The following is a 56,525-nucleotide window of genomic DNA, read 5'->3' as shown; positions in this document are numbered from 1 at the left end:
CGAGGGTCGCAACCGCGAGGTGCGCCGCCTGTGGGATTCGCAGGGCTTCCTGGTCAGTCGCCTCAAGCGCATCCGCTACGGCAACGTGCAGTTGCCGCGCGCCCTGCGCCGCGGCGACTGCGAATCGCTGGGCGAGGACGCTGTAAAGGAGCTGCGCAAGCTCACCGGGCTGGGCGCGCCCCAGCCGGTCCTGACGCTCAGCCCGGTGCTGCACCAGCGCCGCGCCCCGCGCCACGTCACCGAATACCGCCCGGAGCGCGGTGCCGCCACCGCCTGGAGCAGTGCCGCCGCCGACGAAGCACGCGAACTGCGTGCGTTCGACCGCATCCGCGACGAGCCGGCCCGCGGCAAGGGGCGCCGCCCCGGTCGCGAGGTGAACGGCAACGTCGCCCGCCCGGAGCGCCCGGGCCAGCCCCGCAAGAGCCGCAACAAGCGCGGCGTGGCGCCCGGCCAGGAACTGCCCTCGGTGCGCACCTGGTTCGCCGGTGAAACCCGTGACGGCCAGCCGACCGGCGGTGGCCAGGGCAAGCCCGGTGGCGCCAAGCGCCGTCGCGGCGGCGGTGGCGCGGGTGCTGCCGGCGCGGCGGCTCCCTACAGCGGCTTCGGCGGCGAAAAGCGCGGCCCCGGCGGCAACCGTGGCAACAACGCGGGCAACCGTAGCAATGCAGGCAATCGCGGCAACGCCGGCAACCGCGGTCCCCGCCCGGGCGGAAACAGCGGCGGCGGTCGTGGCGGCAAGCGCCCCGGCGGCAACCGCGGCGGCAATCACTGACGGATCCGAGTCGTCCGCGGTTGCAGACGAAAAAGCCGCCCGAATGGGCGGCTTTTTCGTGACGGCGGCGAAACCGTGCCGCGCGAACGCTACTGCTGCAGTGCCCTAGCCGTGGCCGGATCGAGCTTGCCGGTCACGTCCAGACCCCGAATGCGCTGGAAACTGCTCAGCGCGGACGAAGTGCCCGGGCCCGGACGGCCGTCGATGCGACTCTTGTAGAGACCGAGCGACGCCAGCTTGCGCTGCGCATCCCGGAGCGAGAGGCCCGCCACATCGCCTGCGCCCGACGGGGACTCGCCATCCACGGAGAGGGCACCGCCAGTGCCCAGGCCACCGGATACGTGCTGCGGCGCGTATTCGCGCACCGCCTTGACCATCTGGTTGTACGAGTCGAGGAAAGCCGCCGCGATCACCTTGCCCTGCGGCGTCTTGGCATACGCGCCGGCAGCACCGACGGCACCCGCACCACCGAACAGCCCCCCGAACCCGAAATCCATGTTCTTCGCGCTGCCCTGCGCGATCGCCACCTGCACGCCCGACCGGGTGTCGGTGAGCATCAGCGTGGTGGACGCCTCGCTGGTCTTCATCGAGCCGACCACCGCCCCGACCAGCGCACCGTAGGGCACCAGCCCGGCCAGACCCGCCGCCCCGCCGCCCGTGTCCTGCGAGAACTGGATGTTCGGCGTCACCACGTAGTCGGCGGCCACCATCTGGTGCGGTCGCAGATTGCTGCTCGAGCGCAATTCACCGGAAGCGGCCAGGTCGCGCTCGCGCATCATGGAGGTCATGCCGCGACCGCGATCGACCACCACGAAGCAGTTGCTCTGCTGGATCATCATGCGGATCAGCGGCGTGGTCGACGGCAGGTGGTATTGCTGGGTCAGCATGGCGTACCATGGCTCGCCCTCGTCTTCCTCCACGGCCAGCGTCCCCAGCGGCTTCGGGCAATGCTCGAGGGTCGGATTGGCGTTCTTGCTGTTGGCGCCGCCGGCCGACCCGGCGACCGGATTCTTGCCGCCGCCGGTCTGCAGGGTCGAGCAGCCGGCCAGGCTCGTGAAGGCAACGATCGCGAAGGCAAGAGCGCCCTGCTTGAGAGAGTCAATTCTCATGATTACTCCATGATGGAAACGAATAGAGGAACGGAGGGAGCGTCGAACCACCGAACTCCGCCGCGCGGGCCAAGACCATCCGTCCCCGTCGCGCGGGGAGCCATGTGCGGAAGGTTCTGGATAGCCGCAACGCGGACCGGTCCGGCCCTGGCGGCGGCGACCTAGCGTGCCGGTCCGCTGTCGGGCGGCATCGGCGGAACGTCGACGACGTGGTACGTGATGGGCGCGCGCGACGGCGCCCGCATGAACTCGTCCTTGAGCATTGGTGTGCATCCCCTGGCTTTGCGCCGGCGGCCAAGGCGCACTTCCCGTGCCCCGGTTTCGCCAGACGCCGCGCAAGGCTACGGGCCGGAGATGCGACGGATCAAGCGCAAAAGATGGAGGAAATCACCTTTTTCCGCGCCTCGCGCATCGTCGCGCGATGACCCGACAGGCGTGCCGAGAAATCCCCTACACGCCCGTCATCCTTCACGACAGCAGTTGGAACGCGTCGGCATCCATCCAGGCGGGAAAGCGCTCGCGATGGGCGAGCAGTGGCGCCGGATCGATGCGCACGGTCGCCACCTGCTCCTGCGCACCCAGCTCGATCAGCGGCTCGCCCACCGGATCCAGCACGGCGCTGTCGCCCGCATACGGAAGATCGTTGCCGTCCACGCCCACGCGGTTCACGCCGATGACGTAGCTGAGGTTCTCGATCGCGCGGGCGCGCAGCAGCGTGCGCCATGGCTGCCGGCGCGGCGCCGGCCAGTTGGCCACGAACAGCGCCAGGTCGTAGTCCATGCCGCCGGACGCTTCCTCGTTGCGGCCATTGCGCAGCCACACCGGGAAGCGCAGGTCGTAGCAGACCTGCGGCAGGATCCTCCAGCCCTTCAGCTCGACGATCAGCCGCTCGCTGCCACCGCCGTAACGGGTGTGCTCGCCGGCCATGCGGAACAGGTGGCGCTTGTCGTACTGCTGAAGGTCCCCGTCCGGTGTTACCCACAGCAGTCGGTTGTAGACCGTGTCGCCTTCGCGGATCGCCAGGCTGCCGGTGATCGTCGCACCGACCTCGGTGGCCAGCGCGCGCAGCCACGCCACACCGGGACCGTCCATCGTCTCGGCGCTGACGCGGGTGTCGTTGCTGAAGCCGGACAGGAAGGTCTCCGGCAACACGAACAGGTCCGTCGTGCCGGCATGTGCACGCACGAGGCCACCGTAGTATTCGCGGTTCGCCTCGGCGTCGTGCCAGCGCGTGGCGCCCTGCACGAGGGTGACGACCAGCGGCTGCAGCGCGCTCACAGACGCACCAGGCGTTCGACCGCCTGCTCCATGGTGGCATCGCTCTTGGCGAAGCACAGCCGTGCCAGCCGGGTGCCCGGCGGCGTGGCGCAGAACGGCGTCAGCGGAATCGCCGCCACACCGCCCTCGCGTACCAGCCATTGGCAGAACGCGAGATCATCCTCGTCGCGGATCGCCGAGTAGTCGACCAGTTGGAAGTAGCCGCCCGGCACGTCGAGCAGCTTGAAGCGCGAGGGGGCCAGCAGCGCGCGGAACCGGTCGCGCTTGGCCTGGTAGAACGCCGGCAGCTCCAGGTAGTGCTCCGGATGGCTATCCAGGAACTCGGCGAAGGCCACCTGCGCCGGATGGAAAGTGCAAAAGGTGACGTACTGGTGCACCTTGCGGAACTCGTGGCTCAGCGCGGCCGGCGCCACCGCGTAGCCGACCTTCCAGCCGGTGCAGTGATAGGTCTTGCCGAAGCTGGACACCACCACGCTGCGCGCGGCCAGTTCGGGATGGCGCAGCACGCTCTGGTGCGCGGCGCCGTCGAACACGATGTGTTCGTAGACCTCGTCGGACAGCACGATGATGCCGGTGTCGCGCAGCAGGTCGGCCAGCGTGTCCAGGTCGTCGGCCGACAGCACGGCACCGGACGGATTGTGCGGCGAGTTCACCAGGATCATCCGCGTGCGCGGCGTGATCGCATCGCGCACGCGCTGCCAGTCGATCGAGAAGCTGGGCGGGGTCAGCGGGATGTGCACCGCCCGCGCGCCCTGCAGGTCGATCGCCGGCTCGTAGCAGTCGTAGGCCGGATCGAACACGATCACCTCGTCGCCCTGACGCACCAGCGCGGCGATCGCCGAGAAGATCGCCTCGGTGGCGCCGGAGGTCACCGTGACCTCGGTGTCCGGGTTCACCGCATGGCCGTACAGGCGCTGGGTCTTGCGGGCGATCGCCTCGCGCAGCGGCGCCAGGCCGATGCCCGGCGCATACTGGTTGCGGCCCTCGGCCATCGCCCGGGTCACCGCCTCACGCAGCGCCTGCGGCGGTTCGTAGTCGGGAAAGCCCTGCCCCAGGTTCACTGCCTTGTGCTCCGCCGCGAGCTGGCTCATCACGCTGAAGATGGTGGTGCCGACCGCGGGAAGCTTGCTGGTTATCTGCATGTGTCTGGTGTCTGTGCGTTTGGATGGCTAAACGCCGATGCTAGCACGCGTCACGCGGCCGGCGCCTTCGGCTTGTGGCCCGTGCAGATGTCGCTCTCGCGCCGCGCCGCGGCCGGCAGCCGCTCGGCAAGGAACTCCACCAATGCGCGCACGCCCGGCAGTTGTCCGCGCCGGCTCGGGTAGACGAAGTGCATCATGCCTTCCGGCGTGCTCCATTCCGGCAACAGCACCTCCAGTTCGCCGCGCGAGACCGCCGGGGCACAGACGAACTCGGGCAGCATGGCCACGCCCGCGCCGCGCTGGGCGGCCGACAAGAGCATGGCGAAGTCGCCGCAGACCAGTCGCGGCTGGATGTCCACCACCACCCGCTCCCCGGCTGCGTCGATCAGCTCCCAGCTCTGTGTGCCGTCGTGTTCCTGCATCGACAACGCCGGCAATGCGGACAGTTCCTGCGGCGTGGACGGACGACCGTGTTCGTCCAGCAATCGGGGACTTGCCACGGGCAGCACCCGGGAGTGGCCGAAGCTGCGTGCCACCAGGGTCGCATCGGTGTCCAGCCTGGTACGCACGCGGATGGCCACGTCGACCCCCTCGCTGATCACGTCCACCCGCCGGTTCGACGCCATCACACGCACCTGCACTTTCGGATACTGCAGCAGAAAGTCCGGCAGGACGTCCGCAAGCATGGTCTGGGTCAACGACACCGGGCAGCTCAGCCGCACCATGCCGCGCGGCTCGGCGCGCAGCTCATCCACGGCGTCCTGGGCCGCCTGCGCCTCTTCCAGCACGGCGCGGCAATGACCGTAGAACCGTTCGCCGACCTCGGTCACCACGAAGCGCCGCGTGGTCCGCTGCAGCAGGCGGACGCCCAGGCGCTCCTCCAGCTGCGCTATGCGTTTGCTCAGGCGCGACTTGGGAATGCCCAGCGCCCGTCCTGCAGCAGAGAAGCCCTTGTGCTCGACCACGGCAGCGAAGAAGTAGAGATCGTTGAGGTCCTGCAGAGTACCGGTCAATGGATACATCATTGTTTCCCTTTTAGGACTATACGTCCCGAAATACCCGTCTTATCCATTAATTGTTTCCAATCTATCGTTTCATCCAGCGCCGGAACGCCCGGCATTGGCATGAAAACGAGGATTCCCATGAACGTCCTGCATCTCGATACCAGCGCCCTCGGCGGACATTCCGTCTCGCGCCAGCTCACTGCTTCGATCGTCGCCCAGCTCCGCCGCGACGGTGTGGCCAGTACCGTTACCTATCGCGACCTTGCCGCCGAACCGCTGCCGCACTGGCAACCGCACGCCGACGCCAGCAGCGAGGCCGCCCAGAAGGACGAAGCCGTGCTGCAGCAGTTCCTGGCCGCCGACATCGTGGTGCTCGGCGCGCCGATGTACAACTTTTCCATTACCAGCACGCTGAAGGCGTGGCTGGACCGCATCATGGTGGCCGGCCGCACCTTCCGTTACGGCCCCAACGGCCCCGAGGGACTGGCCGGTGGCAAGCGCGTGGTGATCGCCTCGTCGCGTGGCGGGATTTACAGCCAGGGTCCGGCCGCGGCCATGGACTTCCAGGAAAACTACCTGCGCACCGCGCTGGGCTTCATCGGCATTACCGATCTGGAGTTTGTCCGCGCCGAGGGCGTAGCGATGGGCGACGAGGCCCGTCAGAAGGCGCTCGAGCAGGCCAACACGAGCATCGGCCAGCTGGTCCTCCGCAAGGCGGCCTGATCCCCCGCTGCGCATCCCCGTCGGCGCCGCGGACAAGGCGTCGCCGACGGCTGGCGGCCGGTATCCAGACGTGCCCGTCCCGGCGAATCGCCCGTACGTCGATGCCACCGGCACGAGCCCGATCCTCCAATCCCACCGCGCATTCCCCATGTCCCCGCACCGGTCGGCCGCCCGCTGACCGCTGCTGCCGGATCCGCCGCCGCTCCCGCGTGGACGCCCCGGACGCCTGGGCACCCCGTCCACGCGCCGTAGTGGCATGGCATCGCGATCCGCGCCCACCGTCCGCATCCCGCCCCCTTTCGCGATAACGGTACCGACGCTTCACGCCCGGGCTTCTTCCTTGCGGCCCGAGCCGTCGCGCCGTGCAGGCGCCAAACCGGGGGCAACCGCATGGGAACCGCTTGTCCCGAGCCCCCTGACGCCCGCAACCCTGCCGCGCCGTCCATCAACGCCTTGCTCGCTTCCGGATCGACCCGCCGGGACCTTTCCGGCCGGCCGAAGAACCGGGAATCCCACCCTGGCGCCGGACGCGAGAGGCCGAGCGAAACGGCTCCCGCTGGTGGAACGGCGCAAACACGAGGCTCCCGGCATAGGCCATCAGTCATGTTGTGAATTTCGATGCGATCTATTGACGGCTCGAAATGTGGTGTTATAGTTCACTACAACACCGGTCCACGAGATCACTAAAGGAGACTCGTCATGAAAGCACCGAACCTGCTCGCGCTGTCCGCCGCCGTCCTGATCACCGCCGCCAGCCTCGCCGCCGTCAACCACAGCATCACCGTGGTCCCGGTCGCCGAGATCAACGGCGTCAAGGTGATCGACCTGGCCCCCGTCAACGTCACCCCGTCGGCCGAGGAAATGCGTGCCGCCGCGCTGACCGCCGTCACCGAGGTAACCGGCCAGCCGGCTCCGGGCGGACTGGGCGTCCGCGCCGAAGCCGACCTGCCGCTGATCGGGGCGCCGATGGCCATGCCCTACTATTCGTTCGGCAAGAAGCTCGGCCGCATCAGCACCAAGGAATAACTTCATGACCATCACCTGGAACGACAGCGTCCCGATCTACCGCCAGCTGCGCGAACGCGTGGTGGCGATGATCCTGGACGGCGCCTTGAACGAGGGCGACCCGCTGCCGTCGGTACGCCAGGTGGCAGCGGATTTCCAGATCAATCCGCTGACCGTCTCCAAGGCCTATCAGGAGCTGGTCGACGATCAACTGGTTGAAAAAAGGAGGGGGTTGGGCATGTTCGTCAACGATGGAGCGCGTGAGGCACTGCTCAAGTCCGAGCGCGAGCGCTTCCTGCGCGAGGAGTGGCCGACCCTCTTTGCCCGGTTGCAGCGGCTCGGGCTCGACCTGAAAACCCTGTTGCGAGAGGCCGGCGACGGCACGGAGAAACCCGCATGAACGCCGTGATCACCGCGCGCGGCCTGCGCAAGCACTACAAGAACACGATCGCCCTGGACGACGCGAGCTTCACCATCGAGTCCGGTCGCATCGTGGGCCTGATCGGCCCGAACGGCGCCGGCAAGACCACCGCGCTGAAGGCCATCCTCGGGCTGACCCCGTTCGAAGGCGAACTGCACGTGCTCGGGCTGGACCCGCGCACCCAGCGCAACAAGCTGATGGAACAGGTCTGCTTCATCGCCGACGTGGCCGTGCTGCCGCGCTGGATGAAGGTGCACGACGCGATCGACTTCGTCGAGGCGATCCACCCGCGCTTCGACCGCGCCAAGTGCGAGGCCCTGCTCAAGCGCACCAAGCTCACCCCCAACCAGCGGGTGAAGCAGATGTCCAAGGGCATGATCGTGCAGCTGCACCTGGCCCTGGTGATGGCGATCGACGCCCGCCTGCTGGTGCTGGACGAGCCGACGCTCGGCCTGGACATCCTCTACCGCAAGGAGTTCTACCAGCGCCTGCTGGAGGACTACTTCGACGAGGACAAGACGATCATCGTCACCACCCACCAGGTGGAGGAGATCGAGCACATCCTCACCGACCTGATGTTCATCCGCGACGGCAAGATCGTGCTGGACACCGACATGGACGCCATGGGCGACCGCTTCGTCGAAGTGATGGTGAGCGCCGATCGCGCCGAAGCCGCACGCGCCCTGCGTCCGATCGACGAGCGCACCGTGTTCGGCAAGAGCATTTTCCTGTTCGACGGCGCCGACCGGGCCGTGCTGGAGGGCCTGGGCGAGACCCGCCGGCCGTCCGTCAGCGACCTGTTCGTCGCCACCATGAAGGGGACTTACCAATGAAAACCTTCCTCTGGCTCGTCAAGCGCGAGTTCTGGGAGCACCGCGGCGGCTTCCTGTGGGCGCCGGTGATCACCGGCGGCGTGTTCCTGCTGCTGAACCTGATGGGGATCATTGCCGCCGAGGTAATCGGCGCCCGCCACGGCATCAATTTCGGCGCCAGCGGTGAGCTGCGCAACGTGATGTCGCAGATGGACGCAGGCGACATGAGCAAGGTCGGCATCGCACTGGACGTCGCCATGTACTCCTCGATGGCGATCATCACCGTGGTACTGGGCTTCGTGGTGTTCTTCTACTGCCTGGGCGCCCTGTACGACGACCGTCGTGACCGCAGCATCCTGTTCTGGAAGTCGCTGCCGATCTCCGACACCAGCACGGTGCTGTCCAAGCTGGTCAGCGCCACCGTGCTGGCCCCGGTCATCGCGGTACTGGCTGGCATCGCCGCGGGCTTCGCCCAGTTGGTGATCGTGGCGATCACGCTGTCCTTCCACGGCGTCAACGTGTGGCAGCTGCTCACCCTGGCCCACCCGTTCCGGGTCATGGGCAACCTGCTCGGCTACATCCCGGTGTACGTGCTGTGGGCCCTGCCCTCCGCCGGCTGGCTGCTGCTGTGCTCGGCCTGGGCGCGGACCAAGCCCTTCCTCTGGGCGGTGGTGCTGCCGGTGGCTTCGGGCCTGCTGATCAGCTGGTTCGGCATCATGGGCCTGTTCAACCTGCCGACCAGTTGGTTCTGGAAGGAAATCGTGGTCCGCGGCCTGTTCAGCGTGTTCCCTGGCGGCAGCTTCACTGCCTACAACGGCAGCCCGCATGCGCTGACCATCAACGGCGAGAGCGGCCTGGACATCATGAACCTCAGCCGCAGCTGGGCGGCGATCGAAACGCCCAACCTGTGGATTGGTGTGGTGGTCGGTGCGGGCCTGATCGCCGGTGCCATCTGGTTCCGCCGCTGGCGCGACGACAGCTGAAGCAAGTTCTCCCCGTTGCGGCGGCCGCAAGGCCGCCGCGTTTTCTTTCCCGGCAAAGGATCTCCGGAGTACCCCATGAAACTCGTGCGACTCGTTCCACTGGCCCTGGCCGCGACACTGCTGATCGGCTGCGATGGACAGGGTGACCACTTCACCCTGGTTTCCGCCGGCAACACCAGTATCGAGAACGGCGCCATCCGCGTTGCCCACGACCGGGTCACCCTGCGTGCGGACGACGCACCCCGCGCCACCATCCGCGCCAACGGCGACTTCGCCGTGGACGGCAAGCCGGTCGATCTGACACCCGCGCAGCGCGCGTTGCTGGTGCAGTACTACGCAGACGCCTCCGCCGTGCGCGAGCACGGGCTGGCGACCGGCAAGGCCGGTGCGGCGATCGCCGGCGAGGCGCTCAAGGGTGCGGTGTCCAGCATCGCTGGCGGCGACGACAAGTCCGTCGAGGACCGCGTGCAGGCACAGGCCGACAAGGTCAAGCAGTCGGCCATGAAGATCTGCGACGACATGGCCGGCATCCGTGCCGTGCAGGGCCAGCTGGCCGACCAGCTACCGGCCTTCAAGCCCTACGGCAACCTCATCACCGCGGCCAGCGTGGACGAGTGCCGCAAGGACGACAACGACTGACCCACCCGCCGACCGCACGATTGCGGTCGCCGCTCCATCACGAACAGGGAGGCTTTCCATGAAACGCAATGCAGTCACCACCGGCCTGCTGGCCCTGGCGCTCACCCTGCCCCTCGCGGCGTGCGGCCACACCGACCAGACCGACTCCGCCGCCTCCAGTGCCTCCAGCGGCCTGGCCGACGCGGCGAAAGAGGTCCAGCAGAAGACCTCGCCCTCGTTCATCGCCGAACAGGTACAGAAGGGCATCGACCAGGCCAAGCGCGAGCTGGCCACGCAGGACATCGACATCAGCAATGTCCACGTCAACGTCGGCAACGATCATGACGACAACCGCGCCCCCAGCGATCGACCCAAGGCAGTGATCACCCCGCAGGGCGACCTGGTGATCGCCGGCAAGACCGTGTCGGCCACGCCGGAACAGCACACCATGCTGCTGGACTACCGCCAGCAGATCATCGGAGTCGCCGAGGCCGGCATGGACATCGGCGCCAGCGGCGCCGCCATCGGTACGCAGGCCGCCAAGGAAGCCATCTGGGGCGCACTGACCGGAAAGAGCGACAAGGACATCGAAGCGCGGATCAAGCCACAGACCGAGCAGATCAAGGCGGCCGCGCTCAAGCTGTGCGGACGCATGCCCGAGATGCTCGCCTCGCAACAGAAACTGGCCGCGTCGATGCCGGAGTTCCGCCCCTACGCCACCATGACGCAGAAGGACGTGGACGACTGCGGCAAGGATATCCACGACGACGACAGCGACAACGACTGACCGCACTGCCGCGGGAAGCCCCCTTCAGGGGAGCACGGACATTTCACGGAGAGAACCATGCGCCATATCGCGCTGAGCGCCGCATTCGCCCTGGCCGCAGCACTGGCCGCCCCCGCCCATGCCGGCTGGTACGTCAGCATGCACGGCACCGCCGAGAGCCTGACCTGGAAGGGAGCCAACGGCCAGGCCCTTGACCTGTCCTCGAAGGACGGCAACGGCGTCGTGGTTGCCACGATCGCACCTGACGGCCGCGATGGGCTGCACGAGGGCGATTGCATCACCGCCGTCGACGGCCACTCCGTCGCACACGTAAAGGATCTGGTGACCTACGCCAACGCGCACATGCAGGACCCGGTAAAGCTCACGCTCGAACGCAGGGGGCATGCCATGGATGTCGCGCTCGCCGCCGGGAAACTCGGTGCGCTGGTGCATCCGCACCCCTGGTCCGGTTCGCCGGGACACCATTGATGGCGTCGTCGTTTCCGCACACACCGGCCGCCGGCAAGCTCCTGCGAGGCACCTCACGTTGCCAACCAGGGTGTGATCTGCCCCCTTTTCCAACTATCGGAGATTCACCATGGATGGCACCCCAAGGCGGTCACTGGAGCACTGGCGCGCTCCCGTTCAACTGAAGCTTGCTGCGCTGTGGACCTCAGTGATGTTTTGTTACATCTACGGCGACTATTTCGGCCTGTTCGTGCCGGGTACGCTGAAGGCCATGTTCAATGGCCAGATGGGCTCGCTGGGCCCGACCACCCAGGGCGTGCTGTTCGGCACGGCGGCGCTGGTTACCTTTCCTGCGCTGATGGTGTTTCTGTCGCTCGCACTCAGGCCAGCGATCAATCGGCCGCTCAACATCCTGCTCGGACTGGCCTACACCGTCATCGTGATCCTCTTCATGCCCGGTGGGTGGGTGTTCTACGAGGCCATGGCGGTGGTCGAGATCGTCCTGCATTTGCTGGTGGTCTGGTATGCGTGGCGCTGGCCCCGCATCGCCGCGCATGGTTGAGTCCAGACGCTGCGCGCATCGCCGATTGTCGGCTCACCGACCGTGGATGCCCCCTTTGGTCAAGGCCACTGGGTCGAGCAGTTTCTTCAATTCGTCCTTCGACAGCCCGGTGGTCTCCAGCGCCACGTCCATGATCGGGCGCTTCTGCTTGTAGGCCTGCTTGGCCGTCGCGGCGCCCTTCTCGTAGCCGATCACCGGGTTCAGCGCAGTGACCAGGATCGGGTTCATCGCCAGCGCCTCGTCTACCCGCGCTTTATTCACCTTGAAACCATCGATGGCCTTGTCCGCCAGCAGGCGCGACACATTGGCCAGCAACCCGATCGACTGCAGCAGGTTGTAGGCGATCAGCGGCAGCATCACGTTGAGCTGGAAATTGCCGGACTGCCCGGCGATGGTGATGGTGGCGTCGTTGCCAATCACCTGCGCCGCCACCATGGCGGTCGCCTCCGGGATCACCGGGTTCACCTTTCCCGGCATGATCGACGAGCCGGGCTGCAGCGCCGGCAGCTCGATTTCGCCCAGGCCCGCCAGCGGACCGGAGTTCATCCAACGCAGGTCGTTGGCGATCTTCATCAGCGCCACCGCCAGCGTCTTCAGCGCGCCGGAGAGTTCCACCGCACCATCCTGCGCGGCCATGCCCTCGAAGTAGTTCGCCGCGGTCTCGAACTTCTGCCCACTGAGCCTCTTCAGCTCGCGCGCGAAGGTGGCGCCGAACTTCGGATCGGCATTGATGCCGGTGCCTACCGCCGTACCGCCCTGCGGCAGACGGCGCAGGCGCTTCAGCGCATCCTCGATGCGTTCCATCGCCGCGCCGATCTGCGCAGCCCAGCCGGACAGCTCCTGGCCGAAGGTCACCGGCATCGCGTCCATCAGGTGGGTGCGGCCGGTCTTGGCCACGTTCTTCAGCTCGCGTGCGCGGCGCTCGATGGTCTTCTTCAGATGCTTCAGGGCCGGCAGCAGCTCTTCGGCGGCCAGCAAGGTGGCGCTGACGTGGATCGCGGTGGGGATCACGTCGTTCGAGCTCTGCCCGTAGTTCACGTGGTCGTTCGGGTGCACCCTGGTGCCGGCCTTGCCGGCCAGGTGGGCGATCACCTCGTTGGCATTCATGTTGGTGCTGGTGCCCGAGCCGGTCTGGAACACGTCGATCGGGAACTGGTCGTCGAACTGGCCGTCGGCGACCGCCTGGGCGGCCTTGCGGATGGCCGCGGCCTGGCGCTTCTTCAGGTGCCCCAGCGCGAGGTTGGCTTCGGCCGCTGCCGCCTTGATCAGGCCGAGTGCCCGGATGAAGCCACGCGGCAGGGTCAACCCGGACACCGGGAAATTCTCGATCGCCCGCTGCGTCTGCGCGCCGTACAGCGCCTCGGCAGGCACCCGCAGCTCGCCCATGCTGTCGTGTTCGATGCGGAATCCGCTCATGGCAACACTCCCTGAAAAGACCGCTGCACTATAAGCGCCTGCCCGTAAGCACGGCGAAAACATCCCGCCGCACTACCCCGTAGGAGCCCGCTCGCGGGCGATGCCCTTGCTCCTGATGCTCATCGAGGCCACCGGCAAGGCACAGCCAAGCCAAGCCAAGCCAAAGAGCATCGCCCGCGAGCGGGCTCCTACAAGGGCAACAGCGCGCGAGCCGTCAGGGCGGGTCGCCATGTAAAATGGCGGTTTTCCCGTTGCCGGAACGCCCTCGATGTCCACCCACGCCCTCACCGCCCTGTCCCCGCTGGACGGCCGCTACGCCAGCAAGGCCGAATCGCTGCGTCCGATCTTCAGCGAATACGGCCTGATGCACCGGCGCGTGCAGGTGGAGATCGCCTGGCTGCTGGCGCTGGCCGCCGAGCCGGGCATCGCCGAGCTGCCAGCGTTCGCCGACGCCCAGGTCGCCACGCTCCAGGCCATCGCCGACCGCTTCGCGGTGGAGGACGGCTCACGCATCAAGGCCATCGAGGCCACCACCAACCACGACGTCAAGGCGGTGGAGTACTTCATCAAGGAACGCATGGACGCCGATCCGGCGCTGGCCAAGGCGAAGGAGTTCGTGCACTTCGCCTGCACCAGCGAGGACATCAACAACCTGTCCTACGCGCTGATGCTGCGTGACGCCCGCAGCCAGGTGCTGCTGCCGGCGTTCGACAAGATCATTGCCACCCTGCGCGGCCTGGCGCATACCCACGCTGCGCTGCCGATGCTCTCGCGCACCCACGGCCAGACCGCCTCGCCCACCACGCTCGGCAAGGAACTGGCCAACGTGGTCGCCCGCCTGGAGCGCCAGCGCAAGCAGCTGGCCGAGGTGGAGATCAGCGGCAAGATCAACGGTGCGGTGGGCAACTACAACGCCCACGCCATCACCTACCCCGAGCTGGACTGGCGCGCGTTCTCCCAGCGCTTCGTCGAGAGCCTGGGCCTGGACTACAACGCCTACACCACCCAGATCGAGCCGCACGACGGCGTGGCCGAGTACTGCGACGCGGTGCGCCGCGCCAACACCGTGCTGGTCGACCTGTCCCGCGACATCTGGGGCTATATCTCGCTGGGCTACTTCAAGCAGGCGCTGAAGGCCGGCGAGGTCGGCTCCTCGACCATGCCGCACAAGGTCAACCCGATCGACTTCGAGAACGCCGAAGGCAACTTCGGCCTGGCCAACGCGCTGCTCGGCCACTTCGCCGAGAAGCTGCCAATCAGCCGCTGGCAGCGCGACCTGACCGACTCCACCGTGCTGCGCGCGCTTGGCACCGCGTTCGGCCACACCCTGGTCGCACTGGAGTCGCTGGCCAAGGGCCTGGGCAAGCTGCAGGTGAACCCGGACCGCCTCGCCGCGGACCTGGACGCCAGCTGGGAAGTGCTCGCCGAAGCGGTACAGACCGTGATGCGCCGCTACGGCCTGCCCGAGCCCTACGAGCAGCTCAAGGCGCTGACCCGCGGCCAGGGCATCACCCGGGATTCCATGCGCCAGTTCATCGATGGCCTGGCCCTGCCCGCCGCCGACAAGCAGCGCCTGCTCGACCTCACCCCGGGCGGCTATATCGGCCTGGCCGAGGGGCTGGCCAAAGACATCTGACGGTCGCTGGTCCCCGCTGCCTGCAGAGCGCCCCGGCCATCCGCCGGGGCGTTCTGTTCTGGCCGGTCGCTCAACGCGGGCGAAACGGTCCCCAAGCCGGTGAGCGTACATCGCCGTCGGACAGCATAAGGCGCTGGCGGACGCTGCCATCGGCCGAGACGGAATACAGCACGCTGTGCGACCCGTCGTTGGAGGCATACAGCAGCATGCTGGCGTTCGGCGCAAAGCTGGGGGATTCCTCGTACGGCCCCGGTGACACGAAACGCACCTGATCGCCCAGGCTGCGGTCGAGGATGGCGATCCGGTACACGTTGTCGTTCCCCTGCACCATCGCCAGCAGCTTGCCGTCGTAGCTCACGTCACAGTCGTAATTGCTCTGGCCCTGGAAGGTCACGCGGGTCGGCGCGCCACCCGTCGCCGGGACCGAATAGATCTGCGGCTGACCGGAACGGTCGGAGGTGAAGTAGAGGCTCTTTCCATCCGGCGCCCACACCGGTTCGGTGTCGATCGCCAGGTTGTCGGTCAGGCGGGTTTCGCGATGCGTGGCCAGGTTCATCACGAAGATCTCGGGGTTCCCCGGGTAGGAAAGCGACATCGCCAGCCGCGTGCCGTCCGGTGACCACGCCGGCGCACCGTTGATTCCCTCTGCGCGGCCGGACACCAGAGTGCGCGCGCCAGTGGTGAGGTCCTGCACGTAGATCGCCGAATTCCCGCTCTCGAACGACACATAAGCCAGCTTGCTGCCGTCCGGCGACCACGCGGGCGAAAGCAGCGGCTCCTTCGCATGGCCCACGACCACCTGCGGATCGAAGCCATCGGAATCGGCCACGATCAGCGAGTACCTGCGGTGGTCACCCAAGCCGACGGCGGTGACATAGGCAATGCGTGTCCAGAACGCGCCACGCACGCCGGTGATCTTCTCGTAGATCGCATCGGCGATCTGGTGCGCCACACCGCGCAGCCCGGCCGCGGGAACCGTCGACGTGGACAGGGAGAGCAGGCACTGCCCCTTGTTCACGTCCCACAGCTCGTAGGCCACCTGCACCATGCCGTTGCCGGCATCCGTCACCCGGCCGACGACGATGTAGTCCTGCTTGAGCAGCCGCCAGGTGGCGAAATGGATATCCGCGCCCTGCGACGGCGTCTCGACGATCTCACTCCTGTCCAGCGAGCGAAACGTGCCCGACCGGTTGAAGTCGTTACGGATCACATCGGCAACGTCGGTCGGCAAGGGCGAACTGCCATCCACGGCAAACGGCACCACGGCAATCGGCATCGCCGTCCTGGTGCCTCCGACGATATCCACGTGCAACGACTGCGCGCCGACCGGGCCGACAAGGCACCCCAGCAGGATCAGGAGCACGATGGCGGCAAGATGGACCGGTTGCCGCGTGGATCGAATCCCGTTTGCCCGCAGAGACGGGAGGCGAATACCGAAAACCCGCACCCTTCGATGCGCCTTGGGATGACGACCGGCCTCCACCGCCCGAACACCTTCGGCGACATCGCGCCAGCGGGGCACGACCTCGATCGACCGGGTCGCGGGAAACAGTCCATGCATGAAGCGACGCGAGAAGGGGGCGTCCTGCATCGAAATACACCTCCGTGTGCCAGCAATACGATGACAATATCCGAGTCCAACCGCAGCGTGCCATTCGCAACAATCGCAACAACATGCGCAAACAATGCAAGCATTGCGGCGTGGGTTATCCGCCGTTCCGCGGACATCTTTCAGCAGGTACCGACCATGCCAACACGCCATGCCTCATGCAGCTGCGGTCAGCTCACCGCCGAAGTGAACGGTGATCCGGTGCGCATCTCGATCTGCCATTGCCTGGCCTGCCAGCGGCGCACGGGCGGCCCCTTCGCCGAGCAGGCGCGATTTCGGCGCGAGGACGTCAGCATCTCCGGCACATCCACCCGGTATGCGCGAACCGGAGACGAAGGGACGACCTGCATCTTCCACTTCTGCCCGGTGTGCGGCGACACCGTGTACTACGAACCCCAGGCCATGCCTGCCTTTGTCATCATCCCGGTCGGCGCCTTCGCCGATCCGCACTTTCCGCCACCGACGGTCTCGGTCTACGAATCACGCATGCATAGCTGGGTGGTGCCGCCAGAGGCAGCAGAACACTTTGCCTGAGCAGTAACCCGCCACGGCACGGCGAAGTACCCGGGGTAAGCTATTCGCGGTAGCCTCGCGGCAGGCTACTTCAGGGAAGACCCATGAATATGAAAGCACTCGGCGGGCTGTCCGCCATCGTCGGCGTCGTCATCGCCTCATTTTCCGGCTCGGCCATTGCACGGCACACCGGCCTGGGTGCCGAGGGCTGGCTCCTGGCGGCCTTTGCGCTGGGTATCGTGCTGCTCGGTCAAGGCTCTGTGCTCCGGCTGCAGGAGCAGGTTCAGGAGCTGCAGGCGCGACTGGCCAGAAGCGAAAACCACTAGACCGGCATTCAGCAGGCATCGAGGCTGGGTCCAGCGCTCCCGACGACGCAGCTCTTCCGGTGCGCGCCCAGTTCAGGCCGGCAATACCGCCATCGGTCCAGCGCAGCGCTTCATCTGGGCATCCGCCTGCCAACCATGGGGAAGTTCATGGAAAACACATCAGGCGGCGGCAGCGCTGCCGCCGTACCAGCCGAGATCAGACGCTGGAACTGGGGCGCGTTCCTGCTCAGCTGGATCTGGGGCATCGGCAACAACACCTTCATCGCCTTCCTGATGTTCGTGCCGCTGGTGAACATGGCGATGCCCTTCGTGCTTGGCGCCAAGGGCAGCGCCTGGGCCTGGCAGAACAAGCGCTGGGAGAGTGTCGAGGCGTTCAAGGCAACCCAGCGCAAATGGGCTCTGGGGGGTGTGCTTGGATTGGGGCTGTTCGCGATCATGATGGCCGGCCTGTTCGCCGCCATCATCGCGATGCTGAAGAACTCGGAGGCCTACGAGATGGCCGTCAGGGCCGTCAACGCCAATCCCACGGCCGTGCAGATGCTTGGCCAGCCGATTGCCGGTGGCTTTCCCAACGGCAATATCCGCGTCTCCGGACCCGATGGCGAGGCCAGCCTCGTATTCGACGTCGAAGGGCCGCAGGGCAAGGGGACGTTGTACGTGAAGGCCACCGAGGCGCTTGGCCAGTGGAGGCTTGACCAGGCCGTGCTGGAAAACGCAAAGGATCACCAGCGAATCGATATCACCGGCGCCGACGGTCACCCGGCCAAGTAGCTGACGCTACGCGCCATAGCATGGTGCCCCGAACGATGGGGGGCTTGTCGGGCGAAAGGCGCCGTGCAGCGGCGCCCTTCACCCTTCCGTGTTACTTGACCAGGCCTTCCTCACGCATCGCCGCCTGCACGGCGGGCCGCTCGGCGATGCGCTTCTGGAACGCCAGCAACGCCGGAAATTCGCTCAGGTCCAGCTTGATCACGCGTGACCAGTGGGTTACCACGAACAGGTAGGCGTCAGCCACCGTGAAGTGGTCACCCATGAGGTACGGCTGACGTGAAAGGATGCTCTCGATGTAGCCGTAACGGCGCTTGAGGTATTCGACGCGCTCGGCCCTCGCCTCGTCCGCGGTGGCCGGGTTGAACAGCGGACTGAAGGTCTTGTGCAGCTCGGAGTTGATGTAGGTGAGGATCTCCTGCAGGCGGTAGCGCGCCAACGTGCCGTTCGGTGGGGCCAGCCCGCTCTCCGGCTTCAGGTCCGCCAGGTACTGCATGATCGCCGGCCCCTCGGTGAGCACCTCGCCGTCGTCCAGGCGGATGGCCGGCACGTAGCCCTTGGGGTTCACCTCGAGGAAGTTCTCGCCCGACGCGGTGAGCTTGGTCTTGCCGTCCACCTTGTCCAGCGTGAGCGTAATGCCCAGTTCGTGCGCCACGATGTTGGGCGACAGCGAGCAGGCACCGGGGAGGTAGTAGAGCTTCATGCACGATCTCCGGGTCGGGGGGAAACACGCATGCTAGCGCTGCAGGCGGGTGCCGGAAACGCTGGCGCTATCCACCGACCAGTTCATCGTACGGCGGCAGGTTGAGTACCGTTCTGGCCGCCTCGTCGTAGGCCCGCTCCAGGTCGTCGGCAGCACGTTGCCAGTCCTCGATCAGCTGGTAATCCTCCGGCATGGCGTCACCGTCGGCGAGCGCCGCGCGCAGGCTGCGGATCTCCACGGACACCGCCTGGATGGCACAGATAAGGGTCTGATAGCTGATGTTGGGCATGGGCTCGCCTGTCCCCGGAATCGTGACTTGTCGACCCTAACGCATCGGTACTTGCCTGGCGGTGAGCTTGCTTGCCTGGCCCGCTTCCGCGTCGCATGCTGCGCGAATGAAAACCGCCGCACCCACTACCGCGGAACTGGCAGTCCTCCAGGTTCTCTGGCGCCGCGGGCCCTCGACAGTGCGCGAGGTGCACGAAGCCGTCTACGGAGATACCGACACCGGCTACACCAGCGCACTGAAGATCATGCAGAACATGCTGGCCAAGGGTCTGGTCACCCGCAGCGAGGATGTCCGCCAGCACGTCTACTCGGCGGCAGTGTCCGAGCGCCCCACCCTCAACCGGCTGGTGCGCGGCTGGATGGACAGCGCGTTCGCCGGCTCCTCGCTGGCGCTGGCCATGCAGGCACTCGATGCACGCCCCGTGGCACCGGAAGAACTCGCCCAGCTCAAGGCGATGATCGAGAAGCTCGAGGGCGGATCGTGAGCTTCTTCACCGTCGCCTACCTCGCACGGCTGGAAGTGTGGGGACTGGCGGCTGTATGTCTGCAGGGCGCGTTGGTGATGCTTTCATGGTTCGGATGGGAGCGCGTCACCCGGCGCTCGTCGCCGGCCGCGCGCCATCGCCTGGCCTGCGTCCATCTCGCTGCGCTTGCCGTGCTTCCGGCGATCACCGCTATGGTGCTGCACTGGACGGTGAGCCACATGAGCATCGCACCGCCGCACGGCTCCCCGGTGGCGGAACTGGCGCGGCAGATGGCCAGCTATCGCAGCTTTCTCGCCCTGGCCCTGCTGCTGGCCGGCGTGTGGATGGCGGGTGGCCTGGCCATGCTGCTGGGACTCGTGCGGGAGGCACGGCAACTGGCCCGTCTGCGTTGCCGACCGGCGCCGGCAGGGTTGCGTCGCACCGTGCATCGCCTGGCGCGCGGGCGCATGGGAATGGCCACCCCGGACGTGAAGGTGGCACAGGTCGCCTCGCCGCAGGTCGTCGGCCTTTGGCGCACGGTCGTGCTGGTGCCCGACACCCTGATACATCTGCCGCAGGCCGAATACGAGGCCTTGCTGCTGCACGAGCTTGCCCACGTGAGGCAAGGCGACTTCCGCTGGAATCTCCTGCAGCGCATCACGCTGGCGGCACTCTGGTTCCACCCCGCCGCGTGGATGCTCTATCGCCGGGTGATGCGCGAACGCGAGATGCGCTGCGACGTGCAGGCCCTTCGCCACGGGGCCGCGCCGCTGGCGCTCGCCCGGGGATTGATACGCCTTGTCGGGCACCGCGCTCCGGCAGCATTGGCGATGGCGGTCACCGGCGACGGCGATTTCGTCGCGCGCATCCACCGCCTGCTCGGCGTCGATGCCGTGCCCGGGACACCGGCAGCAGGTGCACGTCCGGTGGCCCTGGCGCTCTCGGCGCTGTGCCTGCTGGCGCTGGCCGGAGGGCGGCTGGGGCAAACCGACACCTCGATGGCCGACCTCTACCACGCCAGCAGCTTCGGGCCGACGGTATCCGTCCTTGCACACGACGACGCGGGTTCGTTCGCGTTGCAGATCCGGCACGGACAGGTGCTCGCCGCCACTGTGGGGCAACAAGCGCTGGCCCGCGACCGCATCCGCCAGCACGGCGACCGCGTCACCCTGCTGGACGCCGCGCAGCAACCGATCCTGGCCCTGACGGTGACGCCGCAGGATCGCATCGAATGGGACGGCCGCCCGTAGCAGGCCTTGTGCCGGATTGACTTGCTACGACGCTCATCGTACAAACTACGACACACATCGTAGAGGGACGACCATGGCATCCGGTTTCGCTTCGCGACGCTCCCGGCAGGCGCTTGCCTTCGGCCTCGCCGCCTCCGCCCTCCTCGCCGCGGCGCCGGCATTCGGCACGATCGATCCGGCCGGTGCCGCCCACGTCCTCGGCGAAGCCAAGGCCATCTGCACACGGGACGCGGGCGCCTTCTGGGGGCACAGCCTGTGCGGTCCGATGTTGCTGGTGGATCCGGTCGACCGCAGCGTCGTCGCCAACCGCACCGACGGCCACGGCGTGCTGAAGCGATCCGGCGCGGTCTTCACCGGCACCCTGCCGGCGTCGGTGATCCTGGCGAACACCTCGATCGAGTGGTCCGGCCTCCGTTGGAGCGAGATCCTCTGGCCCGTCCAGGGCGACGCCGATCAGCGGCAGGTGATGCTCGCCCACGAGATGTTCCACCGCATCCAGCCGATGCTGAAGATGAAGCTGGTGGAAGGCGACAACCGGCATCTTGACACCCTGGAGGGTCGCTACCTGATCCAACTGGAGTGGCGGGCATTGGCGGCCGCGCTGCGCGCACCGACCACCGCCGCCCGCCGGCAGGCCATCGCCGATGCGCTGTTGTTCCGGCGCGAGCGTTACCGGCTGTTCCCGGGAGCCGCAACCAACGAGAACGACCTGGAGTCGAACGAGGGCATCGCCGAATACACCGGCACGCGGCTCGGCCTGGCCACGCCGCAGGCGCGCATCCGTTATGCCCTGCACGACCTGACGGCTTTCGTGAACGCGCCGAGCTTCGTGCGCTCGTTCGCCTATGCCACCGGCCCGGCCTACGGGCTGCTTCTGGACCTGGCGGATCCGGGCTGGCATCGCCGCTTCGTACCCGGCCAACGGCTGGATCGGTTGCTGGGCCATGCCCTGCACCTGACTCCAACGGCGTTCGCCACGCTCAAGGCGCGGGAGGCGGTCTATGACGACGGGACACTACGCGCCAGCGAAGTGAAGCGCGACGAGGCGCGGCGCGTCCATCTCGCCGAACTGAAGACGAAGCTGGTCGACGGCCCGGTGCTGGTGCTTCCGCTCGATCACAGCAGCTTCCAGTTCAATCCGCAGACCCTGGTACCACTGGGGAACCTCGGCACCGTCTATCCGACCCTGCGCCTGGACGACGACTGGGGAGTGCTCGAGGTGGATGGCGATGCGCGGGTCGACCCGCGCGCGAAGATCGCCACGGTGTCAGCCGCAAGCGTCGATGCGTCCGACCTTCACGGCCACGGCTGGAAGCTCACGTTGAAACCGGGCTGGGTTGTCGTTCCCGGCACACGCAAGGGCGACCTGGTGGTGAAGCGCGGCGGAAACCCCTGAACGTCGAAGCAGGCCGCAAGCCGCGACCTGGCGGGAAGCCGTGCATCGGGACGACCCGGCTCCCCGATGCACAGCTGACGGGAACTACTCGACCTCGTCCGAACCCTCGTTGACGCCTTCGAAAAGGTAGGTGGACAGATAGCGCTCGCCGGTGTCCGGCAGCATCGCCAGCAGTACCGAGCCCTGCGGCGCATCCCTGGCGACCTCCAAGGCCGCGGCCAGGGTGCCGCCGCAGGACAGGCCGACGAAGATGCCTTCCTGCGCGGCCAGCGCCCGGGCCACCTCGCGCGAGCGCTCGTCGGGGATCAGCTTGATCTCGTCGAACACCTCGCGGTTGAGCACGGCCGGGATGAAGTCCGGGTTCCAGCCCTGGATCTTGTGCGGCTGCCACTCCTTGCCGGCGAGCAGGGCCGCCCCCTCCGGTTCGGCGGCGATGATCTTCACGTCCGGACGCGCCAGCTTGAGCATCTCGCCCACACCGGTGAGCGTGCCGCCGGTGCCCCAGCCGCTGACGAAGTAGTCCAGCCGCTTGCCGGCGAAATCGCGCAGGATCTCCGGACCGGTGGTGCTGCGGTGGTACGCGGGATTGGCCGGATTCTCGAACTGGCTGGCCCAGAACCAGCCGTGCTTCTCGGCCAGCTCCTTTGCCTTCTTCACCATGCCGGTGCCGCGCTCGGCGGCCGGGGTCAGCAGCACCTTGGCGCCGTAGGCCCGCATCAGCTTGCGGCGCTCGACCGAGAACGAGTCGCTCATCACCGCCACGAACGGGTAGCCGCGCGCCGCGCAGACCATCGCCAGGCCGACGCCGGTGTTGCCCGAGGTGGCCTCCACCACGGTCTGGCCGGGCTTGAGCACACCGCGCTTCTCGGCATCGAGGATAATCGCCAGCGCCAGGCGGTCCTTCACCGAGCCGCCGGGATTGAATGCCTCTACCTTGACGTAGATGTCCACGCCCTTCGGTGCCAGGCGGTGCAGCTTCACGATCGGGGTGTTGCCGATGGTGTCGAGAATGTTGTCGTAGATCATGGATCGCTCCTGAGACCGGAAGGTGGGAACGGAATCGGCGATGGTGCGCCTATTCCGGGGGAAAGGTGTTCAGGCGTGGTGAATGGCGGCGAGCAGGCGATCGGCATCGGCCACCCGATCGACACACCCCGGAGGTGGGACCAGCGTTTCGTCTACCGGAGGAGCGCCGAACCAGGCCAGCGACCCGGCCAGCGTCGCCACTTCGCCCAGGATCAGCAGCGCCGGGGATTTCACCGCCTGCTCGACAGCGCGTCGCGCAAGCTGCCCCAGCGTGCCGGTGACCACCCGCTGTTCCGGCCGCGAGCCGTTCTCGACCAGGGCAAACGGGGTGGACGCGGCGCGGCCGTGCGCGATCAGGCGCTGCTGGAACGCTTCGAGCTGGGCCACGCCCATGTACACCGCCAGGGTCTGCCGCTCGCTGGCCAGTGCCGGCCAGTCCAGCGTGTCGTGCGAGGCCTTGCAGTGCGCCGTGAGCAGGCGCACCGACTGCGCGTGATCGCGGTGGGTGAGCGGGATGCCGGCGTAGGCGGCACATGCCACGGCAGCGGTGATGCCGGGCACGACTTCGTAGGGGATATCGTGGCCACGCAGGAACTCCAGCTCCTCGCCGCCGCGACCGAACACGAACGGGTCGCCGCCCTTCAGGCGCACTACGCGGCGGCCCTTGCTTGCGTGCTCGAGCATCAACGCATGAATGCCGTCCTGGGTGGTGTGGTGGTGACCGGACTGCTTGCCCACCTCGATGCGCTCGGCGTCGCGGCGCGCCAGCGCCAGCACCTCGGCACTGACCAGCCGGTCGTGCAGGATCACGTCAGCCTCGTTCAACGCGCGCAGACCACGCAGCGTGAGCAGCCCGGGATCGCCGGGACCGGCGCCGACCAGCACCACGCTGCCCCGGGGCGCGTCGACTGGCGAAGCCAGCAGGCGCTCGGCCTCGGCCTGCGCCTGGGCCGGCTGGCCGCGGCGGACCAGGTCGGCCACCGTTCCGGAGAACAGTTGTTCGTAGAAGCGCCGTCGCGTGGATGGTTCTGGATAGCGCAGGCGGATGCGCTTGCGGAGCCTCGACGCCAGCACGGCGAGGCGGCCCAGCGAATGATCGAGCACCGTCTCCAGCCGCTCGCGGATCAGCCGGGCAAACATCGGCGCATCGCCACCGCTGGAAATGGCGATGGTGATGGGCGCCCGATCGATCACCGCCGGCACCTGGAAGCTGGAGCGCGCCGCGTCGTCCACCACGTTGACGAAGATCCGCCGTTCCGCAGCAAGCCCGGCGATGTGCTGGTGCAGTCGAGGGTCATCGGTCGCGGCAATCACCAGCCACGCCCCATCGAGCCAGCGCGGCTCGAACGCACCAGCGCGATGGATGACCCGCCCTGCCTCGACCCAGCCCTGCAACGCCGGCGACAGCAGCGGTGCGCCGACGGTGACCCGGGCACCGGCCTCGAGCAGCATCGCCACCTTGCGCTCGGCCACGGCGCCGCCCCCCGCCACCAGCACCGGGCGGTCGTGAAGATCGGCGAACAGGGGATACAGCTTCATCGCGGTCGGTTACTCGCTCGGGGGGCGCGTCGGGCAGCGCATCCGGCCAAGCTAGGAACGCAACCCCTCGTCCACAAATGATTTGTGGAAAGGTGTTTATTCCACCCGGTTATGAACGCGCCGGGGCGACGCCTGCTTGACGCATCGCAACAAATAGATGTATAGACGTCCAAATGAAGATCACCCCGCCTGCCGGCACCCCCACCGACCTCCCGCCGGTACAGCCCGGCCCCCGCCCGCGCCCGCCGGGGGCATCCGCATGACGCTGACCCAGCTCCGCTACCTGATCGCGATCGCCGACTCCGGGCTCAACATCACCCTCGCCGCCGAACGCGTACACGCGACCCAGCCAGGCCTGAGCAAGCAGCTCAAGCAACTGGAGGAGGAGCTGGGCTTCCAGCTGTTCAACCGCAAGGGCAAGAGCCTGGACGCAATCACCCACGCCGGAGGCAAGGTACTCGAGCGCGCGCGGACGATCCTGGCCGAGGTAGGCAACATCCAGTCGGTGGCCGCCAACCTGCGCAACGAGGCGCGCGGCACCCTGCGTATCGCCACCACCCATACCCAGGCACGCTTCGCCCTGCCCGGCGCGATTGCCGCGCTCAACCGGCAGTATCCGGAGGTGAGCGTGCACCTGCAGCCGGCCGCCGACGCCGAACTGATGGACCTGCTCGCCGGCGGCGGTGTGGACATGGCCGTGGTAAGCACCGCCGGCGCGCCCCCGGCCGGCGTGATCGCCCTGCCCGCCTACCGCTGGCAACGTCGCGTAGTGGTGCCGAAGGATCACCCGCTGGCGGCGCTCGACCGCGCGCCCACGCTGGAAGAGCTGGCCGCCCACCCGCTGGTCAGCTACGACTCGTCGCTGAAACCAGAGTCCTCGCTGCGCCGGGCGTTCGAATCGCGCGGGCTGACCCCGCAGATCGCGATGACCGCGGCGGATGCCGACCTGATCAAGACCTACGTGCGCGCCGGCCTCGGCATCGGCGTGCTGGCCGAGATGGCCCTGCTGCCCTCGGACAGCTCGGATCTGCGCATCCTTTCCGCCGACGCACTGTTCGCTCCGTGCACCACCTGGGTGGTGCTGCGGCGGGACGGCGTACCGCGGGAATTCGCGCTCGCATTCATCGCCGACTTCGCACCGCAACTGGATCGCAGGGCGCTGACCCGGCATCTGTCCGCCGGCGAGGCGGTGGAGTGGCCCACAGCACCGACGTGGCGCGAGCGGGCGGTAAAGGCGGGGGGCAAGCAGGTGGCCGCGAAGGCCTGACGGGCGCTTCATGCCGATCCCGCGGCGGCCCATATGGGCAGGTGCACGGGATATTCCCGGAGCCGGGGACGTGCCAGGAGTCGCTGGGCGCAGACGCCCGCTGGCATGACAGCTTGGCGGAGTATGGTTGGTCCGCGTGGCGCCCGGATCGGGCTCACCCTACCGCCGCCGCACGGCTGGCCTGTTCCGCGGTCAGGAATTTCCCCCGACTCGATTCCAGCGCATGCCGGATCCGTCGCCTGCCCTCCGCATCCAACGGGCGAAGCGACGCTGCCGGCCGCCTTGCCTACACCGCCTCGTGCAGGCCGCACTCACGATGCAGCCCGAAAAACCGCGTCTCCTCGGCCTCCATCCCCGGTTCCCACGGGCGCGTGGTGTGCACGTCGCCGATCGAGACATAACCCTTGTCCCACAGGGGGTGATACGGCAGGCCGTGCTGGGCGAGGTACTGGCCCACGTCGCGGTCGCGCCAGTCGGCGATCGGGTGGAACTTCCAGCGATCGTTGCGGCGCTGGGCGAACGGAATCTGCTCGCGGCTGCGCGACTGCACGCGGCGCAGGCCGGAGAACCAGCCCGCAGCGCCCAGTTCGGCCAGTGCGCGCTGCATCGGCTCCACCTTGCGCAGCTCGTTGTAGCGCTTGATGCCCGCCTCTCCCTGCTCCCACAGCCGGCCGTGGCGGGCCTCCATCCATGCGGGGCTCATCGCGGGGCGGTAGACCTTGAGGTTGAGCTTGAGGCGGTCGACCAGCTGGTCCACGAAGCGATAGGTCTCGGCGAACAGGTAGCCGGTATCGATCAGCACCACCGGGATGTCCGGCTGCTCGCGCGTCAGCAGGTGCAGCATCAGCGCCGACTGCGCGCCGAAGCTGGACGAAAGCACCAGCGGACCGGGCACGTTGCGCAGCACCCAGCGCACCCGCTCCGACGCGTCGAGCCGGCCCAGCCATTCGTCGAGTCTTCCGAGCACGGCCGGATCGCGGGCGGCGGCGTCGAGGTAGGACGGATTCACGCGCTCACCTGTGCGGGAATCTTCTGCGGTGCGCTGACCTCGCCGCTGCGCACGAGGAAGTCGCCGAAGCCCTCGCCCGCTTCGCGCTCGACGGCGTAGCGGGCGAACAGCGGGTCGAGCGCGGCGAGAATGGCGGCCTCGTCGATGTTCTCGCGGTAGATCCGGTTGAGCCGCTGGCCGCGGAAGTCGGCGCCCAGGCGCAGGTCGTAACGACCGGGCGCACGGCCGACCAGCGCGATCTCGCCCAGGTACGGCCGCGAGCAACCGTTGGGGCAGCCGGACAGGCGCAGCAGGATCGGCGCATCGGCCAGGCCATGGCGGTCGAGCTGCGCCTCCAGCTTAGGCAGCAGCTCCGGCAGGTAACGCTCGCTCTCGGCCATGGCCAGGCCGCAGGTCGGCAGGGCCACGCAGGCCACCGCGTGACGGCGGATCGGACGGGCCTTGCGGTAATCGTCCAGCCCGTACTCGGCCACCAGCGCGTCGATGCTCGCGCGGTCGGCGGCGGCCACGTCGGCGACGATCACGTTCTGGTTGCAGGTCATGCGGAACGTACCCGTGTGCACCTTCGCCAATTCGCGCAGGCCACTGAGCGAGCGCACCGCACCGGCGTCGATCAGCCGGCCGGCCTCGATGAGCAGGGTGAGGTGCCAGCGGCCGCCCTCGCCTTCCACCCAGCCATAACGGTCGCCGTTGTGCTCGAACGACTGAGGCCGCGCCGGTGCCAGCGCAAAGCCGAGACGCGATTCCAGTTCGGCGACGAAGTGGTCCAGACCGCGGTGGTCCAGCGTGTACTTCAGGCGCGCGTGCTTGCGCTCGCTGCGGTTGCCCCAGTCGCGCTGCACCGCCACCACGCCTTCCGCCACGGCAATCAGCTGCTCCGGCGTGGCGAAGCCAATCACGCTGGCCAGCCGCGGATAGGTGGTCGGGTCGCCGTGGCTGGCGCCCATGCCGCCGCCGATGGCGACGTTGAAGCCGAACAGCTCGCCGTCCTCGATGATGGCGATCAGACCCAGGTCCTGGGCGAAAACGTCGACGTCGTTGAGCGGCGGGATCGCCAGGCCGATCTTGAACTTGCGCGGCAGATAGGTCGGGCCGTACAGCGGCTCGTGTTCCTCGCCGGAGACCTTTTCGCCGTCCAGCCAGATCTCGTGGTACGCCCGTGTCTGCGGCTCCAGGTGCTCGGACAGCTTCGCCGCCCAGGCGTAGGCCAGCGCGTGCGTGTCGGGGACTTCCGGATTGGCGCTGCTGACCACGGTGCGCACCACGTCGCCGCAGGCCGCGATGGTGGTGGCCAGCGCGTCGTGGATGGCGCGCAGGGTCGGCTTCAGGCGGCGCTTGATCACGCCGTGCCACTGGAAGGTCTGCCTTGTGGTGATGCGCATCGAGCCGTTGCCGTGCCCGGTGGCGATGCGGTCGAACGCCAGCCACTGCGCCGGCGTCACCACGCCGCCCGGCAGGCGCGCGCGGATCATGAAGGCGTACGCCGGCTCCAGTTTCTGCCGACGGCGTTCGTCGCGCAGGTCGCGGTCGTCCTGCTGATAGCTGCCGTGGAACTTGAGCAGCTTGTTGTCGTCGTCGCTGATGGCGCCGGTGATCGGGTCGGCGAGGCCTTCCTCGATCGTTCCGCGCAGCAGCCGGCTGGCGGCCTTGATGCGCTCCATCTCGGACAGGGGAAAAGCGGTATCGCTCATGTCAGTACACGTCGCGGGCGTAGCGCCCGTCTTGCAGCCGTTCGGAAAGCCAGGCCTGCGCCGCCTCGGGCGACTTGCCGCCGTGGGTGGCGACGATGTCGGCGAGCGCGGCGTGCACGTCCTTCGCCATCTGCGCGGCGTCGCCGCAGACGTAGAGGTGCGCGCCACCGGAAAGCCAGTCGTACAGCTCGGCACCGCGCTCGCGCAGCACGTGCTGCACGTAGCGCTTCTCGGCCTGGTCGCGCGAGAAGGCCACGTCCAGCCGGTGCAGTGCGCGGTCCTTGAGCGCCTGCTGCCACTCGACCTGGTAGAGGAAGTCGTCGGCGACATGCCGGTTGCCGAACACCAGCCAGTTGCGGCCGGTCCCGCCGGCCTGCTGGCGCGCCTGCACGAAGGCACGGAACGGCGCCACGCCGGTGCCCGGGCCGATCATGATCACGTCGCGAGCACCGTCAGCCGGCAGGCGGAAGCGCTCGTTCGGCTCGATGAAGACATCCAGCGTGGCGTCCTCGTCGGCGTCGGCGATCCAGCGCGATGCGGCGCCCAGGTGCCGCTCGCCGTGCGCGTGGTAGTCCACCACGGCCAGCGTCAGGTGCACTTCGTCCTCGCCCACCGCCTGCGGGCTGGAGGCGATCGAGTACAGCCGCGGCGTCAGCGGGCGCAGCGCGGCGACCAGGCCGTCGGCGTCCCAGTCGGCCGGATGGGCTCGCAACAGGTCGATCGGCTGGTGGCTGTCGAACAGCTCCTTCAGTGCCTCGGGTCTCTCCAGCGCGATGCGCAGCTCGGCGCTGTCTGCGCGCGCGGCCACCGCCTGCACCAGCGGGCGGCTGAGCCGGGTCAGCTCGCGTTCGCGCGCCAGCCATTCGCGCAGCGGCTGCGTCTTGCCGTCGTGGACGGTTTCGGTGTCGCCGTCCAATCCCGCCACGGCAAGGAAGGTGTCCACCAACACGCGCGGATTGCGATGCCACACGCCCAGCGCGTCGCCGGGCGCATAGCGCAGGCCGGAGCCTTCGAGCGACAGCTCCACGTGGCGCACATCGCGGTCGGCATGGCGCGAGACGATGCGCTGGTTGGCCAGCACCGGCGCCGGGAATGGCCGGTCGCGATGGAACTGCGGTCGTGTCGGCGCTGCCCGTAAGGGCGTCACCGAGGCGGTGGGCAACTCGCGGGTGAGCTTCTCGCGCACCAAAGCCAGCGCGCCTTCGGTCCAGGGGCCGGCCACCGGCTCGATGTCCACGTCGGCCTCGGCCAGCGGCGCCAGCCGCTGCGCGCCGAGTTCGGCCAATCGGGCGTCCACGCTGCGTCCCATCGCATTGAAAAGCGGGTAGCTGGAATCGCCCAGCCCCAGCACGGCGTAGTGCAGCTTCGGCAGCTTCGGCGCACGGCGCGAGGCGAGGAACTCGACGAATCCGCGCGCGTCGTCCGGCGGTTCGCCCTCGCCCTGGGTGCTGACCACCACGGCGAGGTAGCGCTCGTCGGCCAGCTCGCGCACCGGATAGGCGCCGGCACGCAGCAGACGCACCGGCAGACCGTTCGCCTCGGCCTCGGCAGCAAACCGCTCGGCCACCCGCCTGGCATTGCCGGTCTGGCTGCCGTACAGCACGGTGAGCCGGACGGCCGATGCCGGCACTGGGCGGGCTGCCGGATGGGCGGCCTGCTGCGCAGCGTAGGCGGCGATCCAGTACAGCTGGGCAGGCTCCAGGCCGTCGACCAGCTGGCGCAGCAACGCCTGGCGTTCCTCGCCCAGGCCGGGTGGCGCCGTGAGGGCGGGCTGCGTAGCGTTCACGGGCAAATCCTTTGGACGTCCAAACCGGAAGGGCACCAGCTTGCCCCCGCCCGGGCGCCCCACCCAAAGGATGATTGGCGATGTCGTTATGCCGACCGGACATGGCGCCCCCGGCCGTGGCTACAATTGCGCCCATGGCCATCTCTTCCCCCTCCCGCAAGCCGCTGCCGATCGAGGTACGCGGTTCCGCCCGCCAGCCGCTCGGCATGTCCACCGCCCAGTTCCTGCGCGACTACTGGCAAAAACGCCCGCTGCTGGTGCGCAATGCCTTCCCCGGCTTCGAACCGCCGATCGCGCCGGAAGACCTCGCCGGCCTGGCCTGCGAGGACGGCGCGCTGTCGCGACTGATCCGCCACGACGAGAAACGCGACCGCTGGCAGGTGAAGACCGGTCCGCTGGACGAAGCCGACTTCGCCACCACCGGCGACGCCAACTGGACGCTGCTGGTGCAGGACGTGGACAAGTGGGATGCCGACGTCGCGGCCCTGCTCGAGCCGTTCGCCTTCCTGCCGAGCTGGCGCGTGGACGACGTCATGATTTCCTACGCCGAGCCCGGCGGTGGCGTGGGCGCGCACGTGGACCAGTACGACGTGTTCCTGATCCAGGGCCTGGGCCAGCGTCACTGGGCGATCAGCACCGACCCGGATGCGCCGAAGGACTTCCGCCCCGACGTCGAGCTGAAGCAGCTGGCGCAGTTCGAGCCTACCCACGAATGGCTGCTGGAGCCGGGCGACATGCTCTACCTGCCGCCCAACGTGCCGCATGACGGGGTGGCCTTCGGCGGCCCCTGCATGACCTTCTCGGTCGGCATGCGCGCTCCATCCCAGGCCGAGCTGATCGGCGATTTCGCCGACTATCTGGCCGACCGCCTGCCCGAGGAGGCACGCTATACCGACCCGGACCTGGCGGCGGCCCGCAATCTGGGCGAAATCGACCGCAACGCGCTGGAGCGCCTGCGCTCCGTGCTGCCGTTCGCCGGGGCCTACAACGACGCGACACTGCTGGACTGGTTCGGCCGCTTCATCACCCGCTACCGGCTGGCCCAGCAACCGGCGCCGGCCGAACGGCCGGTCACGGCCGCCGCCCTGGACAAGCTGCTGGCCAAAGGCGTGTCGTTCGTGCGTCACCCGTGGTCGCGCATGGCCTGGGCACGCACCCGCAACGACTGCATGCTGTTCGTCAACGGCCAGGCCCACCCGGCCACGCCGACGCTGGCCCAGCGACTGTGCGCCGAACGCGAGATCGCCCTCACCGGCGAGCCCGACGCCACCGAGCAGGCCCTGCTGGTCGCCCTGCTCGACGACGGTCACCTGGTTCCACGCAAGGCGAAGCGCGGGTGAAGCTCGAGAACTTCCACGTCGTCAGTGCCGACTGGGCCCGTGATGGCGACCGCGAGGCAGTCCGTCAGCTGCGCCGGATGGTGCTGATCGATGGGCTGGGTTTGCCGGCCGCGTGGGAGTTCGACGACGGCGATCCGCAGGCCCTTCACCTGATCGCCCGTGACGATGCCGACTGCCCGATCGGCGCCGCCCGGCTCACGCCGGACCAGCGGATCAGCCGCGTCGCGGTATTGCCCACCTGGCAGCGTCACGGGGTCGGCACCGCCCTGCTGCGCCAGCTGATCGAGCGGGCAAGCAGCTTCGGCTGGGACGAGTTGCGACTGGACGCCCCGGTGGAACTGGCGCCTTTCTACGCCCGGCAAGGCTTCGTACCGGCCGGAGAATTGTTCGAAGCGGCGGGGCGCATGCACCAGCCGCTACGCCGCGCGCTGGCACCCACCTCCGCAGACGCGCGCCCCGCCCGCGACCCGGGCCTGATGCCGGCCGAGGATCGAGCCTCGGTGGACGCCACCCGGCGCCTGCTGCTCGCCGATGCGCGCCATATGCTGGCGATCCACCTGCCGCGACTGGACGGCGAGCACTACACCAGCCCCGGGGAGCTGGCCGAGCTCCGCCGCATCGCCACCTCCGGTCGCGGTGCCCGCATCCGTATCCTGCTGCACGACACCGGGGCTGCCCTGCGCGACGGACACCGGCTGGTCGCTCTGGCGCAGCGCCTCTCCAGCGTGATCCAGATCCGTCGCCCGGTGGAGGAGGTGGACCTGGCCAATCGCGCCGGCTGGCTGCTCAACGATGCCGGTGGCTACCTGTTCCTGCCCGACCACGATCGCCCGCAGGGTCGGGCTTCGCGCCACGACCGTGCCGGGCAGGCGCCGCTGATGCAGCAGTTCGACGAGGTCTGGGAGCGCTCGGTGCCGGCTACCGAACTGCTCGCGCTTGGGCTCTAGACGGTGGCTGAACGAGCGGGACCGCCCGATCCGGGCCGCGGTTCCGGCACAAGTCCCGCCCGGCCGGCGATCGGGGCGGTCCGCCCCCTTGCATAGACCATCGTCCAACCCCACGCCCGGGTTGTCGCGACGCAGCAGCCCGGCGCTATAATTAACAAGATTTTTGCCAGCCCTCCGCTGCGCCACGGGCAGCGTCGACGGCACCCTCCCCCCAACCGGTGGTCACGTGAGCACAAACCTGATTCGCGAGTTCTTCGAGTCCTCTCAACTCGCAGGCGGCAACGCCGATTATGTCGAAGCACTTTACGAGGCGTGGCTGAGCGATCCGGGCTCCGTGCCCGCCGAGTGGAACAGCTACTTCCAGACCTTCAATGGCCGCGCGTCGGGAGATGTCTCCCACACCGCGGCCATTGCGCGTATTGAGTCCGCGCAAAAGCAGCGTCGCAGTGCCGTCGCCACGGTCGACGACGCCCATGCGCGCAAGCAGGCCGGCGTGCTTCGACTGCTCACCGCCTACCGCTCGCGCGGTCACCTCGGCGCCGATCTCGACCCGCTGGGCCTGGCCCAGAAGATGGACGCCCCGGACCTCGGCCTGGCCTTCCACGGCCTGAGCGAGGCCGACCTGGACACCGAGTTCGACTGCGGCACCTATGCCGGCGGTGGCCACCGCATGAAGCTGCGCGACCTCTGGGCGCGCCTGAAGAAGGTGTACACCGGCACCATCGGCGCCGAGTTCATGTACATCTCCGATCACGCCCAGCGGAACTGGATCTACTCCCGCCTGGAGCAGGCCAACGGCAGTGCCGGCCTCGACAAGTCCGAAAAGAGCCACCTGCTCGACGTGCTCACTGCCACCGAGGGCCTGGAGCGCTACCTGCACACCAAGTACGTCGGCCAGAAGCGCTTCTCGCTGGAAGGCGGCGACAGCCTGATCCCGCTGGTCGACGACGTCGTGCGCATGGCCGGCGACAACGGCATCAAGGAGCTGGTGATCGGCATGGCCCACCGCGGCCGCCTCAACGTGCTGGTCAACATCCTCGGCAAGCCGCCGAAGACCCTTTTCGACGAGTTCGAGGGCAAGTTCGAGCACATCGACGACCCGTCCTATTCCGGTGACGTGAAGTACCACATGGGCTTCTCGTCCGACCTGAAGACGCCCAAGGGCGGCGTGCACGTGGCGCTGGCGTTCAATCCGTCGCACCTGGAGATCGTCAACCCGGTGGTGGCCGGCTCCGTGCACGCGCGCCAGCTGCGCCGCCACGACACCGAGCACAACCAGTCGATGGCGGTACTGGTGCATGGCGACGCGGCGCTGGCCGGCCAGGGCGTGAACATGGAACTGTTCAACATGTCGCAGGCCCGCGGCTTCAGGATCGGCGGCACCCTGCACGTGGTGGTCAACAACCAGGTCGGCTTCACCACCTCCAACCCGCAGGACGCCCGCTCCACGATGTACTGCACCGACCTGGCCAAGATGGTCAACGCGCCGGTGTTCCACGTGAACGGCGACGACCCGGAAGCGGTGATCGAGGTCACCCGCCTGGCCTACGAGTTCCGCAAGACCTTCCGCAAGGACGTGGTCATCGACGTGGTGTGCTACCGCCGCCACGGCCACAACGAGGCCGACGAGCCGGCGGCCACCCAGCCGCTGATGTACCAGATCATCCGCAAGCGCCCGACCACCCGCGACCTGTACGCCCAGGCGCTGCAGAAGGAAGGCGTGATCGACGAGGGCGACGGCCAGAAGCGCCTGGACGCCTACCGCGACCGGCTCGAGGCCGGTGCGCCGCTGGCCGAGTTCAACCCGACGCCGGTGCGCGACCTGGAAATCGACTGGGCCCGCTTCACCAACAACTCGCTCGACACTCCGGCCGATACCACCGTACCGAAGAAGAAGCTGGTGGAGCTGGCCCACCGCATCCTCGACCTGCCGGGCGACCTGACCCTGCAGTCGCGCGTGAACAAGATCTACGACGACCGCCGCAAGATGGCCGCCGGCGAGCAGCCGGCCGACTGGGGCTTCGCCGAGAACCTCGCCTACGCCACCCTGATCGATGGCGGCAGCAACCTGCGCCTGGTCGGCCAGGACTCCGGCCGCGGCACGTTCTTCCATCGCCACGCGGTGCTGCACGACCAGAAGGACGGTCACACCTACATGCCGCTGGCCACCCTCCGCGACGGCGCCAACGTCGAGGTGATCGACTCGCTGCTCAGTGAGGAGGCGGTGATGGCCTTCGAGTACGGCCACTCGACCACCGATCCCGACACGCTGCACATCTGGGAAGGTCAGTTCGGCGACTTCGCCAATGGCGCCCAGGTGGTGATCGACCAGTTCATCAGCTCCGGCGAGTCGAAGTGGAACCGGCTGTGCGGCCTGGCGCTGTACCTGCCGCACGGCTACGAGGGCCAGGGCCCGGAGCACTCCTCCGCCCGTCTCGAACGCTTCCTGCAGCTGTGCGCGGTGAACAACATGCAGGTCTGCGTGCCGACCACCCCGGCGCAGGACTTCCACATGATCCGCCGCCAGATGCTGCGCCCGGTGCGCAAGCCGCTGATCGTGATGACGCCGAAGTCGCTGCTGCGCCACAAGCTGGCCGTTTCCACGCTGGACGAGCTGGCCAACGGTTCGTTCCAGCTGGTGCTGGGCGAACATCGCGAGCTGCCGGTGAAGAAGGTCAAGCGCGTGGTGCTTTGCGCGGGCAAGGTCTACTACGACCTGCTCGAGGAAGCCGAGAAGCGCGGTCTCGAGGACGTGGCGCTGGTGCGCGTGGAGCAGTTGTATCCGTTCCCGCGTCCGGAAGTGTCGGCCGAGCTGGCCCGCTTCAGCGCCACCAAGGAGGTGATCTGGTGCCAGGAGGAGCCGATGAACCAGGGCGCCTGGTTCCAGATCCGCCACCACCTGCAGGCCTGCATCGGTCCGAAGCACACGCTGTCGTATGCCGGCCGCGCGCGCTCGGCGGCACCGGCCGCCGGCCACCTCAACGAGCACAACGCCGAACAGGCGGCACTGGTCGAGCAGGCGCTGGTCGCCCCGATCGGCACCGATCATTCGGCCGAGTAACCTATTCCGAATAGCGTGGCCGGGACGGCCGCTTTGCTCCTGCACCCACGGACGGGTGCCAACCCCAGCAAGGACCCTGTGATGTCCATCGAAGTCAAAGTCCCCGTTCTTCCCGAGTCCGTCTCCGACGCCACCATCGCGACCTGGCACAAGAAGGTGGGCGACGCGGTCAAGCGCGACGAGAACCTGGTCGATCTCGAGACCGACAAGGTCGTGCTCGAGGTGCCCGCCACCGTCGACGGCGTGCTCAAGGAGATCCGCCACGCCGAAGGCGACACGGTGAACAGCGAACAGGTGATCGCGATCATCGAGGAAGGCGCTGTTGCTGCCGCTCCGGCCCCGGCGGCGGAAGCGCCGAAGGCGGCAGCGCCCGCCCCGGCCGCCGCCCCCGCGACCTCCGGCAAGGGCACCGAGGACCTGTCCCCCGCCGGCCGCCGCGTCGCCGAGGAAGAGCACATCGACCCTTCCAGGGTCGCCGGCACCGGCCGCGACGGCCGCGTGACCAAGGAAGACCTGGTCAATTACGCCAAGGGAGGCAGCGCCCCGGCCGCCGCGCCGGCCGCGAAGCCGACCCCGGGTGCCCGCCCGGAAGAGCGCGTGCCGATGACCCGCATCCGCGCCCGCATCGCCGAGCGCCTGATGCAGTCGAAGAACTCGATCGCCATGCTGACCTCGTTCAACGAGGTGAACCTGGCCGAGGTGGTGAAGATGCGCAAGACGCTGGGCGAGTCGTTCGAGAAGGCGAACGGCATCAAGCTCGGCTTCATGAGCTTCTTCGTGAAGGCCGCGGCCGAGGCGCTCAAGCGCCACCCGGTGATCAACGCCTCGGTGGACAGCAACGACATCATCTACCACGGCTACCAGGACATCTCGATCGCCGTGTCCACCGACAAGGGCCTGGTGACGCCGGTGCTGCGCGACGTGCAGGACATGAGCTTCGCCGACGTTGAGAAGGGCATCGCCGGCTACGCCAAGAAGGCGCGCGACGGCAAGCTGGGCCTGGACGACCTGCAGGGCGGCACCTTCACCATCACCAATGGCGGCACCTTCGGTTCGCTGCTGTCCACGCCGATCGTGAACCCGCCGCAGAGCGCGATCCTGGGCATGCACACCATCAAGGAGCGTCCGGTGGTGGAGAACGGCCAGGTGATCGCCGCGCCGATGATGTACCTGGCGCTGTCGTACGACCATCGCATCATCGATGGCAAGGATGCGGTGCTGTTCCTGGTCGACATCAAGAACCAGCTCGAGAACCCGCAGCGGATGCTGCTCGGCATTTGAGCGCGCATCTGAGCGCCCCCGCTCACATGCCATAGGCACGACGCTCTGATACCGGCAAGCGCCTGAAACCATGGCCTTGCCGGTTGCCTTTTCGGCAACAGGGCCCACCTTCCGCTTCACCAGCGAGCCCGGTGCTCGCCCGCAAGGAAACCCGCCATGAGCGACCAGAAATTCGACGTCATCTTCATCGGCGCCGGCCCCGCCGGCTACGTCGGCGCGATCCGCGCCGCGCAGCTCGGGCTGAAAGTGGCCTGCGTCGACGCCTTCACCGGCAAGGACGGCAAGCAGGCCCTCGGCGGCACCTGCCTCAACGTCGGCTGCATCCCGTCCAAGGCGCTGCTGGACTCGTCCAAGCAGTTCTACAACATCGCGCACAACCTGCCGGTGCATGGCATCACCGTCGATGGCGCCAAGGTCGACCTGACCACCTTCATCGGCCGCAAGGACAAGATCGTCAAGCAGTTCACCGGCGGCATCGGCCAGCTGTTCAAGGCGAACAAGGTCACGCCGTTCTACGGCAAGGGCAAGCTGCTCAAGGGCAACCAGGTGGAAATCACTGCCCAGGACGGCAGCAAGCAGACCATCAGTGCGACCAACGTCGTGCTGGCCTCGGGCTCGGTGCCGATCGAGCTGCCGTTCGCCAAGTTCGACGGCAAGCACATCGTTGACAACGCCGGCGCGCTCGACTTCACCGAGGTGCCGAAGCGGCTGGGCGTGATCGGCGCCGGCGTGATCGGCCTGGAGCTGGGCAGCGTGTGGCGCCGCCTGGGTGCGGAAGTGACCGTGCTCGAAGCCATGCCGGATTTCCTGGGCGCCGCCGATGCGGACATCGCCAAGATCGCGTTCAAGGAATTCACCAAGCTGGGCCTCAACATCAAGATGGGCGCCAAGCTGTCCAAGGCTGAGGTCAAGAAGGACGGCGTGCACCTGGTCTACGCCGACAAGGACGGCGAGCAGAGCCTGGTGGTCGACAAGCTGCTGGTGGCCGTGGGCCGCCGCGCCTACACCGACGGCCTGCTGGCCGACGACACCGGCGTCAAGCTGGACGAGCGCGGCCGCATCGTGGTCGACGAGCACAACCACACCGGCGTCGACGGTGTGTGGGCGATCGGCGACGCGGTGCGCGGCCCGATGCTTGCGCACAAGGGTTCCGAGGAAGGCGTGGCGGTGGCCGAGTGGATCGCCGGCAAGGCCGGCCACGTCAACTTCGACACCATCCCGTGGGTGATTTACACCGAGCCTGAGATCGCCTGGGCCGGCAAGACCGAGAAACAGCTCAAGGAAGAGGGCGTGCCGTACAAGGTCGGCACCTTCCCGTTCGCCGCCATCGGCCGCGCCGTGGCGATGAACGAGGCGTTCGGCCAGGTGAAGATGCTGGCCCATGCCGAGACCGACCGCATCCTCGGCGTGCACATGGTCGGCCCGGGCGTCTCCGAGCTGATCGCCGAGTGCGTGGTGGCGATGGAGTTCAAGGGCTCGTCGGAAGATCTGGCCCGCATCGTCCACGCCCATCCGACGCTTTCCGAAGCCGTGCACGAGGCCGCCCTGTCGGTTGACAAGCGCGCCATCCACAAGGGCAACTGATCGCCCGGATGACACATCGCGGCCCGCTCGTGGCGACATGGGCGGGCCGCATCTTTTCAGGAGTGAGTGAAGAGAGGAGTGAGAGAAAAGCCAAAGCCGGCTCACTCTTTTCTCCCTATCCCCTGATCCCTTCCTCATCGCCACGATCAACCTGCTGCCTCGCACCACACCTCTCACTTCTCACTTCTCTGCACTCACTCCTCACCCCCATGCCCCACATCACCTCTCTCTGCGTCTACTGCGGCTCCGCCAACGGCAACGACCCGGCCTACCTCGCGCTGGCGCGCGACTTCGGCATGGAACTGGCCCGGCGCGGGATCGCTCTGGTCTACGGCGGCGGCAAGGTCGGCCTGATGGGCACGGTGGCCGATGCGGTACTGGCCGCTGGCGGCAAGGTGGTGGGCGTGATCCCGCGCCAGCTGGTCGAAAAGGAGGTCGCGCACACCGGCCTGACCGAGCTGGTGGTGGTCGAGACGATGCACCAGCGCAAGACCCGCATGTACGAGCTGTCCGATGCGTTCGTCGCCCTGCCCGGCGGCTTCGGCACCATGGACGAGATGTTCGAGATGCTCACCTGGGCACAGCTCGGCCTGCACCGTTATCCCTGCGCATTCCTGGACGTGCGCGATTACTACGCCGGGCTGAAGACGTTGATGACCCACATGGTCGACGAGGGCTTCGTTCAACCGGGGCAGCGTGACAGTGTATGGTTCGGCTCTTCGATGCCCGATCTGTTCGACTGGATGGTCGACTACGACGGCGGCCAGGCCGCCCGCGTAATCGGCCCGGCCAGCATCCGGGCCTGATCCGAGGACATGCCGATGACCGCTTTCCGCGCCTTTCGCATCCGCCAGGACGATGCCGGCTACCGTGCCGGCATCGAAGCCATGGACAGCGGCGATCTCTCGCCCGGCGAAGTGCTGGTCAAGGCGGCCTACTCCTCGGTCAACTACAAGGACGCACTGGCAGGTAGCGGCAAGGGGCGGATCCTGCGCCAGTTCCCGCTCAACGGCGGCATCGACGTCGCCGGCCACGTGGTCGCCTCGACCGATCCGGCGTTCCGGGAGGGCGACGCCGTGCTGTGCACCGGCTCCGGCCTGTCCGAGACGCGCGACGGCGGCTACGGCGAATACGTGCGGCTGGACGCTCGCTGGACGATTCCCCTGCCCGACGGCCTCTCGCTGCGCGAGAGCATGATCCTCGGCACCGCCGGCTTCACCGCTGCGCTGGGCCTGCTGCAGATGCTCGACAACCGCCAGATCCCGGAACAGGGCCCGCTCGCCGTGACCGGTGCCACCGGCGGCGTGGGCATGCTGGCGATCGACATCTACAGCCGCGCCGGCTTCGAAGTCCACGCGATCAGCGGCAAGGCCGACCATTTCGATTTTCTGCGCCAGCTCGGTGCAGCGCAGTGCCTGGACCGCCACGAACTGGCATTCAGCGGCAAACCGATGGACTCTGCCCGTTTCGGCGGCGCGCTGGACAACGTCGGCGGAGCGATGCTCGCCGGCCTGCTGCCGCTGATCGCCCCCTATGGCAACGTGGCGCTGTGTGGCAATGCCGGCGGCATCGGCTTCGAGAGCACCGTGATGCCGTTCATCATCCGCGGCGTGAACCTGCTGGGCGTTGCGTCCGCCGGAACCGCGCGGGACCAGCGCCTGCGCGTCTGGGAGCACCTGGCCGCCCCGTGGAAGCCGCTGCACCTGGATCGCATCGCCACGCGCGAAGTCACGCTGGAGGAACTGCCCGGGGTGTTCCCCGCCATGCTCGCCGGCGGCTCCTTTGGCCGTACCATCGTGCGCCACGCCGACACTTGACTCCAATCGCCGCCTCGACTTGGAAGCGCGTCGGGCGCGCCTTAGAATCCATTCACTTCGAACAAGGGATCCCCACCTTATGGCCCGCATCCTCATCGTCGACGACTCCCCGTCGCAGCTGCTCGGTCTCAAACGCGTCGTGGAGAAGCTTGGCCACGAGGCCCTCACCGCCGAGGACGGTGCCGCCGGCGTGGAAGCCGCCAAGCGCGAACTGCCCGACCTGATCCTGATGGACGTGGTCATGCCGAACCTCAACGGGTTCCAGGCCACTCGCACGATCAGCAAGGACCCGACCACGGCGCACATCCCGGTGGTGCTGGTGACCACCAAGGACCAGGAGACCGACAAGGTCTGGGGCATGCGCCAGGGCGCCAAGGCCTACGTGACCAAGCCGATCAAGGAAGACGAGCTGGTTGCCACGCTGACCGAGCTGCTGCCGGGCTGAGCTTTTCCGCTTCCGGACATGAGAACGGCGCCCCAGGGCGCCGTTCTGCTATCTCGCTCCGAAAACGGATCAGCTGCGCGGGTTGTAGTCCGCGAAATGCTTCTGCAGGGCCTCATAGGCCTTGCGCTGCTTGTCGTCCTCTGCCGGCGGCGTGCGGATGGACAGCTCCACCAGCTGATCCCCCGGATGCGCCCCCGGCATGCCGCGCCCCTTCAGACGCAGCTTGCGACCGGACTGCGAGCCGGCGGGGATCCGCAGGTCGACCGCACCTCCGAGCGTAGGCACCGGCACCGTGGCGCCCAGCGCCGCTTCCCACGGAGTGATCGGCAGCACGTGCAGCACGTTGCGGCCGTCGAGCTTGAAGCGGGCATCGTCGCGGATCGCCACCTCCAGCAGCAGGTCGCCGCTGGGTCCGCCGGCGGAGCCGGCGTGGCCCTGCCCGGACAGGCGGATCACCTGCCCCGGCTGGATGCCGGCCGGGATCTTCACCTCGAGCACGCGCTCGTGGCCGTGGCTGTCATGCAGCGCCACCCGGGTGCGGCCGCCATCGAACGCGGTCTGCAGGTCGATCTGCACCTGCGCCTGCACGTCGCGACCGCGCCGCGCCCGTGGCTGGCCCCGATGCCCACCACCGCGACCGAACAGGCTCTCGAAGAAGTCGCTGAAGTCGCCTTCGCCGCCGCCCTCGCCGAAATCGAAGCCCTGGCCGAAACCCGGTGGCGGACGGAACTGCTCGCCGCCGCGGTAGCCGCCGGCACGCACCTGGTCGTAGGCGCGGCGCTTCTCCTTGTCGCGCAGCACCTCGTTGGCCTCGTTGACGGCCTTGAACTTCTCCTCGGCGCCCGGTTCCTTGTTCTTGTCCGGGTGGTACTGCCGCGCCAGCTTGCGGTAGGCGGCCTTGATATCCGCCTCGCTGGCATCGGGCTTCACGCCCAGGATGTCGTAATAGTCTTTGAACTCCACTCACCTTCCCCCGACCGATACGTCACTGGATCGTGGCAGGCCGGCGCCTGCCACGATCCCATGGACCACAAGCTTACCCGGCCGCGTTGATGGTGATGCGACGCGGCGTGGCCAGCGGCTTCTTGGGGATGGCAATCTCCAGCACGCCGAACTTGCCGGTGGCGGTGATGCCCTCGGCATCGGCGCTGTCCGGCAGGGTGAAGCGACGGTGGAACACGCCATGCGCGCGCTCGACCCGGGTGTACTTGCCCCCCTCGCCGTTCACTGCCTGGCGTTCGCCCTTGATGGTCAGGATGCCCTTGTCCATGCTCACCTCGATCTGCGCCGGATCCACGCCCGGAATATCGGCCAGGATCACGAAGCGCTGCTCGTCTTCGCGGATATCCACGCGCGGCGCCCACTGGCTGGTGACCACGTTGGATGCGTCGCCTTCCTCGTTCTGGAACAGACGGTCGAAGGCCTGGCGCACCTCCTCCGGGAACATGCGGGTGGCACTCCAGTGCGTCGGATTGCGGTTGCTCATGTCAGACTCCTCGAATCGGTTACGGCGCGGTCGCCGCTTGCCCTGTCAAGTAGGTGCGGGCGGCGGCGATTCAAGGCGACAGAACGCCACGGCGGGGTTAGCATCCGGCGGTTGCCCACCTTTCAGCATGGAGACGCCATGACCATCCAGACCGGCCAGCCGCTGCCCGACGTGCCCCTCGCCGTCGTCGACGGCGGCGAGCGCCAGAACACCCGCAGCGGCGAACTGTTCGCCGGGCGCAGGGTGGTGATGTTCGCCGTGCCCGGCGCCTTCACCCCCACCTGCTCGGAGAAGCACCTGCCCGGCTTCGTCGCCCGGTTCGATGCCTTCCGCGCGCGCGGCTTCGAGGTGTTCTGCCTGTCGGTCAACGATGCCTTCGTGATGCAGGCCTGGGCCCTGGCGCAGGGCGTGCCGCCCGGCCTGAAGATGCTGGCCGACGGCAATGGCGAGTTCACCCGGGCGCTGGGCCTGGAACTGGATGGCAGCGCCTACGGCATGGGCCTGCGCGTTCGCCGCTTCGCCCTGGTGGCCGAGGATGGCGTGGTGACGGCGTTGGCAGTGGAGGCGCCGGGCGAATTCCGGGTGTCGTCAGCCGAGGCAATGCTGGAAGCCATCGGCGGCTGACGCCGCCTCCGGAAACGAAAAACCCCGGCCGGAGCCGGGGTTTTTCGTGCGCGGCAGCGCCGATCAGGCCTCGTCGCCACCCGCCGGCTCGGCGACGGTGGCATCCCCCTCGCCCTGCGGCGGCAGGCCGTCGGAGTTTGCCGTCTCGCCTTCTTCGCCGTTCTCCTCTTCCGCGTCCAGCCGCACCACGCTGACCAGGGCCTCGTCGGCCGGCAGCTTGATCAGGGTGACGCCCTGGGTGTTGCGGCTGAGCTGCGAGACCTCGGCCACGCGGGTGCGCACCAGGGTGCCCTGGTTGGAGATCAGCATCAGCTCGTGTGCCTCGGTCACCTGCACCGCGGCCACCAGCGCGCCGTTGCGATCCGAGCACTGGATACCGATCACGCCCTGCGTGCCGCGTCCCTTCTTGGGGAACTCGTCCAGCGCGGTGCGCTTGCCGTAGCCGCGGGCGGTGGCGGTGAGGATGTCGCCCTCGGCCGCCACGATCATCGACACCACCTCGGCATCGTCGGCCAGGCGCATGCCGCGCACGCCGGTCGCGGTGCGGCCCATCGAGCGCACGGTGTTCTCGTCGAAGCGGTTGACCTTGCCGTTGGAGGCGAACAGCAGCACGTCGCTGTTGCCGTCGGTGAGCGCCACGTTGACCAGCGCGTCGCCCTCGGCGAGGTTGATCGCCTGCTTGCCCTTCTGCAGCTGGAAGGCAAACTCGGTCAGCGGGGTCTTCTTCACCGTGCCGTTCCTGGTGGCGAAGAACACGAAGCGATCCTCCTCGTATTCGCGCACCGGCAGCACCGCCTGCACCTTCTCGCCCTCGGCCAGCGGCAGCAGGTTGACGATCGGCTTGCCGCGCGCGGCCGGGCCGGCCTCCGGCATCTGGTAGACCTTGAGCCAGTAGACGCGACCGGTGCTGGAGAAGGTCAGCAACGTGTCGTGGGTGTTGACCACCCACAGCTGCTCGACCACATCCTCGTCCTTCAGCGCCGAGGCCGAGCGACCCTTGCCGCCGCGGCGCTGCGCACGGTAGGTACTGGCCGGCTGACGCTTGATGTAGCCGGTGTGCGACAGGGTGACCACCACGTCTTCCGGGGCGATCAGGTCGAGCACGTTGAGGTCTTCCTGCGAAGCCTGGATCTCGGTGCGGCGGGCATCGCCGAACTCGGCCTTGACGGCCTCCAGCTCCTCGCGGATCACCTGCAGCAGCACCTCGGGGTTCTCCAGGATCTCGATCAGGCCGCGGATGGTTTCCAGGATCTGCCGGTACTCGTCGCTGAGCTTCTCCTGCTCCAGACCGGTCAGGCGGTGCAGGCGCATCGCAAGGATTTCCTGCGCCTGGACTTCGGACAGCTGGTAGCCCTCGGGCTTCAGGCCATCGCGCGGATCCATGTCTTCCGGGCGCGAGGCGTCCGCGCCGGCCGCCGACAACAGCGCACCGACCACGCCGGGCTGCCACTTGCGCGCCAGCATGCGCTCGCGCGCCTCGGCCGGCGAGGCCGAGGTCTTGATCAGCTCGATCATCTCGTCGATGTTGGCGAGCGCGACGGTGAGGCCTTCCAGGATGTGCGCGCGGGCGCGCGCCTTGCGCAGCTCGAAGATGGTGCGGCGGGTCACCACCTCGCGGCGGTGGCGGATGAACGCCTCGAGGATGTCCTTCAGGTTCAGCAGCTTCGGCTGGCCCTCGGACAGCGCCACCATGTTGATGCCGAAGGTGACCTGCATCTGGGTCTGCTGGAACAGGTTGTTCAGCACGACGTCGGCCATCGCATCGCGGCGGATCTCGATGACCATGCGCATGCCGTCCTTGTCGGACTCGTCGCGCAGCTCGCTGATGCCCTCGAGCTTCTTCTCCTTCACCAGCTCGGCGATCTTCTCGATCAGCCGCGCCTTGTTCACCTGGTACGGCAGCTCGTGGACGATGATCGTCTCGCGGCCGTTCGGCTCGGTCTCGATCTCGGTCTTGGCGCGCACCAGGATGCGGCCGCGACCGGTGCGGTAGGCCTCGACGATGCCGGCGGCGCCGTTGATGATGCCGTGGGTCGGGAAGTCCGGCCCCGGGATGTAGGTCATCAGCTCGTCGATGCCCAGCGAGGGATCGTCGATCAGCGCGATCGTGGCGCTGATCACCTCGGACAGGTTGTGCGGCGGGATGTTGGTGGCCATGCCCACCGCGATGCCGGCCGAGCCGTTGACCAGCAGGTTCGGCACGCGGGTGGGCAGCACCAGCGGCTCGTGCTCGCTCTCGTCGTAGTTGGGGCCGAAGTCGACGGTTTCCTTGTCGATGTCGGCAAGCAACTCGTGGGTGAGGCGCGACATGCGCACCTCGGTGTATCGCATTGCCGCCGCGTTGTCGCCGTCGACCGAACCGAAGTTGCCCTGGCCGTCGACCAGCATGTAGCGCAGCGAGAACGGCTGGGCCATGCGCACGATCGCGTCGTAGACCGACGAGTCGCCGTGCGGATGGTATTTACCGATGACGTCACCGACCACGCGGGCCGACTTCTTGTAGGGCTTGTTCCAGACGTTGCCCAGTTCGTTCATCGCGAACAGTACGCGGCGATGGACCGGCTTCAGGCCGTCGCGCACGTCCGGGAGGGCGCGTCCCACGATCACGCTCATGGCGTAGTCGAGGTAGCTCTGGCGCATCTCGTCTTCGATGTTGACGCGGATGACTTCTTTGGCGAGTTCTGCCATCAATCGGCTTCCCAGTGAACGAAAAAAGGCCGCTCCGCCAACACCTCAGGTGCGTGCGCAAGCGGCCCTGAAATCAACTGCCGGAGTGTATCACGAATGGCCATTTCGTGACAGTATTTTGATCTTTTAGATCAATAACTTAGCGCGAAGCCTTGGGGTGCCGGAAAAGCAGTCCGCGGGCTGTCGAAAAATTAACCAGCGCTGCCACCGCCGAACCGGCCGCGACGGCCACCGCCGGCCAGCGGTGCAGGCTCGGGAACAGCATCAGGCAAGCGGCGAAAATGCCGTAGTTGACGACGGCGCCCACGCTCATCAGGGCCAGCCAGTGCAGCAGCTCGGCATGCGCCCGGCGCCCGCTGGAGCGACCGGCGAAAGTGTGCCGGCGATTCCACCACCAGGTCACCACGGCCGCGGCGAGAAAGGAGACGATGCGGGCAAGGTAGGCATTCCAGTGGCCGAAGCTCACCAGCGCCTGGGATATGCCGGCATCGACCACCAGGCCGATCACGCCGCCGACGGCGAACAAGCCGATGGTGCGTATTTCCCTCACCGCCCGAACACCGCCTGCATTGCCAGCGCGTTCGGATGCTCGATCACGCCGCGCTCGGTGACGATGGCGTCGATCAGCCCCGCCGGGGTCACGTCGAACACCGGATTCCAGGCCTCGGCCCCCTCGACGACCGTGCGCTGGCCTGCGGTGGCCAGCAGCTCGGCCGGATCGCGCATCTCGATCTCGATGGCCTCGCCGTCCGGCGTGGCCATGTCCACCGTGGACGACGGTGCCACCACCATGAACTTCACGCCGTGGTGGCGCGCGGCGATAGCCAGCTGGTAGGTGCCGATCTTGTTGGCGGTGTCGCCGTTGGCGGCGATGCGGTCGGCACCGACGATCACCCACTGCACCTCGCCCGACTTCATCAGGTGGGCTGCGGCCGAATCGGCGATCAGCCTGGCGGGAATGCCGTCGCGGACCAGCTCGTACATGGTCAGGCGGGCACCCTGCTGCCACGGCCGGGTCTCGCCGGCATACACGCGATCGATGCGGCCGCCGGCAACACCGGCGCGGATGACGCCCAGCGCCGTGCCGAAGCCGGCGGTGGCCAACGAACCGGTATTGCAATGGGTCAGCACTCCCGAGCCGGGCGCGATCAGTGCCGCACCCAGTTCGCCCATGTGGCGGTTGGCGGCCAGGTCCTCGTCCTGGATCGCCTGCGCTTCGACCGCCAGTGCCGCGGCGTCGGCACCCGCCGCGATACGCGATTTCATGCGATCCAGCGCCCACATCAGGTTCACCGCGGTCGGACGGGCGGCGCGCAGCATGGCCAGCGCCGGATCCAGGGCCTCGCCCTGCTGCGCGGCCAGCACCACGCCCCAGGCAGCGGCGATACCGATCGCGGGCGCGCCGCGCACCACGAGGTCGCGGATGGCCCGGGTCACTTCGGCCGCATGGCTGCAGTCGATCCAGCGCTCCTCGCGCGGAAGCAGGCGCTGATCGAGCAGGCGCAGGTGGTCGCCCTGCCACTGCACGGCACGGACGCGGTCGTAACGGTCGTAGTCCATCGGGTTCGTTCTTCGAAGAGGGAAAAAGCGGCGCCCGGCATCGCGCCGGGGCTTTGCGGCCGGTGGAGGGTGCCGACTCAGGAAGCGTCGGGCATCACCAGCCAGAAGATCAGGTAGAGCAGTATGCCGGAGCCACCCAGCAGGGTCAGCACGATCCACGCCACCCGCACGATGGTCGGGTCCCAGCCGTAGTACTCGGCAATGCCGCCGCACACGCCGGCGATGCTGCGGTTGGCGCGGGAACGGGTCAGTCGCTTCGGTTGGTTCATGGCTTGTCCTTCGCCGTCAATCGCGTGCGCGGAGCCAGCGGTGGATCGCCGGCGGGACTTCGCGCTGGGCGCGACCGGATACGTAGATGCCGATATGACCGCCCTTGAAGGCGATCTCGGTGTAGTCCTGGGTACCGATGTGCTTGCCCAGCGCACGCGAGGCATCCGGCGGCACCAGATGGTCCTGCTGGGCGTAGATGTTCAGCACCGGCTGCTGGATCAGGCCCAGGTCGACCGGGCGACCACCGATCTCGAGATCGTGCCGGACCAGCTTGTTGCCCTGGTAGAAATCCTTGATGAACTGGCGGAACGCCTCGCCGGCCTGGTCGGGGGAGTCGAAGATCCAGCGCTCCATGCGCAGGAAATTCTCCAGCTCCGCCGGATTGTCGAGGATCTCCACCAGCCCCACGTACTTCTGCTGGTTCAGCCGCAACGGCTTGAGCGTGAGGTAGACCCAGTTCATCAGCGCCGCCGGGATGTTGCCCATCACGTCGACGAAGCGATCCACGTCCAACTGCTGTACCCAGTGCGAAAGCATGTTGTCCGGCGTATGGAAATCCACCGGGGTGACCATGGTGATGAGGTTCTTCACCTTGTCCGGGTGCATCGCCGTGTAGCACAGCGAGAACGCACCGCCCTGGCAGATGCCGAGCAGGTTGATCGCGTCCAGCCCGTGGCGGTGGCGCACGGCATCGACGCAGCGGTCGAGGTAGCCGTTGAGGTAATCGTCCAGGGTCAGCCAGCGGTCGGCGCCGTCCGGATAGCCCCAGTCGATCAGATAGACATCCTCGCCCTGCTCGAGCAGGTTGCGCACCAGCGAGCGGTCGGCCTGCAGATCGGTCATCCACACCGTGTTGACCAGGGCGTAGACGATCAGCACCGGCGTCCTGGCGGTCGGCCGGGTACCGGTGAAATGCCACACCTTGAGCTTGTCCTCGGCATAGACCAGCTCGCGCGGCGTGTTGGCGTACTCCGGCTCACCCATCCCGGGCAGGTGCCGCAGCCCTGCGGCGAGCTTGTGCTGGAAACGGTTGATCTCGGCCAGGGCCGCGGCCGGGTCGATGCGCAGTGGCGTGTCCATGATCATTCCTTACTTGCGCCGTGCGCGATGCGGGGCAGGAATGCCCGGGCTGACCAGCGAGCGACGGCTGGCTCCGGTCGACTTGACGGCAGCGGCGCGACGGGTCCGCGAAGCGGCGCGCTTGCGGCTGTCCTTGGCCGGCGGGGGCGAGCCGGTCGCCGGTTTCGCGGCGGTTTTGCCGGAAGGGGATTTCCCGGTTGCGGGCGCCTTGGCTGCGGACTTCGCGGAGCCCGCCTTTTTACCCGCGCTCTTCTTGCGTGTTGCCTGGGCCATCGACCGGGTCCCGGCGGTCGTAGCCTTGCGTTTCGGCCTGGCCGGCGCCGCATCGGCCACGGCGGGTGCGGCGGGTGCGGCGGGCGTGGCCTTTGCGGCCCCGGGCTGCGACCTCTTCAGCGCCTGCAACTCCGCGCGCAGCGCAGCCAGCTCGCCTGCGGCGGCACCGCCTTCCATGGCGCGCAACTCGCGACGGACCTCCTGCAGGCGGCGCCCCAGGCTGTCGATCTCGCTGCGCGTCGGCAAGCCGAGCTGCCGGCAGAGGTCTTCCAGGTGCTGTTGCACGAGCTGGCGCTCGCGCATCTGTGCGTTGACCATCGCGCCATAGACCTCGCGGAACTCGTCGCTGAGCGCGATCTCGGCATAGGCCTCTTCGGCCGCGTCCACCCACAGGTCGTAAAGTGCCTTGAGCGATTCGAGCTGGCGTCCGGGCTCGACGTGGTCGGCCAGCTTGTCCTGCAGGCGCTCCAGTCCCTGGGCGTTGGCCTTGAGGATCAAGGCCTGGTAGCGGCGCTGCTGCTCGGCACTCTCCATCATGGCGGCGACGAGCGCCTGCTGCTGGGCCTGCTGTTCGCGGTGCAGGCCGAACCCGGGCATGTACGACGGCGTACGCCAGTCGGCCGTGCCCGCCTGGCTCGCCGCGGCCAGCCAGGCCTGCCACTGCTGCACGAAGCCCTGAGCCGCTGTGCTGTCGATGCCGCTGAACGCCTGGGCGAAGGGTTGGGCCGCGCCGCCCAGGAAGTCCTTCATCGACGCCTGCCAGTCCACTCCGGGCGGAATTGCCTGCGCGGTTGCCGCACGCTGCATCCACTCCAGGTAAGAGGAGATGCCCGACAAGCCACGCTCCAGCATGTCGCTCACCGGGGCCGAGGGCGCAGCCATGCCCGGCATGCCTGCCATACCCGGCATGCCGGGCACGCCGAATCCGGCGAACGGCGAGGCGGGTTGGCCGCCGGCCTGCTGCAGGAAGCGCATCCACTGGGACCAGGACTGTTCTGCCATGGCCTGGGATTGCCTGATGAAATCGCTTGCCTGATCGGCCATGCCTGCCTCCGGATGCGGGTCACCCGGCATCGTAGCAAATGGGCGTGGCGATAAAACGACGAAGGCCCGGCGTCGCCGCCGGGCCTTCGTTCGATTACCACGGAGCAGCCGGTCAGGCGCCGGCGGCTTCGTCCTCGGTCACCGCCTTCATGGACAGGCGGATACGCCCCTGCTTGTCCACTTCCAGCACCTTCACCTTGACGATGTCGCCTTCCTTCAGCTTGTCGGACACCTTCTCGACGCGCTCGGAGGAGATCTGCGACACGTGCACCAGACCGTCCTTGCCCGGCATGATCGTGACGAACGCGCCGAAGTCCATCAGCTTGGCGACCTTGCCCTCGTAGATGCGGCCCGGCTCGACGTCGGAGACGATCTGCTCGATGCGCTTCTTCGCCTCGTCGGCCGCCAGGCGGTTGACCGAGGCGATGATGACGGTGCCGTCGTCGCTGATGTCGATGGTGGTGCCGGTCTCCTCGGTGATCGAGCGGATGGTCGCGCCACCCTTGCCGATCACTTCGCGGATCTTGTCCGGATGGATCTTGATGGTGAGCAGGCGCGGGGCGTACTCGCTCATCTCCGACCGCGGCGTGCTGATCACCTTGGCCATCTCGCCCAGGATGTGCAGGCGGCCACGCTTGGCCTGCTCCAGCGCCACCTTCATGATCTCTTCGGTGATGCCGTCGATCTTGATGTCCATCTGCAGCGCGGAGATGCCATCGGCGCTACCGGCCACCTTGAAGTCCATGTCGCCGAGGTGATCCTCGTCGCCCAGGATGTCCGACAGCACGACGAAATCGCTGCCTTCCTTCACCAGGCCCATGGCGATGCCGGCCACCGGTGCCTTCAGCGGCACGCCGGCATCCATCATCGCCAGCGAGGAACCGCACACCGAAGCCATCGACGAGGAGCCGTTGGACTCGGTGATTTCCGAGACCACGCGCACCACGTACGGGAACTCCTCGATGCTCGGCTTGACTGCCTGCACGCCGCGCTTGGCGAGACGGCCGTGGCCGATCTCGCGACGCTTCGGCGCGCCGAAGCGACCGGCCTCGCCCACCGAGAACGGCGGGAAGTTGTAGTGGAACAGGAACGGATCCTTAGACTCGCCTTCCGGCGCGTCGATGATCTGCGCGTCGCGGGTGGTGCCCAGCGTGGCCACGACCAGCGCCTGCGTCTCGCCGCGGGTGAACAGCGCCGAGCCGTGCGTGCGCGGCAGCACGCCCACGCGCACCGAGATCGGACGCACGTCGTCGAGGTTGCGGCCGTCGATGCGCACCTTGGTCTTCAGCACGCTGTCGCGCATGGTGCGGTATTCGAGCTCGGCAAACTCCTTGCCCAGCTCGGCGGAGGTCCAGCCGTGCTGCTCGGCCTGCGCCTTGAGCGACTCCATCACGTCGGCCTTGATCGCCGAGATGGCGTCGCGGCGCTGCAGCTTGTCGCGCACCTGGAAGGCCTGCTCCAGCTTGTCGCCCACGGCGCCCTTCAGCGCGGCGACCAGCGACTCGTTGCGGGCCGGCGCCTGCCAGTTCCACGAGGGCTTGGCGGCTTCGGCGGCCAGCTCGGCGATGGCGTTGATCGCCACCTGCATCTGCTGGTGACCGAACATCACCGCGCCGAGCATCACGTCCTCGGACAGCAGCTTGGCCTCGGACTCCACCATCAGCACGGCGCCGGAGGTGCCGGCCACGACGAGGTCGAGGTCGGAGGTCTTCAGATCGGCGTGCGTCGGGTTCAGCACGTACTTGCCGTCGACATAGCCGACGCGCGCGGCACCGATCGGGCCCTGGAACGGGATGCCCGCCAGCGACAGCGCAGCGGAGGCACCGAGCATCGCCGGGATGTCGCCGTCGATTTCCGGGTTCAGCGAGACGACCTGGGCGATCACCTGGACTTCGTTCTTGAAGTCTTCCGGGAACAGCGGACGCACCGGGCGATCGATCAGGCGCGAGGTCAGCGTCTCCTTCTCGGTCGGGCGGCCTTCGCGCTTGAAGAAGCCGCCGGGGATACGGCCGGCGGAGTAGAACTTCTCGACATAGTCGACGGTGAGCGGGAAGAAGTCCTGGCCCTCGCGGGGCTTGGCCGCGGCCACCGCGGTGACCAGCACCACGGTGCCGCCCATGCTGACCATCACCGCACCGGATGCCTGCCGGGCGATTTCGCCCGTCTCCAGTGTGACTTCGTGATTACCGTACTGGAATGACTTGGTTACTTTCGCCACGTTAGGTCTCCTCGTGGATTAACGGCGGAGGCCGAGACGTTCGATCAGGCTCTGGTAGCGAGCCAGGTCGCGATCCTTCAGATACGCGAGCAGGCTCTTGCGGCGGTTGACCAGCTGCAGCAGGCCGCGACGCGAGTGGTGGTCCTGCTTGTGGGTCTTGAAGTGGCCGGTGAGGTGTTCGATCCGGGCCGACAGCAGGGCCACCTGCACTTCCGGCGAACCGGTGTCGTTGGGCACGCGGCCGAATTCAGCAATGATCTTGCTGGTCTGTTCTGCGGTCAGGGACATGAGTGTTTCTTCCTCAAAAGCGAATGCGAAGCTTGCGCAACGTCACCACCCGATGACGTTGCGCAAGCTTCGACTGGTTGATTGGAACGGTTGAATCAAGCTCCTTATTGTAGCGAGGGGAGCCGCGCTACAACAAGACCGTCATCCCCCCGCCACCGGGCTGTCGCCGAACTCCATCGACGCCTCAGCCGCCGGGCGGCAGGTTGAAGCCGCGTTGTACCCGCAGCAGTCCATCCGGGCCGCATTCGACCAGGGCCAACAGGGCGCCATCTTCGGCGAACGCCGTACAAAGCCCGACGGGAATACCCTCCCCGTCCAGCGCGATCCGTCGCCCCTGGGCGATCGCCTGGCTTTGTGCGGCATCCAGATGGAGCGCCGGCAGGTGTGCCACTCCCGCGGAGACCGGCAGCAAGGCCTCGAGCAGGGCAGCGTCGCCCTGCCCGGCCCGCTCGCGCAATTCGTCCAGCGAGTACATCCGCGGCGAGGTGAACGGCTCGACCCAGATCCTGCGCAAGGCGGTCAGGTGCGCCCCGCACCCCAGTGCCTCCCCCAGGTCGACGGCCAGGCTGCGGATGTAGGTGCCCGTGCCGCACTCGATCTCCAGGTGCAGCAGGTCGCCTTCGCGGCCGAGCAGCACCAGGCGGTAAACGTCGACCTCCCGGGCGGGGACATCCACGGCCTCGCCGCGGCGCGCCTTGGCATAGAGCGGCTCGCCGCCCTGCTTGATCGCCGAGTAGACCGGTGGCACCTGCCGGATGCGTCCACGCAGCGGCACCAGCGCCGCCTCGATCACCGCGCCATCAAGCGCCGGCACCGCGCGATGGCTCGCGACCTCGCCCTCGAGGTCGCCCGTGGTGGTGGTGACGCCCAGCCGGCAGGTGGCCCGATACGCCTTGCGCGCCCCGAGCAGGTGTGCGGCCAGCTTGGTGCCTTCGCCGAAGCACAGCGGCAGCAGGCCGGTAGCCAGCGGATCCAGCGCACCGGTGTGACCGCCTTTGGCGGCGCGGAACAGCCGGCGCACTTCCTGCAGCGCCTGGTTGGAACTCAGTCCCAGCGGCTTGTCGAGCAGCACAAGGCCGTGCAGCTCGCGGAAAGCGATCCGACCCATCAGTCCTCGACGGCTCCGTCGGCCGCCGTCGGCTCGTCGGCGCGCAGCAGTTGGTCGATGCGCTCGCCCTTGTCGACCGAGTCGTCGTACTTGAAGCGCAACTCCGGCACCCGCCGCAGGCGCATGCCGCGGGCAAGCGAGCGGCGGAACTCGCCGGCCAGCTCCTTCAGCGCCTTCAGCGCCACCGGCGCCTGCTCGGCCTGCAGCGCGGTGATCCACACCGTGGCCCAATCCATGTCGCGGGTCACCTCCACGTCGGACACGCTCACCGACGGCAGCGCATGATCGCGCACGGCGGCGTGCACCAGCAGGCCGAGTTCGCGGCGCAGTTCGGCGCCGACCCGGTCGGTCCGTTTGAAATCGCGTGAGGGCATGGGGCCTCCTTCGGGCGCAACGCGCCGGATGTTCACAAAAAGCAGGAAGCCCGGGCAGGCCTGCCCGGGCTCCGTATCTCGGGCCGCGGGTCCGGCGGGAAACGCCGGCCCGGACGGTCCGTTACAGCGTGCGAGCCACCTCGATGCGCTCGAAGCACTCGATCTGGTCGCCGACCTTGACGTCGTTGTACTGCTTCACGGCGATACCGCACTCCATGCCGTTGCGCACCTCGTCGACCAGGTCCTTGAAGCGACGCAGCGACTCCAGCTCGCCTTCGAAGACCACGGTGTTGTCGCGCAGCACGCGGATCGGCTTGGAGCGCTTGACCGAACCCTCGGTGACCATGCAACCGGCCACCGCGCCGAACTTGGAGCTGCGGAACACCTCGCGCACCTGGGCGATGCCGATGATCTCCTCGCGGATCTCCACGCCCAGCAGACCGGACGCGGCCTGCTTCACCTGGTCGATCACGTCGTAGATGATCGAGAAGTAGCGCACGTCCAGGCCGGCGGTATCGATCACCTTGCGCGCCGAGGCGTCGGCACGCACGTTGAAGCCGATCACCAGCGCCTTCGAGGCGGCGGCCAGCGTGGCATCCGACTCGGTGATGCCACCGACGCCCGCCGCGATCACGTTGACCTTCACGTTCTCGTTGCCGATCGCGCTCAGCGACTCACGCAGCGCCTCGACCGAGCCCTGCACGTCGGCCTTGACCAGGATGTTGAGCGTCTGCTGCTCGGCGCCCTGGCCCATCTGGGCGATGATGTCCTCGAGGCGGTTGGCCTTGCTGACCAGCCGCGTCTCGCGGCGCTTCTGCTGACGCTCGGCGGCCACTTCGCGGGCCAGGCGCTCATCGGCCACGACCACGAAGTCGTCGCCCGCTTCCGGCACGCCGGAGAGACCGAGCACCTGCACCGGGATCGAAGGACCGGCTTCCTGCACGGTCTTGCCGCGCTCGTCCACCAGCGCACGCATGCGGCCATACTCGATACCGCAAACGACGAAGTCGCCGCGCTTGAGCGTGCCCTGCTGCACCAGCACAGTTGCGACCGGGCCGCGGCCCTTGTCCAGGCTGGACTCGATCACCACGCCGGACGCCGGGCCGTCCTCGACCGCCTTCAGCTCCATCACCTCGGCCTGCACCGAGATCGCGTCGAGCAGCTCGTCCACGCCCATGCCGGTCTTGGCCGACACCGGCACGAACATGGTGTCGCCGCCCCAGTCTTCCGGAACCACTTCCAGGTTCGCCAGACCCTGCTTGACGTTGTCCGGGTTGGCGTCGGACTTGTCCATCTTGTTCAGCGCGACGATCAGCGGCACCTTGGCGGCGCGCGCGTGCTGCACGGCCTCCTTGGTCTGCGGCATGACACCGTCGTCGGCCGCGACCACCAGCACCACGATGTCGGTGGACTGGGCGCCGCGGGCGCGCATCGAGGTGAACGCCGCGTGGCCCGGGGTATCCAGGAAGGTGATCACGCCCTTGGGCGTATCCACGTGGTATGCACCGATGTGCTGGGTGATGCCGCCGGCCTCGCCCGCCGCCACCTTGGCGCGGCGGATGTAGTCCAGCAGCGAGGTCTTGCCGTGGTCGACGTGGCCCATGATGGTGACGACCGGCGGGCGCGACACCTTCTCGCCTTCCAGTTCGGCGTTCTGGGTGTGCGCGGCCAGTGCCGCCTCGGCGTTGTCCTCGCTCGCGGCCACGGCCTTGTGACCGAGTTCCTCGACCACCAGCACCGCGGTGTCGTGATCGATGGTCTGGTTGATGGTGGCCATCACGCCCATCTTGAAGAGCGCCTTGACCACTTCCGAGCCCTTGACCGCCATCTTCTGGGCGAGGTCGGCGACCAGGTTGGCGTCGCCGACCACCACTTCGCGCACGACCGCGGCAGTCGGACGGGTGAAGCCATGCGGTCCGCCACTGGTGGACGCCGACGCACTGCGACCGGAATCGCGACCGGAGCGGCCCGGCTTGCCACGTTTGCTGGAACGCCGGGCGCGGTCGGCATCGGACAGATGCAGCTCGCCCGAGGCGAAACGCTTGCCACCGGCGACGTCGTCACGATCGCGACCATGCCGCGCCTTCGCACCGCGCGCGGCATCCGAACCCGGTGCTGCCGCCGGCGCGGGGGCAGGCGCGGGTGCCGGTGCAGGTGCCGGCGCAGCCACGACCTTCTTTTCACGGCGACGCGGCTCGTGGATGCGGGGGACGATCAGGCCAAAGGCGCTGTGGTCGGTGCTGCCACCGGACGTGGTCTGGGCGGACGCTTCCGCGGCCTCGGCAGGCTTGTCCTGGACCGGTGCAGCAGCGGGCGCCTCGGATGCCGCCTCGGGTTCGCTCGTCGCCTGGGCTTCCGCGGCCTGGCGTGCATGCTCGGCCTCGGCCTGCCGGCGCGCCTCCTCGGCGGAGCGGGCCTCTTCCTCGGCGGCGCGCTGGCGCGCCTCTTCCTCGCGGCGGCGCTCTGCCTCGATACGGTCCTGCTCTTCCTGCTCGCGCTGGCGCTGCGATTCGGCCAGCTTGCGTGCGGCATCCTCGCGCTCGCTGTCGACCGCGGTCTCCTCGGCGATCACGCTGCGCTTGACGTAGGTGCGCTTGGCGCGCACCTCGACGTTGACCGTCTTGGCACTGCTGGCCGCGCCACGCCCGCCCGGGGTCGCGACCTTCAGCTCGCTGACCTTGCGGCGC

At 67.9% G+C, this 56,525-nt stretch carries 53 protein-coding genes (2 of these 53 cut by a window edge); 27 read left to right on the top strand and 26 right to left on the bottom strand.

Features of this window, described 5'->3' with window-relative positions; all coding sequences use genetic code 11:
* Window positions 1-772 carry the 3' portion of a pseudouridine synthase gene (locus ATSB10_RS03080; protein WP_063670382.1) on the top strand. The gene continues 626 nt to the left of window position 1, outside the view, so the window shows 772 of its 1,398 coding nt (coding positions 627-1,398); its start codon lies off the left edge, out of view; the stop codon is at window positions 770-772.
* A gap of 89 nt (window positions 773-861) precedes the next feature.
* On the opposite strand, the gene ATSB10_RS03075 is transcribed toward ATSB10_RS03080, so the two are convergent.
* From ATSB10_RS03075 to ATSB10_RS03060, 4 genes are all read right to left on the bottom strand, one after another.
* The gene (locus ATSB10_RS03075) at window positions 862-1,881 is read right to left on the bottom strand and encodes a peptidoglycan-binding domain-containing protein (RefSeq protein ID WP_063670381.1); all 1,020 of its coding nucleotides are present in this window, start codon (window positions 1,879-1,881) and stop codon (window positions 862-864) included.
* Window positions 1,882-2,349: 468 nt separating this feature from the next.
* A complete protein-coding gene (locus tag ATSB10_RS03070; RefSeq protein ID WP_063670380.1) occupies window positions 2,350-3,159 on the bottom strand; it encodes an amidohydrolase in 810 nt (269 codons plus the stop codon).
* A complete protein-coding gene (locus tag ATSB10_RS03065; RefSeq protein WP_063670379.1) occupies window positions 3,156-4,301 on the bottom strand; it encodes a pyridoxal phosphate-dependent aminotransferase in 1,146 nt (381 codons plus the stop codon). Before ATSB10_RS03065 ends, ATSB10_RS03070 begins: the two co-directional genes overlap by 4 nt.
* Before the next feature lie 50 nt (window positions 4,302-4,351).
* Window positions 4,352-5,323: a LysR substrate-binding domain-containing protein gene (locus ATSB10_RS03060; RefSeq protein WP_063670378.1), complete on the bottom strand. Its 972-nt coding sequence runs from the start codon at window positions 5,321-5,323 to the stop codon at window positions 4,352-4,354.
* 120 nt (window positions 5,324-5,443) lie between these two features.
* On the opposite strand from ATSB10_RS03060, the gene ATSB10_RS03055 reads away from it, so the two are divergent.
* From ATSB10_RS03055 to ATSB10_RS03015, 9 genes are all read left to right on the top strand, one after another.
* Window positions 5,444-6,028, top strand: a complete 585-nt coding sequence (locus tag ATSB10_RS03055) for an FMN-dependent NADH-azoreductase (RefSeq protein WP_063670377.1) — start codon at window positions 5,444-5,446, stop codon at window positions 6,026-6,028.
* Window positions 6,029-6,727: 699 nt separating this feature from the next.
* Window positions 6,728-7,054: a hypothetical protein gene (locus ATSB10_RS03050; protein WP_063670376.1), complete on the top strand. Its 327-nt coding sequence runs from the start codon at window positions 6,728-6,730 to the stop codon at window positions 7,052-7,054.
* A 4-nt stretch (window positions 7,055-7,058) separates the two neighbouring features.
* The gene (locus ATSB10_RS03045) at window positions 7,059-7,433 is read left to right on the top strand and encodes a GntR family transcriptional regulator (RefSeq protein ID WP_017463180.1); all 375 of its coding nucleotides are present in this window, start codon (window positions 7,059-7,061) and stop codon (window positions 7,431-7,433) included.
* The gene (locus tag ATSB10_RS03040) at window positions 7,430-8,287 is read left to right on the top strand and encodes an ABC transporter ATP-binding protein (RefSeq protein ID WP_063670375.1); all 858 of its coding nucleotides are present in this window, start codon (window positions 7,430-7,432) and stop codon (window positions 8,285-8,287) included. Before ATSB10_RS03045 ends, ATSB10_RS03040 begins: the two co-directional genes overlap by 4 nt.
* Window positions 8,284-9,249, top strand: a complete 966-nt coding sequence (locus tag ATSB10_RS03035; RefSeq protein ID WP_063670374.1) for a hypothetical protein — start codon at window positions 8,284-8,286, stop codon at window positions 9,247-9,249. The genes ATSB10_RS03040 and ATSB10_RS03035 overlap by 4 nt, the downstream gene beginning before the upstream one ends.
* A gap of 75 nt (window positions 9,250-9,324) precedes the next feature.
* Window positions 9,325-9,888 carry a DUF2884 family protein gene (locus ATSB10_RS03030; protein ID WP_063670373.1) on the top strand — a complete coding sequence of 188 codons (564 nt, stop codon included), beginning with the start codon at window positions 9,325-9,327 and terminating at the stop codon, window positions 9,886-9,888.
* A gap of 58 nt (window positions 9,889-9,946) precedes the next feature.
* Window positions 9,947-10,654, top strand: coding sequence for a YggN family protein (locus ATSB10_RS03025; RefSeq protein WP_063670372.1), 708 nt, complete (start codon window positions 9,947-9,949; stop codon window positions 10,652-10,654).
* Window positions 10,655-10,711: 57 nt separating this feature from the next.
* A complete protein-coding gene (locus ATSB10_RS03020; protein ID WP_063670371.1) occupies window positions 10,712-11,122 on the top strand; it encodes a PDZ domain-containing protein in 411 nt (136 codons plus the stop codon).
* Window positions 11,123-11,231: 109 nt separating this feature from the next.
* Window positions 11,232-11,663, top strand: a complete 432-nt coding sequence (locus ATSB10_RS03015; RefSeq protein WP_063670370.1) for a DUF6326 family protein — start codon at window positions 11,232-11,234, stop codon at window positions 11,661-11,663.
* A 33-nt stretch (window positions 11,664-11,696) separates the two neighbouring features.
* Here ATSB10_RS03015 and ATSB10_RS03010 read toward each other — a convergent pair whose 3' ends face one another.
* Window positions 11,697-13,079: a class II fumarate hydratase gene (locus tag ATSB10_RS03010; RefSeq protein ID WP_063670369.1), complete on the bottom strand. Its 1,383-nt coding sequence runs from the start codon at window positions 13,077-13,079 to the stop codon at window positions 11,697-11,699.
* A 268-nt stretch (window positions 13,080-13,347) separates the two neighbouring features.
* Between ATSB10_RS03010 and purB the strand changes: the two genes are divergently transcribed.
* Window positions 13,348-14,715: an adenylosuccinate lyase gene (purB, locus tag ATSB10_RS03005; protein ID WP_063670368.1), complete on the top strand. Its 1,368-nt coding sequence runs from the start codon at window positions 13,348-13,350 to the stop codon at window positions 14,713-14,715.
* A gap of 70 nt (window positions 14,716-14,785) precedes the next feature.
* Here the strand turns inward: purB and tolB are convergent, their stop codons facing one another.
* The gene (gene tolB / locus ATSB10_RS03000) at window positions 14,786-16,306 is read right to left on the bottom strand and encodes a Tol-Pal system beta propeller repeat protein TolB (RefSeq protein WP_236886479.1); all 1,521 of its coding nucleotides are present in this window, start codon (window positions 16,304-16,306) and stop codon (window positions 14,786-14,788) included.
* Between the two features lie 219 nt (window positions 16,307-16,525).
* Here tolB and ATSB10_RS02995 point away from each other — a divergent pair, with 219 nt between their 5' ends.
* The 3 genes from ATSB10_RS02995 (at window position 16,526) to ATSB10_RS02985 (ending at window position 17,934) form a co-directional block, all read left to right on the top strand.
* Window positions 16,526-16,858: a GFA family protein gene (locus ATSB10_RS02995; protein WP_335645878.1), complete on the top strand. Its 333-nt coding sequence runs from the start codon at window positions 16,526-16,528 to the stop codon at window positions 16,856-16,858.
* 83 nt (window positions 16,859-16,941) lie between these two features.
* Window positions 16,942-17,163: a hypothetical protein gene (locus ATSB10_RS02990; protein WP_063670366.1), complete on the top strand. Its 222-nt coding sequence runs from the start codon at window positions 16,942-16,944 to the stop codon at window positions 17,161-17,163.
* A gap of 147 nt (window positions 17,164-17,310) precedes the next feature.
* The gene (locus ATSB10_RS02985) at window positions 17,311-17,934 is read left to right on the top strand and encodes a cytochrome c oxidase assembly factor Coa1 family protein (RefSeq protein WP_083966057.1); all 624 of its coding nucleotides are present in this window, start codon (window positions 17,311-17,313) and stop codon (window positions 17,932-17,934) included.
* Window positions 17,935-18,025: 91 nt separating this feature from the next.
* Here ATSB10_RS02985 and gstA read toward each other — a convergent pair whose 3' ends face one another.
* Together gstA and ATSB10_RS02975 are read right to left on the bottom strand one after the other, a co-directional pair.
* Entirely contained in the window at window positions 18,026-18,634 is a 609-nt protein-coding gene (gstA, locus tag ATSB10_RS02980; protein ID WP_063670364.1) for a glutathione transferase GstA, read from the bottom strand.
* A 67-nt stretch (window positions 18,635-18,701) separates the two neighbouring features.
* A complete protein-coding gene (locus ATSB10_RS02975; RefSeq protein WP_063670363.1) occupies window positions 18,702-18,923 on the bottom strand; it encodes a Tsi2 family anti-toxin in 222 nt (73 codons plus the stop codon).
* Between the two features lie 106 nt (window positions 18,924-19,029).
* Here ATSB10_RS02975 and ATSB10_RS02970 point away from each other — a divergent pair, with 106 nt between their 5' ends.
* The 3 genes from ATSB10_RS02970 (at window position 19,030) to ATSB10_RS02960 (ending at window position 22,032) form a co-directional block, all read left to right on the top strand.
* A complete protein-coding gene (locus ATSB10_RS02970) occupies window positions 19,030-19,407 on the top strand; it encodes a BlaI/MecI/CopY family transcriptional regulator (RefSeq protein WP_063670362.1) in 378 nt (125 codons plus the stop codon).
* On the top strand, window positions 19,404-20,636 hold the full coding sequence (locus ATSB10_RS02965; RefSeq protein WP_063670361.1) for a M56 family metallopeptidase: 1,233 nt from the start codon (window positions 19,404-19,406) through the stop codon (window positions 20,634-20,636). Before ATSB10_RS02970 ends, ATSB10_RS02965 begins: the two co-directional genes overlap by 4 nt.
* A gap of 73 nt (window positions 20,637-20,709) precedes the next feature.
* Entirely contained in the window at window positions 20,710-22,032 is a 1,323-nt protein-coding gene (locus ATSB10_RS02960; RefSeq protein WP_236886478.1) for a hypothetical protein, read from the top strand.
* A gap of 84 nt (window positions 22,033-22,116) precedes the next feature.
* Here ATSB10_RS02960 and cysK read toward each other — a convergent pair whose 3' ends face one another.
* Together cysK and cysG are read right to left on the bottom strand one after the other, a co-directional pair.
* Window positions 22,117-23,058, bottom strand: coding sequence for a cysteine synthase A (gene cysK, locus ATSB10_RS02955; protein WP_063670360.1), 942 nt, complete (start codon window positions 23,056-23,058; stop codon window positions 22,117-22,119).
* A gap of 69 nt (window positions 23,059-23,127) precedes the next feature.
* Complete coding sequence (gene cysG, locus ATSB10_RS02950) at window positions 23,128-24,597, bottom strand: siroheme synthase CysG (protein ID WP_063670359.1); 1,470 nt, start codon at window positions 24,595-24,597, stop codon at window positions 23,128-23,130.
* A gap of 259 nt (window positions 24,598-24,856) precedes the next feature.
* On the opposite strand from cysG, the gene ATSB10_RS02945 reads away from it, so the two are divergent.
* Entirely contained in the window at window positions 24,857-25,864 is a 1,008-nt protein-coding gene (locus ATSB10_RS02945) for a LysR substrate-binding domain-containing protein (protein ID WP_063670358.1), read from the top strand.
* 286 nt (window positions 25,865-26,150) lie between these two features.
* Here ATSB10_RS02945 and ATSB10_RS02940 read toward each other — a convergent pair whose 3' ends face one another.
* From ATSB10_RS02940 to ATSB10_RS02930, 3 genes are read right to left on the bottom strand one after another with little or no spacing between them, the layout of a single operon-like run.
* Window positions 26,151-26,873 (bottom strand): phosphoadenylyl-sulfate reductase, encoded by a 723-nt coding sequence (locus tag ATSB10_RS02940; RefSeq protein ID WP_063670357.1) that lies wholly within the window; start codon window positions 26,871-26,873, stop codon window positions 26,151-26,153.
* Window positions 26,870-28,564, bottom strand: coding sequence for an assimilatory sulfite reductase (NADPH) hemoprotein subunit (gene cysI, locus ATSB10_RS02935; RefSeq protein WP_063670356.1), 1,695 nt, complete (start codon window positions 28,562-28,564; stop codon window positions 26,870-26,872). Before cysI ends, ATSB10_RS02940 begins: the two co-directional genes overlap by 4 nt.
* 1 nt (window position 28,565) lies before the next feature.
* Window positions 28,566-30,350 (bottom strand): assimilatory sulfite reductase (NADPH) flavoprotein subunit, encoded by a 1,785-nt coding sequence (locus ATSB10_RS02930; RefSeq protein ID WP_063670355.1) that lies wholly within the window; start codon window positions 30,348-30,350, stop codon window positions 28,566-28,568.
* Between the two features lie 134 nt (window positions 30,351-30,484).
* On the opposite strand from ATSB10_RS02930, the gene ATSB10_RS02925 reads away from it, so the two are divergent.
* The 8 genes from ATSB10_RS02925 to ATSB10_RS02890 all read left to right on the top strand — a co-directional run bounded on the left by ATSB10_RS02925 (window position 30,485) and on the right by ATSB10_RS02890 (window position 40,825).
* On the top strand, window positions 30,485-31,690 hold the full coding sequence (locus tag ATSB10_RS02925; protein WP_205631086.1) for a cupin domain-containing protein: 1,206 nt from the start codon (window positions 30,485-30,487) through the stop codon (window positions 31,688-31,690).
* Window positions 31,687-32,637, top strand: coding sequence for a GNAT family N-acetyltransferase (locus tag ATSB10_RS02920; RefSeq protein WP_063670354.1), 951 nt, complete (start codon window positions 31,687-31,689; stop codon window positions 32,635-32,637). The genes ATSB10_RS02925 and ATSB10_RS02920 overlap by 4 nt, the downstream gene beginning before the upstream one ends.
* A gap of 226 nt (window positions 32,638-32,863) precedes the next feature.
* Window positions 32,864-35,698 carry a 2-oxoglutarate dehydrogenase E1 component gene (locus tag ATSB10_RS02915; RefSeq protein WP_063670353.1) on the top strand — a complete coding sequence of 945 codons (2,835 nt, stop codon included), beginning with the start codon at window positions 32,864-32,866 and terminating at the stop codon, window positions 35,696-35,698.
* Between the two features lie 81 nt (window positions 35,699-35,779).
* Window positions 35,780-36,979, top strand: coding sequence for a 2-oxoglutarate dehydrogenase complex dihydrolipoyllysine-residue succinyltransferase (gene odhB, locus ATSB10_RS02910; protein ID WP_063670352.1), 1,200 nt, complete (start codon window positions 35,780-35,782; stop codon window positions 36,977-36,979).
* 156 nt (window positions 36,980-37,135) lie between these two features.
* Window positions 37,136-38,563 carry a dihydrolipoyl dehydrogenase gene (gene lpdA / locus ATSB10_RS02905; protein WP_063670351.1) on the top strand — a complete coding sequence of 476 codons (1,428 nt, stop codon included), beginning with the start codon at window positions 37,136-37,138 and terminating at the stop codon, window positions 38,561-38,563.
* 209 nt (window positions 38,564-38,772) lie between these two features.
* The gene (locus ATSB10_RS02900) at window positions 38,773-39,369 is read left to right on the top strand and encodes an LOG family protein (RefSeq protein WP_063670350.1); all 597 of its coding nucleotides are present in this window, start codon (window positions 38,773-38,775) and stop codon (window positions 39,367-39,369) included.
* A gap of 15 nt (window positions 39,370-39,384) precedes the next feature.
* Window positions 39,385-40,380, top strand: coding sequence for a YhdH/YhfP family quinone oxidoreductase (locus ATSB10_RS02895; protein ID WP_063674309.1), 996 nt, complete (start codon window positions 39,385-39,387; stop codon window positions 40,378-40,380).
* Window positions 40,381-40,459: 79 nt separating this feature from the next.
* On the top strand, window positions 40,460-40,825 hold the full coding sequence (locus tag ATSB10_RS02890; protein WP_017463210.1) for a response regulator: 366 nt from the start codon (window positions 40,460-40,462) through the stop codon (window positions 40,823-40,825).
* Window positions 40,826-40,894: 69 nt separating this feature from the next.
* Here the strand turns inward: ATSB10_RS02890 and ATSB10_RS02885 are convergent, their stop codons facing one another.
* Together ATSB10_RS02885 and ATSB10_RS02880 are read right to left on the bottom strand one after the other, a co-directional pair.
* Complete coding sequence (locus ATSB10_RS02885) at window positions 40,895-41,788, bottom strand: DnaJ C-terminal domain-containing protein (protein ID WP_063670349.1); 894 nt, start codon at window positions 41,786-41,788, stop codon at window positions 40,895-40,897.
* Between the two features lie 73 nt (window positions 41,789-41,861).
* Complete coding sequence (locus ATSB10_RS02880) at window positions 41,862-42,311, bottom strand: Hsp20/alpha crystallin family protein (RefSeq protein WP_063670348.1); 450 nt, start codon at window positions 42,309-42,311, stop codon at window positions 41,862-41,864.
* 138 nt (window positions 42,312-42,449) lie between these two features.
* Here ATSB10_RS02880 and ATSB10_RS02875 point away from each other — a divergent pair, with 138 nt between their 5' ends.
* Entirely contained in the window at window positions 42,450-42,935 is a 486-nt protein-coding gene (locus tag ATSB10_RS02875; RefSeq protein WP_063670347.1) for a peroxiredoxin, read from the top strand.
* Between the two features lie 63 nt (window positions 42,936-42,998).
* Here ATSB10_RS02875 and gyrA read toward each other — a convergent pair whose 3' ends face one another.
* The 11 genes from gyrA to infB form a co-directional block, all read right to left on the bottom strand.
* On the bottom strand, window positions 42,999-45,623 hold the full coding sequence (gene gyrA / locus ATSB10_RS02870) for a DNA gyrase subunit A (RefSeq protein ID WP_063670346.1): 2,625 nt from the start codon (window positions 45,621-45,623) through the stop codon (window positions 42,999-43,001).
* 139 nt (window positions 45,624-45,762) lie between these two features.
* Window positions 45,763-46,173 (bottom strand): GtrA family protein, encoded by a 411-nt coding sequence (locus ATSB10_RS02865; protein WP_236886477.1) that lies wholly within the window; start codon window positions 46,171-46,173, stop codon window positions 45,763-45,765.
* Window positions 46,170-47,183: an S-methyl-5-thioribose-1-phosphate isomerase gene (mtnA, locus tag ATSB10_RS02860; RefSeq protein ID WP_063670345.1), complete on the bottom strand. Its 1,014-nt coding sequence runs from the start codon at window positions 47,181-47,183 to the stop codon at window positions 46,170-46,172. The genes ATSB10_RS02865 and mtnA overlap by 4 nt, the downstream gene beginning before the upstream one ends.
* A gap of 77 nt (window positions 47,184-47,260) precedes the next feature.
* On the bottom strand, window positions 47,261-47,452 hold the full coding sequence (locus ATSB10_RS02855; RefSeq protein WP_063670344.1) for a PspC domain-containing protein: 192 nt from the start codon (window positions 47,450-47,452) through the stop codon (window positions 47,261-47,263).
* Window positions 47,453-47,468: 16 nt separating this feature from the next.
* On the bottom strand, window positions 47,469-48,533 hold the full coding sequence (phaC, locus tag ATSB10_RS02850; protein WP_063670343.1) for a class III poly(R)-hydroxyalkanoic acid synthase subunit PhaC: 1,065 nt from the start codon (window positions 48,531-48,533) through the stop codon (window positions 47,469-47,471).
* Between the two features lie 9 nt (window positions 48,534-48,542).
* Window positions 48,543-49,850, bottom strand: coding sequence for a poly(R)-hydroxyalkanoic acid synthase subunit PhaE (locus ATSB10_RS02845; protein ID WP_063670342.1), 1,308 nt, complete (start codon window positions 49,848-49,850; stop codon window positions 48,543-48,545).
* A gap of 112 nt (window positions 49,851-49,962) precedes the next feature.
* A complete protein-coding gene (pnp, locus tag ATSB10_RS02840; RefSeq protein ID WP_063670341.1) occupies window positions 49,963-52,068 on the bottom strand; it encodes a polyribonucleotide nucleotidyltransferase in 2,106 nt (701 codons plus the stop codon).
* Window positions 52,069-52,086: 18 nt separating this feature from the next.
* Window positions 52,087-52,356 (bottom strand): 30S ribosomal protein S15, encoded by a 270-nt coding sequence (gene rpsO / locus ATSB10_RS02835; protein WP_017462237.1) that lies wholly within the window; start codon window positions 52,354-52,356, stop codon window positions 52,087-52,089.
* Window positions 52,357-52,540: 184 nt separating this feature from the next.
* Window positions 52,541-53,464, bottom strand: a complete 924-nt coding sequence (truB, locus tag ATSB10_RS02830; RefSeq protein ID WP_063670340.1) for a tRNA pseudouridine(55) synthase TruB — start codon at window positions 53,462-53,464, stop codon at window positions 52,541-52,543.
* A complete protein-coding gene (rbfA, locus tag ATSB10_RS02825) occupies window positions 53,464-53,838 on the bottom strand; it encodes a 30S ribosome-binding factor RbfA (RefSeq protein ID WP_063670339.1) in 375 nt (124 codons plus the stop codon). The genes truB and rbfA overlap by 1 nt, the downstream gene beginning before the upstream one ends.
* 121 nt (window positions 53,839-53,959) lie before the next feature.
* Window positions 53,960-56,525, bottom strand: the 3' portion of a protein-coding gene (infB, locus tag ATSB10_RS02820) for a translation initiation factor IF-2 (RefSeq protein WP_063670338.1). It continues 221 nt past the right edge of the window; the window shows 2,566 of its 2,787 coding nt (coding positions 222-2,787); its start codon lies off the right edge, out of view; its stop codon occupies window positions 53,960-53,962.

Origin of the sequence: Dyella thiooxydans, assembly GCF_001641285.1 — a bacterium.
Taxonomy (GTDB): domain Bacteria; phylum Pseudomonadota; class Gammaproteobacteria; order Xanthomonadales; family Rhodanobacteraceae; genus Dyella_A; species Dyella_A thiooxydans.
The sequence above is the reverse complement of the archived record's forward strand: the minus strand, read 5'-3'. Positions and strand labels throughout refer to the sequence as shown.

Bases quoted from the DNA above. Each gene is read 5' to 3' on its own strand.
- ATSB10_RS03075 (WP_063670381.1), bottom strand. From the start codon at position 1,881: ATGAGAATTGACTCTCTCAAGCAGGGCGCTCTTGCCTTCGCGATCGTT.
- ATSB10_RS03065 (WP_063670379.1), bottom strand. From the start codon at position 4,301: ATGCAGATAACCAGCAAGCTTCCCGCGGTCGGCACCACCATCTTCAGC.
- ATSB10_RS03060 (WP_063670378.1), bottom strand. From the start codon at position 5,323: ATGTATCCATTGACCGGTACTCTGCAGGACCTCAACGATCTCTACTTC.
- ATSB10_RS03055 (WP_063670377.1), top strand. From the start codon at position 5,444: ATGAACGTCCTGCATCTCGATACCAGCGCCCTCGGCGGACATTCCGTC.
- ATSB10_RS03050 (WP_063670376.1), top strand. From the start codon at position 6,728: ATGAAAGCACCGAACCTGCTCGCGCTGTCCGCCGCCGTCCTGATCACC.
- ATSB10_RS03045 (WP_017463180.1), top strand. From the start codon at position 7,059: ATGACCATCACCTGGAACGACAGCGTCCCGATCTACCGCCAGCTGCGC.
- ATSB10_RS03040 (WP_063670375.1), top strand. From the start codon at position 7,430: ATGAACGCCGTGATCACCGCGCGCGGCCTGCGCAAGCACTACAAGAAC.
- ATSB10_RS03035 (WP_063670374.1), top strand. From the start codon at position 8,284: ATGAAAACCTTCCTCTGGCTCGTCAAGCGCGAGTTCTGGGAGCACCGC.
- ATSB10_RS03030 (WP_063670373.1), top strand. From the start codon at position 9,325: ATGAAACTCGTGCGACTCGTTCCACTGGCCCTGGCCGCGACACTGCTG.
- ATSB10_RS03025 (WP_063670372.1), top strand. From the start codon at position 9,947: ATGAAACGCAATGCAGTCACCACCGGCCTGCTGGCCCTGGCGCTCACC.
- ATSB10_RS03020 (WP_063670371.1), top strand. From the start codon at position 10,712: ATGCGCCATATCGCGCTGAGCGCCGCATTCGCCCTGGCCGCAGCACTG.
- ATSB10_RS03015 (WP_063670370.1), top strand. From the start codon at position 11,232: ATGGATGGCACCCCAAGGCGGTCACTGGAGCACTGGCGCGCTCCCGTT.
- ATSB10_RS03010 (WP_063670369.1), bottom strand. From the start codon at position 13,079: ATGAGCGGATTCCGCATCGAACACGACAGCATGGGCGAGCTGCGGGTG.
- purB (WP_063670368.1), top strand. From the start codon at position 13,348: ATGTCCACCCACGCCCTCACCGCCCTGTCCCCGCTGGACGGCCGCTAC.
- tolB (WP_236886479.1), bottom strand. From the start codon at position 16,306: ATGCAGGACGCCCCCTTCTCGCGTCGCTTCATGCATGGACTGTTTCCC.
- ATSB10_RS02990 (WP_063670366.1), top strand. From the start codon at position 16,942: ATGAATATGAAAGCACTCGGCGGGCTGTCCGCCATCGTCGGCGTCGTC.
- ATSB10_RS02985 (WP_083966057.1), top strand. From the start codon at position 17,311: ATGGAAAACACATCAGGCGGCGGCAGCGCTGCCGCCGTACCAGCCGAG.
- gstA (WP_063670364.1), bottom strand. From the start codon at position 18,634: ATGAAGCTCTACTACCTCCCCGGTGCCTGCTCGCTGTCGCCCAACATC.
- ATSB10_RS02975 (WP_063670363.1), bottom strand. From the start codon at position 18,923: ATGCCCAACATCAGCTATCAGACCCTTATCTGTGCCATCCAGGCGGTG.
- ATSB10_RS02970 (WP_063670362.1), top strand. From the start codon at position 19,030: ATGAAAACCGCCGCACCCACTACCGCGGAACTGGCAGTCCTCCAGGTT.
- ATSB10_RS02960 (WP_236886478.1), top strand. From the start codon at position 20,710: ATGGCATCCGGTTTCGCTTCGCGACGCTCCCGGCAGGCGCTTGCCTTC.
- cysK (WP_063670360.1), bottom strand. From the start codon at position 23,058: ATGATCTACGACAACATTCTCGACACCATCGGCAACACCCCGATCGTG.
- cysG (WP_063670359.1), bottom strand. From the start codon at position 24,597: ATGAAGCTGTATCCCCTGTTCGCCGATCTTCACGACCGCCCGGTGCTG.
- ATSB10_RS02945 (WP_063670358.1), top strand. From the start codon at position 24,857: ATGACGCTGACCCAGCTCCGCTACCTGATCGCGATCGCCGACTCCGGG.
- cysI (WP_063670356.1), bottom strand. From the start codon at position 28,564: ATGAGCGATACCGCTTTTCCCCTGTCCGAGATGGAGCGCATCAAGGCC.
- ATSB10_RS02925 (WP_205631086.1), top strand. From the start codon at position 30,485: ATGGCCATCTCTTCCCCCTCCCGCAAGCCGCTGCCGATCGAGGTACGC.
- odhB (WP_063670352.1), top strand. From the start codon at position 35,780: ATGTCCATCGAAGTCAAAGTCCCCGTTCTTCCCGAGTCCGTCTCCGAC.
- lpdA (WP_063670351.1), top strand. From the start codon at position 37,136: ATGAGCGACCAGAAATTCGACGTCATCTTCATCGGCGCCGGCCCCGCC.
- ATSB10_RS02900 (WP_063670350.1), top strand. From the start codon at position 38,773: ATGCCCCACATCACCTCTCTCTGCGTCTACTGCGGCTCCGCCAACGGC.
- ATSB10_RS02895 (WP_063674309.1), top strand. From the start codon at position 39,385: ATGACCGCTTTCCGCGCCTTTCGCATCCGCCAGGACGATGCCGGCTAC.
- ATSB10_RS02890 (WP_017463210.1), top strand. From the start codon at position 40,460: ATGGCCCGCATCCTCATCGTCGACGACTCCCCGTCGCAGCTGCTCGGT.
- ATSB10_RS02880 (WP_063670348.1), bottom strand. From the start codon at position 42,311: ATGAGCAACCGCAATCCGACGCACTGGAGTGCCACCCGCATGTTCCCG.
- ATSB10_RS02875 (WP_063670347.1), top strand. From the start codon at position 42,450: ATGACCATCCAGACCGGCCAGCCGCTGCCCGACGTGCCCCTCGCCGTC.
- gyrA (WP_063670346.1), bottom strand. From the start codon at position 45,623: ATGGCAGAACTCGCCAAAGAAGTCATCCGCGTCAACATCGAAGACGAG.
- mtnA (WP_063670345.1), bottom strand. From the start codon at position 47,183: ATGGACTACGACCGTTACGACCGCGTCCGTGCCGTGCAGTGGCAGGGC.
- ATSB10_RS02855 (WP_063670344.1), bottom strand. From the start codon at position 47,452: ATGAACCAACCGAAGCGACTGACCCGTTCCCGCGCCAACCGCAGCATC.
- phaC (WP_063670343.1), bottom strand. From the start codon at position 48,533: ATGGACACGCCACTGCGCATCGACCCGGCCGCGGCCCTGGCCGAGATC.
- ATSB10_RS02845 (WP_063670342.1), bottom strand. From the start codon at position 49,850: ATGGCCGATCAGGCAAGCGATTTCATCAGGCAATCCCAGGCCATGGCA.
- rpsO (WP_017462237.1), bottom strand. From the start codon at position 52,356: ATGTCCCTGACCGCAGAACAGACCAGCAAGATCATTGCTGAATTCGGC.
- truB (WP_063670340.1), bottom strand. From the start codon at position 53,464: ATGGGTCGGATCGCTTTCCGCGAGCTGCACGGCCTTGTGCTGCTCGAC.
- rbfA (WP_063670339.1), bottom strand. From the start codon at position 53,838: ATGCCCTCACGCGATTTCAAACGGACCGACCGGGTCGGCGCCGAACTG.